This is a genomic window from Desulfoconvexum algidum, from assembly GCF_055382125.1.
In genome coordinates this window covers 288,357-346,027 of the sequence record NZ_AP042394.1, presented here as the reverse complement: position 1 = coordinate 346,027, position 57,671 = coordinate 288,357, and the positions used below count along the sequence as shown (strand labels likewise).

Here is a 57,671-nt window from a genome sequence, read left to right as displayed (position 1 = left end):
AACCGGAAAATGAAGAGGGTATGGTTTCCTGGAGTCCCTCGACAACCTTTTTTTTCACTTTTCGGGTTTTTAATAACCGATATGCCTCAGCCTGGCGGCAGAGATGTTCTGCTTGAAGGGCCGCGGCCTGAAGGTAAGCGCTCAAGCTATAAAAACCCGTGTGAATATAGTCAGGAAGCTCATCGCCACTTCGACTGAACATATATCTGTATTTATGATCAATTTCACCCCAGGCCTCCTCGAGGATTGTCCTTAATTGAAACTCAATCTGAAGCCCTTTCAACTCATCGCCGGCACCGGAATTCTCTCCAAGCACTGCCTGATAATGAATAGAGGAATATCCACTGTAGCGGAGCTCAAGCCCATCAGGGATCTTCTTTCCGGGATCAACCGGAAGAATGAATGATCTTTTATGATCCGGTTCCCGGATAAATTTCAATATTTTTTCATCTACCAATAGGTCTAGATAGATTTTGACTCTATCGATATCTGAAAGTCGAAGACAAATAAGCCTGATCCCCAGAAGGTCGTTAATTTTTTTCTGATAATTTTTGTGTGTAATAACCATTGCCTTATTCTCAGGTCTTTTGTTCTCTTCATCAATTTTTTCCAAAAGTCTGGCTTTCTCTTTTATGCGGTATTTAATTGTATGAAGGTTTTCTTTCGGTGCTGAAGGATCTTCCGAAATAAGAGAAATAATGTATTCGGCCAATTTCTCATATTTTTCCTTTTCTTTAAAAAAGGAAATTAAAATAGCATCTTTCTGACGTTTTCTCATGGTTCAGGTCTCCTTTCATATTCCCTTGCATAGTAGACTTAATACGCCTATCATACAATTAAAATCAAATACTTAAGGATGCATTGTTTTTCTGCCATCCATGTGCTACTTAAATTATTGGAAATCCAACCTCATTGTTGAAACCAATGCTGCGATAAGCCTCTCTCTCACACGCCGACAACACCATCTCCGGCTGCTTTCTTGTTCAGTTTCAAAAATAACGTCTGGGACAAACAGAGGGGTAAAACATGCCATTGATAAAAAAAATTCTTTGCGCAACTGACGTATCAAAGGATTCGAGCCATCTGCTATCCTTCGGAATTAACTTTTGTATGCGGTTTGACGCTTCTCTCCTGATCTTCCATGCGGTTCCTCCCCCCCACGGTTCTGTTGCCAGAAAAATTGAATTTGAAAGGGGCGGTGAAAAACAAGAACAGATCAAAAGCGCCCAAGCCAAAATCAAAACTCAGATGGCAGGCTGCACTATAAAATGGGAGTCGGTCATCACCTATGGCGATCCTGTCCTTGAAACGGCAAAAGAGGCAAACGAGGCAAAACCAGATATGGTAATGGCTCAAAGCCTTGGATTATCGGGATTCCAACAATTTTTTATCGGTTCTGTTGTAGGGGACATGGCGCAAACGGTCATGTGCCCTTTCTTAGTGATTCCCCCGGGTAAAACCTTTTCTGAAACAAATCACACGGGATTGAAATTCACCCATATCATCGTCGCCTGTGGTTTAACCCCATCAGATTCCCATCTTAAAAAATATGCCCTGGCTTTTTCTCAACACTTCGATTCAACGATCCACCTGGTCCATGTCATGGAATCACCGTTAAATGAACCAGTTGTGGCAAGCACATCTGCCCCCTATGAGCAGGTACAGAGCCGATTGGAAAAAACCCTGTCTGTGCAGTTAAAAAAGATGATGCCCGGTAAAACAAAAATTCTCCATGGCGTTCCAGGGGAAGAACTGGCCTTGTATGCCAGAAACCATGGAATAGATTTGATAATAGCAGGAATAGAGGGTCAACCGAGCAGGATCACCCCCAGCACAACCGCATCCCTGATTCGGCATTTACCCTGCGCCCTGTTGACCATTCCCTTAAGCCGTTGATTATTCTTTTGGGAATGGAGGAGGAAAAATGGTATTGAAAACCGGTATTCTAAGAGATGAAATCTTTTTAAAGCATCTTCCGGGCGATGGCTGCCCTGACACCCCCAAACGGCTAAAAGACCTATATGCAATGCTGGATGCGCCGGATATGCAAGGCATCTTTGTTGATATCCCTGCCCAAAAAGCAAAAAAAGAAGATATTCTTTTGTTTCATACCCAGGATTATTTTGAAAAAATTGCCCGGACCAAGGGAAAAGAACTCATTGCATTTACAGCAGACACCCATGCCTGTGAAGACAGTTTTGATGCGGCGCTTTATGCAAGCGGCGGACTTTTAAATGCCATCTCCATGGTCACAGCAAAAAAAATTGTCAATGCCTTTGCCTTGATAAGACCCCCCGGGCACCATGCAGAGAAAAGCCGGGCCATGGGCTATTGCCTGTTCAACCATGTTGCACTGGGGGCAGCCTTTGCCCGAAAGCATTTAAAATTGGGTAAAGTTCTCATATTAGACTGGGATATTCACCACGGGAACGGTACCCAGCATGCATTTGAAAGAGATCCCCATGTTTTGTTTTTTTCCGTTCATCAAGCCGGACTTTTCCCGGGCACGGGAAGTTTTACAGATACGGGTGCGGGTGAAGGAGAGGGATATACCATTAATCTGCCCATCCCCAAAGGGTATGGGGATGCAGAATATGTTGCCATTATAGACCGCTTGCTTAGGCCTGTGGCAGAACAATTTGCACCGGACCTGATTCTGGTTTCAGCAGGTTTTGATACCCACACGGACGACCCCATGGGGGGCATGGAGATGACAGCCCGGGGATTTGCCGGCATGACTGCATCCCTAAAAAAGATCGCCGACACGGTATGTGGCGGCCAACTGGTGATGTCCCTGGAAGGCGGGTATAATTGCGAGGCCCTCGCAGAATCGGTAAGGGCTGTTCTAAGGGAAATGGCGGGGATTACCTGCTGTAATGTCAGTGCAATGGCAGCAAAATCAGACAAAAAGAAGATGGCCTTTGTGACGCGACGATGCACAGATGTACACAAACATTGTTGGAATTTTATTTAATGGATTAAGGAAGGAGATCATGAATAAAATCAAAATCATGGAAGCTGCAGTGAAAAAATGGCAACGGATCATCGATAAAAAAGGATCAGATGGCGGGGTGCTGGATTGCCCTCCCTGTCGCATATATTATTTTGTGGTCTGCATCGGGTGTCCCATTGCCCAATATACAGGACAAAAATTTTGCAAAGGCACCCCTTATATCCCCTGGTTCAGGCACCAGTTGGAAAAACACGACAAAATGTTCAAAAAAATATATTGCCCGGAATGTGAAATTCTCGCCCGGGATATGCAAAATTACATGCGGGAAATAAGAGATCATCTGATAGAAAAAGAGGCCCAGAAAGCAAGGTCAAAAGAGTGGGAATAGAGACATTGGGCCTGGTGATCGGGACATTGTTTTTTACGGAAATTTTTTCCCTGTGTGCCGCTGCCTTTTTTTTGTTTCTCGATAAGGGCAACACCTTTGCAGAATCCGCCGCATACGCCATTATCACAATTTTTATGCTGCTGTCTTTTATCCACCAGATCAGCTTTATTACCGGGATACCCCTCATTGCCACAGGACTGGAGACTATTTTTCTTTTGGCCTCCCTTCTCCTGATATTTAGACATCGATCCTATATTCGCGGCATATTCAAGGCCTTAAAAAATGTTGCCTCTATAAATCCCATCGCCTTTACTTTTTTGGGAGTGTGCCTCATCTATATGGCAATCCATGCCATCTTACCGATCCCAAAAGAATTCCAGAATGAACTTTATGCCATCTCCCTCTATGAAAAAAACGGATTTTTTCCCCTTGGTGCCGCCTCTGAATTCCCCGCATTTTTACCGGTGAATCATCTTATTTTATTCAATACCTTTCTCCGGTTTGACACCCATGCAGGGGCGGGTATTTTTTGTTTTCTGGCCTATCTTTCCATCGGGTTTTCCACCTATGCCCTTGCCAGACGTTATTCATGGCAGGGCACAGCCTTTACAACATCCATTTTGGTCATGTCCATGCCAAGGCTTGTTGTCCAGGCAATCTATCCTAGCACCCAGATCATCTCGGTTGCAGTGGCATTGTTTTGTATACTGGCCCTCTATCGATCCTGCGAACTGCCAACCCTGATGGATCTTCTTTTATTGATCCTGGGCCTGTTTTTCTGCATATCTGAAAATATTTCCAGTATGATCTTTGCCCCCATTCTTTTTGTTTTGTCCTGGGTGGTACTTTTCAGGCGGCATGGCATTGCCGTATGGACAAGTCTCCTGGGCAAAAACCCTTATGCCCTCTTGGCAATTGCACCGGCTCTCATTTTTTCGCAATCCTGGCTTTTTTTATCGAATCATTTGAATAAAGGCACCTTACCGGGACCCTTTTCCGCCATTGCCTTCAACCCCGATGGGATCCAAGGGGCATTGGCAAATTTTATACGGTATATATTTGAAGCATTTAATGCGGCAGCGCCCATAGAAATCTTCTTTGAAAAAATTTTCAAATGGAGCATGGCAGAAAACCTGGAAGCGTTTTATGATTTTTTGGTCATCCCCTTTCTGGGTGACAGCGGTGCTGCCCAGGCGTTTCATTTGGCCTGGAACCCGGGGGGGATATTTTCCTTCGGGCCTGTTGGATTTTTCCTGGTGCTTCCGGCCCTGGTGTATGCTGTATTAAAAGCTCCCCGAAGGCTCAAATCCGTTGCCATAGCCTTTTTTGTTTATTTTTACCTGGCATCTTTGATCCTGGCATGGACACCGGGCAATGCCAAATTCTTTGAAATTTTTTATGTCTGTTCAGGATTCAGCATTGCTTTTTTTTTACCCCCCTGGCGGTTCACAAAAACAAAACGATGCGCCTTCCAGGCAGCTGGATGCATCCTGCTGTTTTTGACACTGTTGGCGGCTTCGTGACCCCATGGGCGAAGATCCAGCCCATGGGGTGTAACTCTTTCATACAAGACAGCGCCCCCTTATTTGCTGAGAAGCTTAATCATTTCATTGGCAACCGCCTCCGATGACCCGGGATTCTGACCTGTCAAAAGATTCTTGTCAACTGCAACATAACTGCCCCAGTCATCGCCTTTGGAATACAATCCCTGGTTGGCGGTGAGCATATCTTCCAGCAAAAAAGGAACGACATCTGTTAGCTCAACCGCTGCTTCTTCGGTATTACTAAAACCGGTGACGCGTTTCCCTTTCACCAAGGGAAAGCCATCGGGGTTCTTGGCATGGCGCAGCGCTCCTGGAGCGTGGCAAACAAGTCCCAAGGGCTTTCCTTCCCGAAAAAACCGTTCAATCAGTGAGATGGAATCCCGGTCCTCGGCAAGGTCCCAGAGAGGTCCATGGCCACCCGGGTAAAAAACAGCGTCAAAATCCCCGGGATTAACAGATGCCAGACAAAGGGTATTGGCAAGAATTTTTTGGGCCTCACCGTCACCGGCAAAGCGATCGGTTGAAGGTGTCTGAAAGTCAGGCACGTCACTTTTGGGATCCAGGGGGGGAAGCCCCCCCTTAGGGGATGCCAGGGTGACATCAAACCCTTGATCTTTAAACGCATAGTAGGGGGATGCAAATTCTTCGAGCCAGAAACCAGTTTTAAGCCCCGTGTCTCCCAATGTGTCATGGGAGGTAAGCACCATCAAAATTTTCATGGGTGTCTCCTTTTAAATAATATGGATCAGTTTCCTTCACTGACCCGGACAACTAATTTTCCAAAATTTTTGCCTTCCAACAGACCGGCAAAAGCAGTTGGTGCGCTCTCTAACCCCTCCACAATCTGCTCGCGATATTTTATCTGCCCTGCGGCAAGCCATTTTGCCATATCCTCTGCAAATTCGTTGTAGCGATGGCCATAATCATCAAAAATAATAAATCCCTGGACCTTGAGCCGTTTGACCAGAATACGGCTCATAAGAAGGGACATGCGATCGGGCCCCTGGGGAAGCTTTGTGGCATTGTATTGGGAAATAAGCCCACACACGGGGATCCTCGCCTTTGTATTGAGCAAGGGCAGAACAGCATCAAACACCTTGCCCCCCACGCTCTCAAAATAGATATCAATGCCCTTTTCACACGCCTGCCCCAGTTGCCGGACAAAATCAGGCGCCCTGTGATCCAGACATTCATCAAAACCTAAGACCTCTTTTGCGTAGTTGCATTTTTCACTGCCCCCTGCAACCCCGACAACCCGGCACCCTTTTAATTTGCCTATTTGACCGACCGTGGCTCCCACAGGGCCTGTGGCAGCGGCGACCACAAGGGTTTCACCCGGTTTTGGCTGTCCAATATCCAACAATCCCATGTAGGCGGTAAACCCCGGCATCCCCAATATTCCCACTGCATGGGAGGGGTTTTGGGGATCCTCCCCCAGGGGCATCAGGCCAGACCCATCAGAGAGTGCATAATCCTGCCAGCCGCTGCCGGCAAGTACCCAGTCACCCACCTTATAATCCGGGTGGCAAGACACTTCCACCCGGCAAACGGTTGCCCCCACCATAACTTCACCCTCCTTAACCGGTTCTGCATAGGAAGGTGCATTGCTCATTCTGCCCCGCATATAGGGATCCAGGGAAAGGTATATGGTGCGCAACAATATCTGACCCTCGGCAGGTTCAGGGATACTTGTTTTTTCCAGGCGAAAGTTATCTGCAACCGGGGCACCGTGGGGGCGGGAAGCCAGCACGATGGAACGGTTCTGTTCTCTTGTCTGCGTCATGAGTTACTCCTTTTGCTGTTGTTTTTTCTGTTCCTTCTTGTCTTGGGCACAATGCAATGCCTCTTCCATGCCAAGGGTTAAAAAACACCGGTTGCATGAAATGCAGGTTGCTTTTTTAAGGTCTCCTGCGGCCCAGCGTTTGACAAGGCCGGGTTCTCTTATGAGCGGTCTTGCCAGGGCGACATAATCTGCAGCCCCCGAGGTGACCACCTCTTGGGCAATTGGATAGGAAAGAAACCCGCCCACAAGGATAAGGGGAATCTTTATTTGTTGTTTAAACCCCTGGGCAGCCGCTCTATAGTAGACTTCCCTGTCTTCAGACTTTGATGTCCCCCCCCTTGAGGGAATAAGCTTACCGGATTCAAAGGTTCCGCCGCTCATCTCAATGGCGTCCATTCCAAGGTCTTCGAGCATTTTGGAAACTAATATCATCTCTTCCACAGTGAACCCGCCTTCAAGGAAATCCTCGGAGTTGATCTTGACCAGGATGGGAAAAGACTTGCCAACCCGCTGCCGGATCTCCTGGTAGACTTCCACAAGCAGTTTTGCCCGGTTTTCAAGGCTCCCTCCATAGTCGTCCTTTCGCTGGTTATAATAGGGAGATAAAAACTGACTCAGCAGATAGCCGTGGGCGGCATGGATCTCAACGGCATCAAACCCTGCACTAACCGCTCTTTGTGCGGCATCGCCAAAGGCTTGCACGGTTCTTTTAATATCGTCCGCCGTCATTGCAGAGGCTTTTTTAATCCCCGCTTCAACCACATCTGAAGGTCCCAGGGGGGCATGGGCATCTCGTCCAATAGCCCGCATTCCGGCATGGGCAAGCTGTACGGCCACAACGCCGCCATTTTTCTGAACAGCTAAAGCCACTTTTTTCAAGCCGTCGATCATTTCATCGCAATGAATACCCATCTGCCGGGGGCCTGCCTGACCTTCCAATGTCACATGGGAATGGCCGGTGATAATAAGCCCGACATCTCCCTTGGCAAGATCTGCCATGCAATTGAGCAGCGGGTCCTTCGCTGTGCCGTCAAGATCTGCCATTGCCTCGTAGGTGGCGGATCTGACAAAACGATTTTTTATCTCCATGCCGTTTATCCTGCTTGATTCAAATAATCTGGACATATCTCTCCTTTTTTAATGTTGAGGAATCGTTAAAACGATCCTTAATATCTGGGTTATGGTTTTAGAAAAAAATCAAACAACAGCCGGATACAGTCCTTTACCGGGACTGTGGACTGCGCTATTTTCATGTTCAGCAAGGCACCTTCCCAGGCATTCCAGATGAACTCGGCCAGGACTATTGCTCTGATGTCATTTCGAATGGTCCCAAGGGCTTGGCCCTGAAGGATGTAATCTGAAATACGGTTTTTCCAGATCATTGTTGAATGGTGCATTTTTTGTCGACACAGGTCACTTGCCTCGCTGATCTCTGCCGCCAGGTTGCCGATCAGGCACCCTGTTTTCACCTCGCATTGTTCATGATGGGAAATAATCCTCTCAAAAGCGTTGCGTAGAGCGGCAAGGGGTTCTGCCGGGCCCTTTGTCAACAAATCATCCCACTCAATTGCCAGGATGTCTGAATAGAACCCGATGATATCAACGGTGAAGTCTTCTTTGCTTTTAAAATAATTATAAAAGGATCCCTTGGGCACCCCGACCGCCTCCACAATCTCCTTAATCCCGGTACCATTGTAGCCGTTCTCTCCAAACAATCGAAGTCCTGCCTCAAGGAGTTTAAGCCTGATCTGGGCTTTTGGGATCTGGGCTTTTGACATTGTTTTTTTCATAACCGTAAATATATGACCGGTCGTCTCAATAGTCAAGGCAGCTATTTCAAATAGTTGATGGCAATTGTCCTGATTTTTTTAAGCATTTAAAAAAACCAGATGATGGACTCTTGATGGCAAAAATGATAAATACCCTGAAATAAAAGGGGAGGCTCTTGCTAAAAAAAGAGAATCCAATAGTATAAATAAAATTTATTAAACTGAGATGATAAAATGGAACGACTTTTGGTTATTATTGTTTCCGCTGGTATTGGAACTGCTTTTTTCTTTTGGTTTTCCCAGGCAGTTAAAAAGCAATACATGCAAGAATACATCCTGTCCCACCAGTGGCTGCTGCACCCGAACGCGATTTGCTATTGGCGGACCGCCATGGCGGGGATAGGGTTTGCCCTCTACTTTTTTACCCCCTATCAATCCTTTGCTATCTTTACATTCACCTTTGCGGCCATCCTGGATGGTGCCGATGGGGTTGTGGCACGGGGGTGCAATCTGGGATCCAAATGGGGAGAATGGCTGGATCCGGTTTGTGACAAATTAACCTATTTGCCGCCATTGATCGGGTTTGCCTATGGCGGAATCATATCCTTGAAATTGGTATGGATCCTTGTAATCATTGAAATTATGGGCCAGTTTTTTGCCCGACGAATTTTGACCTGGATCAACTTCTCCGGGGCTGCCAATAATTTTGGAAAAATTAAGGCTATCATCTGCTTTGGCCTTGTTATTTTATGTGCCTTGATGGATGAAAATCCCGATATCACAAACATAGCCGATGGGGTTCTCATGGCCTGTATTCTACTTTCATCCGCATCGGTGATTTTTAAATTTATCCCCAACCGGCTCTATGCGGATATCCTTTCCGGTCTTAATTTTTGTTGTGGAATTACCAGTCTCATTCTGACCCACCATCATTATTTTGCCTGGGCAATTTGTATCATCATCATCGGGCAATTGTTTGACCTGTTCGATGGCCGGATGGCCCTAAAGCATGGGGGGACCAAATATGGCCCCTATTTGGATGATATTGCTGATTTTGTCAGCTTTGGACTGGCACCCGCCTATGTAATTGTGCAAAGAGGCGGTTCATTGGCATGGCTTTTCAGTGGACTCTTTATTGTCGGCGTTGGATTTCGCCTCGTCCGGTTTATCGCATGGGATAAAAACCGGACCGACCTGCCAGAAGGAATATTCAACGGACTTCCCAGCCCTGCAGGTGCCCTGATTGTTCTAGGCGCATCTCTTATTTCAACTCCCCCCATATTGTGGGGACTGACCAGTCTTTCCATCGCCTTAATGGCCAGTCACATTCGGTTTGCCCATTTTGGACGGGTCATCCTCAAGCACACCCCCAAACCCCTGTTTTTTCTGATCTGTGCATCCATTATTCTTACCCTTTCTTTTCTTTTCAAAACAAAAAATGTACAGATGTTCGGGTACCTGATCCTGGGTTCTGTCCTTGTCTATATGGTTGCGGGCAGAAAATGGATACCCCAGGAGTAAAATGTAAATCAAGCCGAAAATATTCCCAAATAATTGCGACACCCCCTTTTAAAGGAACCCATAATGCAAATGCCCATTAGAACCCATATTCTCCCCATGCTTTCAATTGTTCTTTTATTCCTGCTGGCATTTACCACCTCCCAGGGGTTTGCGAGGCAATACACCATCACCGGCAAAACCATGGGAACATTTTACAGCGTTAAATTTATTTCAATGGACGACCAATCACCTGCCACCTGGCAGCAGCGAATGGATGTCCGGTTAAAAGAGGTCAATGCACGACTTTCCATGTACACGCCCACCAGTGAACTTTCCCGGTTTAACCAAGCCCCCGCAAACCAGCCGTTTAAGCTCTCCACTGATTTTTACCAGGTGCTGTTGGAATCCCAACACCTGTATCAGATCACAACTGGCGCCTGGGACGGAACCGTCAAACCCCTGGTAGACCTATGGGGGTTTGGCACCAAGAACAGGTCAGACACCCTGCCCACCCCCCTTCAAATCCAAGAAGCCCTTGCAAGAACGGGGTTTCACAAGTTGACACTGACAGATCATTTGCTGACAAAAAAAGAGGCCGGCATCACTCTGGATCTTGGGTCCATTGCCAAAGGATATGGGGTGGATGCCATTGCCCGGCTTTTTTCCACCAATGGGATTAAAAATTTTCTGGTGGAAATCGGCGGAGAATTGGTTGGTTCCGGTAAAAACAAGCGAGGAGACCCCTGGGTGGTGGGCATCAGCAGGCCTGAAAAAAAAGGATTGAGCACAGCCTTGTATAAAACGATTTCTTTGGAAAACAGGGCCATTGCCACCAGCGGCAATTATCGAAATTTTTTTGAACGAGACGGCCAACTCTTTTCCCACATCATTGATCCCAAAACCGGATTTCCCGTTGGAAACAAGGTGGTCAGCACCTCGGTGATTGCAGAAAACTGCACCATTGCCGACGGACTTGCCACGGCATTGATGGTCATGGAGGTTCAAAAAGGGATTGACCTTGTCAATTCCCTTGCCAATACCGAGTGCCTGATCATCCAAAAACAGGGCAATGGATTCATATCCACCCAATCAAACCAATTTGAGGCCTTTGAGAAAAAATAATCTGATACAAACTCACACAACTACCGGGTGACCATCATTTCCATAAAAATGGCTGAACAACTGAAGATTTCCAAACCAAAAATCCAGCGGTTCATTAAAGGGGCCTTTCTCCATGATGTCGGGAAGATCGGATTTGGAGATGACATTCTCCAGATACCCGATATCCCAGATACCCGATATCCCAGATATCGGGTACCGACAATTCATGAAAACCATCATGGTGACTGGTCCCGGTAGGTTCGTTTCGGGATGGGTCTTTCCAACAGAACAGAGGTGTGCATGAGCAGGCGTTCCACCGGTGTCAGCCGGGTCTGTTCTTCAAGAACATCCGCAGCCAGAGCCGGCTCATCCGTAATTAAACCATCCACGCCAAAGGATATCATGCGGAACATGGATACCGGATCATTTACGGTCCAGACAAAGACCTGTTTACCTGAAGATTGGATGCGGCGAATCAGGCCCGGGGTGGCCGTTGCCATATTGATGGCCAGAAAATCCACGTCCAGGTGGGCCAGATTCCCAACGGTCTTGGAAGAGAGCAACCCGATGGGCCAACCAGGACGAAGTGCCCTGAACTTTTTGACACCCTTGTAGGAAAGAGACATGACAGCAACCTTGTCCACCATACCTGCCTGTTCGACGATATCTGCCACCCGCTGTTCCAGCTGCTCATCATATCCATAATATTTGAGCTCAATCAGCACCTGGGATTTGCCCTTTGCCGCTTCCAGGACCTGGGCCAATGTAGGGACCTTTTCTCCGGCAAACACGGGGCTGAACCAGCTGCCCACATCAATTTGCTGTATCTGTTCCAGACTGCTGTCCCATACCTTTGAATTGACATTGGCAAGTTTCATAAAGTCCTGGTCATGGATCACCACCACTTTTCCGTCACGGCTTTCCTGGACATCAATTTCAATCCAGTCACACTTGTCTTTAATGGCCCTGCCAAATGAGGCCAAGGTATTCTCGGGTGCCCTTCCCGCTGCCCCGCGATGGGCAATGACACTGATATTCTCCTTTGTCTGAATATCGTCCAACAGCCGGTTTCCCACAAAGACGGCAACAACGGCACCTGCAATGAGCAGCAGACATAGCAAAGGCGTTGTCATCTGCTTTTCTCCCTGGGGTTTTGATTTTAAAAAGTCCCGGAAGGCCATCTCTCCGCCTGCCTGGAGATAGGCGTTGAGCAGCAGGGTGACAAAACTTGCAGAGGTAATCGTTGTGACCAACACATTGGCCGCGGCCCACAGGGTGATGAGACCGCCAAGCACCGGGACAAGCCATGTCATTGAATCAAAGAACAGGGGGGCCAGGGCCGACCCTAAAAAATGAATACAGCCAAACACAAGCCCCCCCACAAGGGTGCCGGCCAGGGTCCAGATGCAAAGAGCAATAAACAATACCGGCCTGTGGCCTTTGGTGAGTCTGTTACTGAGTTTAAAGGTCTGGGAAGGTTTAACAGAGGCGAACAATACAATGGGAAACGCAAACGACCAGGCAAGAAGGTTCCGGCTCAACACCCCGAGCATGAGGATCAGCACAAGCCCTATTGTTCCTGCTGCAACCAGAAAAACAGGGGGTTTTTCTGTCAGATAATAATTGATATCATACTCTGAAATCAGTCCCCAGCCAATGACCCCGGCAATGGCCATAAAGGGCAGCACAATCAAAAGAACCCGAACCACAAGGGTAAGGGCAAAAAGAAAAATGTTTTTGGCCCTGGCGGCGGTGAAAAACAAAGAGGAAATCAGGGTCATCCGCCTCTCTTCAAGGGTTGCCAGACAAACAGCCATCAAGGACGCCAGCTCAAAAGCCAGGAGGGTAATAACCAAGGCTGCAAACAAAATGACGGCAAGCATTCCCATTGGTGTTAAAAAAAAATAAAGGATATCCAGGTCTGACAAAATTGTTTTCCCGGACAGGCGCACAAGGAATTGACCGAAAATACCGGCCAGGGGTATAAACAGGAGGACACCCAATGCCAGGTAACTCAAATGGATGGCAAAAATCTGGCCGAAACTGTTTCCCAGAACCCTGCAAACAGCCTTCCAAATGTCGGCTATTTCATTTTTCATAGTTCTTTTTCATTATTTTGGCGACTGTCTTTTTTCAACAATCGACCGGCCCCCAAGCCCATGTGGTTCAACACCAGGTTTACCTCGCCCAGACTGGCTTCCAGGGGGAGAATTCGGTCCTGGGGGATGATCCTGACGGGACCTGCAAACCCTGTGGGGGCAATGGGGAAAAGTGCGACAAATTCACCATTCCCCAGATCCTCTATCAGATAGATAATTTCTTTTAGACCCGTTTGGGTATCAAACAAAGCCGGTTTAAAATTAACCGTTTCCCCGGCACCCAAAAGACCGGATACCAGGGTTTTGACAAATTGATAAATGGGAAGATTCTTAATGGTTTTTTTTTCCATCCATCCACCAAATTTCTTAACAGCACTAAACCTCATGACAATCCCGATGACAAATGAGGTGCCCACAAGCAGCACCACCGCCAGTGCCAGCGGAAGCTGGACATCCTCTGTGCCCCCTAAAAACAACCCGGCAATGGGGGTTGCCAATCCCACCACCAGGCTGACCATCTCCTTCATCAGAAGAATAAACAAAAGAATGGGAAGCAGAACCAGAAGCCCCCCCTGGGCAGTCAGCTTAAAAAATGTCACTAAATTTTTCATGGGAAATCCTTTTTTCTATGTCAGCCCAAGCGAGCAAAGCATCGTCCTCACCATGGGGTATCTTTTAAACTTCTGTAAGAGTTGTATTATACCTGAAAACGCGCCTCAGAATCGTGGACAAATAATGAACGGATCTTGTCCCAGAAATCTCCCCCGCATACAAACAGACCCACCACAAACAAAATATCACCCCCAAGGGCATAATAAACCGGATCCGGCAGAAAACCGGGGATCTGCCCTGCTATATAGGGCGACAACCAGCCAAACAGGATGGGGATACTCAGCATGATAAGCCCGATGGTATAGCGAAGACGGCTCACCTTCCCCGGGGGGCCAAATTTCTTTAAAAATCCAAAAACCTGCTTTTTAATGTAAGCATACCCGCTTTTCCCCATCACGGCCACGGCCATTAACCCGAGAAGCTCCCCCCCTAAGAGGAACGCCCCGGAAAGTGAGGTTGTTAAGCTTCTAGACAGATCAAGCACCGTTACCAATGGCACGCCCGCAAACGGCAACAAAATGCTGAACACAAACATTCCGGCACCCAGTTTCAACGGCCATCCCAGGACCGGGATTTCTGCATTCGTTATTTTTTCTCCCATATCATTTCCCCGGCAGATTTCTCTAGTTAAAGAAACCCGTCTTTTTTCATATCCCCCATAATGAGTCCTGACACATTCTTGATAAATTCTCCACTGGATTTCGGATTCACACTCTTCGTAGATCCGGCCCATACCATTTTTCTGGTTTTAGCAGAAAACACTGTAATTTCAAGTTTCACAGTGGTCTCAGTCACGGTATGTCCGTAGTCATATACTCTGCTATAGGACACAGCATAATAATCAGACATCCCGAATCCCATGCCCATGGTTGGAACATAAGCTGCTTGGGGTGCCCGATAGTCTTCCTTCTCATCAAACCCCACCAGGGTGGCAATCATCACTGCATCGGCATTGGATTTTTCCAAGGCAGCAATGATCTCTTCTTTTTCGTCATAATCCCCCACCTTAGGCATGAGGGTATACCCGGCAACGGCTGTCCCTCCGTTATCCTCAAGGGCATTTACAACACCCTTCTCATAAAGCTGACGGATATCGTCTTCGTTAAAGACCCCGAGAACGAGAATCTTCCCAAGGGGCTTGTCTGCAAAGGAAGGTTCCTGCCACGATTCAACCAAATGGGTTGATGAACCACCACATCCAGTCATCACCAGAAAAACACCTAAAATCATAACATGCCACAGCCAATTTTTAAATAAACACATCATATACTCCCTTTTACAGAACAATGGCACCAAAGATGTCCATAAATCTGATTATTATCCCCAAAAAAGCTCACTGATCACTTTTTTCCTTTTTTGAATTGTTCCGCTCTGATATATACCGATACGTCAGATAGTATTTAAATATATTACTCACATACTGAACCGTCTCCCTTCCGATTCGCTTTGCCGCGACAATTTCAACATTGCCGAACCATACATTGGGATCAAGGCCCATTTTCGCAGCTTCCTTCCTGAGTTGTGATACTTTGGCCGGGCCGGCATTATAGGAGGCAAATGAAAAGAGCCCCCGGTTGAGGGTGTCGATATCAGGATCATCAAAATACCGGTCCATCATAAACCGCAGGTACTTTGTACCAGCATGGATATTAGGGTCTATTTGATCAATATTCGGAATACCGACATTTTTGTCTTTAGCAGTAGACGGCATAACCTGCATAACACCGACAGCCCCCACATGGCTCTTTTTGCTCTGATCGATGGTAGACTCCTGATAGGCCAGAGCTGCCAGCATCAGCCAGTCAAATTTGTACTGGTCTCCATATTTTTTAAACAGATCAAGGGTATCTTCAAATCGTTTTTTATCTGCTTCATCCATGCTGGATTTTACATAGCCCGCTTTTTTCAGGTAGCGCTTGAAAATAATATTTCCCATGAGCGAGCCTTTTTTGTTTTTCTTTACAAAGGCATTTACAACCGCCATAAGACCCGGGGTATTTTTCCTGACAGCCCAGGCAATCTGGCCGTTCTCCCGGAAGGTGATTGTCGGGTGCAGGGTAATCTTATCAAAAATCTGAGCCCAGAATTCGGCTTTATGACTGTCCACCACGGCCATGGGCAAAAGACCTGCATTTACCATCTCAAGCAGGTCTTCATCCTCCAGGTATTCATTGGCTTCCTGAATATTTACCTTGGCGTTACCTGCCTTGATCAGTTCAGCATTCAGGGTCATCAGACTCTGGTAATAACTGCTCGATTTCCGGACATGTATTTCAAGCCCGGAAAGATCTTTCCGGGTTTTCAACTTCTCATTTAATTCTTTTTCAAAAAGCTTCACCATTTCATAGGTTGCACCCTTTGGCTGGGCGCCATCCAGAAAATAAAAGGTTTTGCTGTAGGGCACCAGTACCCGGATAAACTTTCGCTCGACCATCTCATCATAATCCCCGGTCCATACTTTGTTCATCCTGGCGGCAACTTCCCGGTTCAGTTCCTGGGTTCCGGAAGCCGACATCACCAGAAGAAGTCCCATCAGGTTGAAAAAGAAAATCATAACGATACATTTTTTTGATTGTAAATAATTTCTGAGCATTGGAAATATCCTATACTATCAACTTTTTCAGAACCTTACGGGTAGGTAAATCTGGGGACCAAAATACTGGTAATCCAGATCACCGCGCCAGTCATCATCCTCCACATCGACATTTATATTAAAATAGTTCAATGCTGCCCCGAGACCTACATTGTTGAAAAACCAGTATTCTGTCCTTAGCCCTAAACTCAGCACACTGCCTGAAAAATCTAATGCATCGTCGGATAGTTTCAGATAAAAAGCCTGGGCCATGACACCTGCGGTCCAGCGGTCAGTAAACCGATATTCATACCCAAATCCGATCTCCTGCAATACCCAAATGGGTATTAAAGACAGGAACAGATAAAAAAACAGCAAGCATTACTATTATTTTAATTCGAAAGATATCTTTCATTGTTATTGTACGCCTCCATGTTTGATAAGGGTCCAGCTAACGCTAAGTGCACTTGAAACTGTCAATAGAAAGACTTGTCAAGCTTTTTCTAAAACGTTCCAATACCACAACTGCTTGCACAAACAAGGCCGTAACAGGTACGGCCTTGTTTTAAATATGCTGTTTGAAACTACAAGTTACTGCCCGGCCTTATTCGCTTCTTCGATCTGTTTCTGCATCTTCGTCAAGTTGAACGAACCTGGTGTCCCACTAGGCGGAAAGTCCTTGAAGGTCATGAGGAACTCCCCGACTTCTTGAGTGATTGGCACAATAGCAAAAGCGTGATCGAGCCACCAGTCGTAATAGGTGTTGGAGTTATGCTGGGCTCTTTCAAACGGATCGCGTCTGAGGTTGAAAATCAATGGTGCGCGCAACTGCACAAATGGTTCTAGCCAGATAGCCATTGTTTGAGCACGCATCACCTGGTAGGTAATCTTCCAGTCATCGACGCGGGCAGCAACAATCTCGCCGGTATCATTTACATAGACGAACTCATTGCGCGGCGACTCTTTCACCTTGCCTGTCAGATAATCGAGCTGGTTATAGCCATCAAGGTGGTTTTTATACGTACGACCATTGAGCTCTACACCCTTCAAAAGCTTTTCCTTGATATCGGGCGCACCAGCAATAGCAGCAAAGGTAGGCAGCCAGTCTTCGTGTGCAACAATACCATTGAGGGTTACGCCTTCAGGGAAATGACCGGGCCATTTTATAAAGGCAGGCACACGATAAGCACCTTCCCAGTTGGTGTTCTTTTCACTGCGGAATGGCGTGGTGCCAGCATCGGGCCATGAATTATAGTGCACACCGTTATCGGTGGAATACTGAACAATCGTGTTATCGGCCACACCCAGCTCATCCAGCAACGTGAGGAACTCGCCAACATGCATATCGTGTTCAACCATGCCGTCACCGTATTCATCTTGCCCTGAAAGACCAATATGTTCTTCCTTTATATGGGTGCGAAAATGCATGCGCGTGCCGTTCCACCAAACAAAAAATGGTTTGTCAGCTTTGACCTGCTCTGTAATGAACTTCTTTGCGGCTGCAACAGTTTCATCATCAACTGTTTCCATGCGCTTTATGGTCAGCAGGCCAGTGTCTTCAATATTCTGCCCACCCTTGCCATCAGCCCAGGAATGGATCACCCCGCGCGGGCCATATTTTTTACGAAACGCGGGATCTTTCGGATAGTCTCTGTGCTCCGGTTCTTCTTCGGCGTTCAAATGATAGAGATTGCCCATGAACTCGTCAAAACCGTGCATTGTCGGCAGATGGTCATCGAGATCGCCTAGGTGATTTTTGCCAAACTGGCCGGTGGCGTAACCCTGGCTTTTTAGTACCGTGGCCATGGTCACATCGGTTTTCTGCCAGCCTTCCTTCGCGCCTGGCATACCGACCTTGGTCATACCACTGCGGACAGGGACACTACCGCCGACAAAAGCCGCTCGACCTGCCGTGCAGCTTTGTTGAGCATAATAGTCAGTGAAGCCCACGCCTTCTTTGGCGATGGTGTCAATGTTCGGCGTCATATACCCCATCAAGCCGCGATTGTTATGGCTGATATTTTCGATGCCGATATCATCACCCCAGAGAACGAGGATATTGGGTTTATCCGCGGCATAGACCGAAGGGTAAAAAAGGACCAAGCCCAGCAGGGCTATCATGGCCAGGGTAAAAGGTTTTAGGTTCAATGTTTTTTTCATTTTTTTCCTCCATGTTAATTGTTTATAATGCTAACTACAAAATAGATTTATTTTGAGCAAATTGGGTTTATCGCGGCTGTAGTACAACCCTTCTGTTTAAAGAACGTCCACTTTCAGAACTATTGGAGGAAAGCGGTTTTGTTGATCCAAACCCTTCTGTTTCCAGCCTGTCTTCGGCAATCCCTTTTTCCACAAGATACGTTTTAATGGCATTTGCTCTTCTAAGGGAAAGCCCCATGTTGTACTCGGCATTACCAATATTATCGGTATGGCCCTGGAGGGACACCTTCATGGAAGGGTTCTTTTCAAGGATTGTAACCGCTTCGCCAAGCATTGGGTAGGATGCAGGTTTGATCTTGGCTTTATCAAAGTCAAACAGAGCTGCGTTACTGAATGCCCAGCAGCCGGCAGCATTGACACTGGCACCATCCGGCGTGTTGGGGCATTTATCGTCTTCATTTAAGACCCCATCGTTATCTGTGTCTCGGTCAACGGCAGGAACAACCACTGCTGCAGGAGCAGCTTTAACAACTTTCTTGGGTTTTTCTGCAAGAAATTCGTTTTCAACAAATTTAGCCATGCCGGCACTGGTTAAAAGGCTTTCATGTCCTGAATAAAACCCGCACCCCCCTATGTTTGCAATTTGCTGCAGAACTTCTTTTCCCTCGGGTGCATCTCCAACCTGAACCGTATAAAAACAGATGGACGGACCATATTTATCTTTTAAGCTCTGGGCACTGGCAAGGGCAGCTGGGTTCAGGTCAAGCCCGTCACTGATGATGATAACGGCATGATGGGCACCGGAAAGTTTTTCAAAGTCCATCTGGGCGGCATCGAGGGCAGCCTCAAGCTTGCTCAACCCGCCAGCTTTGGAGATATTAAATTTTTTGTTCAGATCCTGGGTGGAATACGCTGCCATTCCGTACAAAAGGCTGGTATACACCTTTGATACTTCAGGGGCATGGCCAAAGGATCTGAGCCCTGCTGTTTGGCCCATCTCCGGTATGGTTTGATTCATTCGATCCACAAGGGCCTTTGCGATATCCAATTTAACTTCTTCTTTAATTTTATTTTTCATGGAAATAGACGCATCAAAGACGATGAGAAAATTATCAACCTTTGGCTGATACATGCCAGCCTCAATCGCTGCTGCCGAGAATGACGGTATGGGAACATGCTCCTTTGCTGTACATCCCATTAAAAAAAATAAGGCCATGACTGAAATTAAACGTTTAACTACAGATGTCTTAATCATTTTATTTTTCCTTGTCTTGAAACTATTTATTGTTGACCAAACGATTTACGCTTTGTTTTTATAACAACTTCATCATCGGTTAAATCCAATAGCTATTCCTTATTTTGGAAACAAAAACTGGAAGGTGAAGGTGGTACTCCATTCCGGTGCCCCGTCCGGCTGTACCACATTATAATAGGCTTCTAACCGTGAATTAATGACCTGTTTGCCGATGGTGAACAATTTACCGGCACCGCCGCCCAGAGGGACCGTCCACCGATTGGATGAATCGGCATACCAATTGGCGGTGATAATCGAGTCCGAGATCAGATACCAGCCGTCTTTCAAATTGTAATTAATAAAAGGTTCTATAAGGGTCTGGTTGACCCCCCCCCTGTCGCTGTCACCGGCAAAGTCCCAGAGCTGACGAACCAGGCCCCCATAGGTGCCCCACTTGGGCTGAAACAGCACGACACCGGCCCCTCCTGCACTCCATTTCCCGGACCCTAAAGAATCGTTGGATGCTGTGGGCATGGTGATGGAGGGCCCCAGGCCCCAAATCATCTTAGCGGGCTTGGCAGGAGATATATACAGCGAATAATTGATGTCCCCGATGCCGGTATTCCGGTCATTGGAAGGACTTCCGCTGGGGATTTCCGGGGTTCCCTCAATATAGCCGTCCACACTTACCACCAGAGGGATAAGGGCCCGGCTGATGAAATTCCAGTCCCCCACGGTGACCGGAATCACCGGGTTAACGTTCATGATAAAAGCGCTGCCGTTGGGGGCGTTAAAATCTGCCGTGAACTTCAGGGGCAGGCTGTACATAGAACTGACCGGATTCTGGGCCTTGGACCGAAGATCATCCCCGCCGTCGGCCTGGACCGGAAGGCAGAGACAAAGGGTGACTAAAAAAACAAAACACAATACTGCTGGCAATCTTTTTCCCATGGGTTTCCTCCAAAAATTAATATTTTTCTTCATCCCAATCTACGCTTTGATTACGGTAAACTTACGGATCCTTATCAGGGCACCAAGAACTTCCACGGCCCCAAGCAGGGACCTGAACTGTTCGGTTTGTTGACGGGTATTAAGGAATTCATCATTTTCCCACTCTTCCCGCCATAAAAACGCATTGGGCTCTCCTGTTTTCTCAAAAAGCGTCTGTTCAATACAGCCCAGGTTGACAGGCTTTGGCTGGGTCAAAAGCTCAACTGCCTGCAAAAACTCAAATCGCTTCTCTGGTTGAATCGTAACCAAGATTTCTAACCCAACCATTGGAGACCTCCACTTTTTGGATTTATATTTTTGTTACCGGTGGAATACTTTCACAAAGACTCTCTCAATTACCCTTTCAAGAAGTGAGCCTCGAAAGGCCAGAGTATCAACAATATGGTAAACGATTGAAATATATTGGTTATTGATATATTTTATTCAGGGAGGCGTTTTGAACAGGACAATCCCATTTCGCCATATAAGGCGAATTCTCCTTATATGGCAGCCACATACGGCGAACCTCGATCCGGAATAGTCACAACAGACAGTTCAGGGAAGAATCAACATTATCAGGATCTTTTCAAACCCAGTTTTTTCATGCGATTTCTCAATGTGGAGGGGTTGATCTTCAAAAGTTTTGCAGCCCCCCCTTCTCCGCTGACACACCAGGAAGTGGTTTTAAGGGCATTAAGGATGTGGCAGCGCTCCATCTCCTCCAGACTTAAAAAACTATCCGGCAAGTCAACCGATCCATGGGAGGCCGGCAAATCCAGACTGAGGGGTTCCGACAGCCGCAGCTCCGGGCCGGGGCAGGTGATGCTGGCCCGTTCGATCACGTTGCACAATTCCCGAACATTTCCCGGCCAATGATAATCAACCAGGCGCTCCATGAGGGGTTTGGGAATCTGATCAATTCTTTTTCCGCTTCTTTTCACAAACATGGCAACAAAATGTTCAACCAAAAGGGGAATGTCCTCCCGCCGATTTCGCAGCGGCGGCACGGTGATGGGGAAAACGTTCAACCGATAGTAAAGGTCGCTTCGAAACCGGCCGCCTGATATTTCCTCTGTTAAATTGCGGTTTGTAGCAGCGATGATGCGGACCTCCACTGAAATAGTTTTAGACCCCCCCACCCTTTCAAATTTCTTTTCCTGGAGCACCCCCAACAGCTTGGCCTGGACTTCCAAAGATATTTCACTGATTTCATCAAGAAAAATCGTCCCGCCCCGGGCCATTTCAAAGCGGCCCTTTCGAAGACCGTTTGCGCCGGTGAATGCCCCGGGTTCATGGCCGAAGAGCTCACTTTCTATGAGTTGGGGAGAAATCGACGGGCAGTTCACCTTTACAAAGGGCCCGGCAGACCAGGGGCTTGCCTGGTGAATGGCCCGGGCAACGAGGTCTTTTCCCACGCCTGTTTCCCCCTGGATCAGAACTGTGGTATCGGCCTGGGCCACCTGGTTCACCTTGGACAGTACATACAAAAGCGGATTGCTCTTGCCTACGATTTCCTCAAAACCCTGGACCGTATGGATCTCTTCCTTGAGAAAGATATTTTCTTCTTCCAGTTGCTCTTTTAAGGCTTTCAACTCTTTTATGGTCTGTTCCAAACCCTTCTCAGCCTGTTTGAGTTGGGTGATGTCGGTGACACTCTCAAGCACTTTGGCCACCTGGCCCTCACCATCCTTTATGGGAACGGATACGATTTGATGCCATTTCCCGTCCACAGGACTCTGGCGAAAGGTTTCGTGTATTTGTCCGTCGGCAAAAGCTTTGAGAGCCCCACACCCCTCACAGGGTTCTTTCAAGCCACCGGCAGCTTCATAGCAGACCTTGCCCACAAGCTCGTCCCAGGGAAGTATTTTGGCTGTCTCGGCATTGACCCAGTCAATGGTCATGTCTGGATTGATCACCGCAAGTCCCGTATTGAGTGAAGACAAAATTATCTCCAATCGCTCCCGGTCTTCATCGAGTACCTGCCGAACCTTTTGAAAGTTAAAAACTTCTTTTTTAAGGGCTTCAATCCTTGATTGCAATTCTGCATAGCTTGGCTGATCATCCATATCCGCTCACCCCAACACAAAAAAACTCGACTAATTTAAATTTGTATTTAACCGATTGTATGGGCTTTCCCACCCAAAACTGCTCTTTTTTTAAAAATCGATTTTTATTCAGGCGAGGCCTATTCTTTTTTGGATTCCACCTTTTCAAGAACCCCGGCTTTAAAATATAAAAAATAGTAATATCCAGACTTGGGGCCATAGGTCCACCGTTCTTTGATGGCTCCGGATTTACCAGCAGCCCCTAAGGCTTCTTTTAAGATGGGGTCCCCGCAATTGGCCAGGATTTCAGCACTGGTGACACCCGGTTCGACAAAAAGGTTGCCGCAACGAAGTGCCAATACGGTCTGTGTCGCCAGAACAATCGTCAATACAATCATCACTATAATAATTTTTGGTTTCATCATTACTTCCTTGAAATAAGGTTAATTGGCGATCTGGTGATTACCTTTTTAATTATCCTTTTTTTTTTGTATTATCAAGCTAAGAAAATTATTTTCTAAAAAACTCAAAATTGGATGTTGTCTTACCAATGCGGGATTTAATCTATTGTTTCGTCGGTTTTTCCCAGTCGATCCACTCGACCTCTGAAAAGGCTTTGGATTGGCTTGAGATCCAAAGAACCGCCCGATTGCCATCGGTAAAATAGGGATCTCCGGTCAGATTCCCCCGGGGGTCTGAATAGGGTGCCGCCCCAACCCCTTTCACATACCCGAATGTTTTCACCAGGGGCATGAACCACATCGGTTCATCTGTGCCGTTTTCTATTTCCAGCCAGACAGGTTGAATATTTCTCTGGTAGAGATTGGCACCAAATCTTGCCACACAGTCCCTTGAAGTAAGCACCGTTGCCGTAACACTTATGCCGGCATCCTGCTTTTTTTGGGCCCGGTCCTTGAACAGCTCTTTGTCATCTCCCACCACATCGACATTAAAATATTTGGTCCCCAGATCCAGATTTGTAAAAACAAAGCCCAACCGGGTGGTTCCCCTGGATCTGTGTTTGGACGCGTTTTTGAAAATCAAGTTCCGCCGCCGGGGGAAGGGACTTAAAAGAAGAGGTGCATCCCATAAGAACAAAAAAAATACCCCCATGTTGAGAGCCTAAGCACAAACAACCAATTACCCATTGAGATTTCTCCTATTCTCTTTTTCTACTTTAATATATTTTTATGGAGATAAAAAAAACAGACCCAAGGATTCAAAAATTTGGGTTGACAAGATAATAAAATGCTGTATTTTTACATCTCACATGAGACACAAAAGTATCATGTGAGTTTGTTTATATTGGGGGAAAGTATGAGCCAGGACACAAAGGAACGAATTATTAAACTGTCCATTGAGTGTTTGGCACAAAATGTCAATGCGGGGATAGATGAGATTGCCCGGGCTGCCGGGGTGGGGCGAGCCACCCTGTATCGTTATTTTACGTCCAGGGCAGATCTTATCAATGCCATAAAACTGGCGGCCGGAGAAGAACTCCAAGCAGTGATCAAGCCGATTCTGGAAAGCCAACTGCCGGCAAGGGACAAATTGGTCAATATTGTGACACGGTTGGTTCCCCTTGGGGCCAGCCTCAATGTGTCTGCCTATTTTGATCACCCGTCCAAAGAAGCTGAACCCCGGGTCAAGGCCAGCTATCTTCGGCATCTGGCCCAGGCGAGAAAGCTTGCCCAGGCGCTGAAAGATGAGGGGGTTGTCAGCCCTGAAATCCCTTTGGTCTGGCTGGTAGCCAGTCTTGACAGCCTTATTTTTTGTGCCTGGGAAAAGGTGGAAAGCGGGGATATCGCTTCCAAACAGGCTCCCTGGTTGCTTCTGAGAACATTTCTAACAGGTCACGGTACAAGAGATACCCTGACCTGGTTAAATAAAAAAGAGGAAATAAATCAATGAAGAAAAATAGAGGGTGGGGCATTGGGGCCTTAAGTATTCTGCTTTGCCTGGCTGCCGGCCTGGCATGGCAGACAGGGCTGGTAAAAACCCATCTGGTGTCAGCCGCCACAGGAACAACGGATGCAGCCCAATCCAAAGGATTGGAAAAACAGGCCAGAACCGTGGGAGTGGTCCATCCCGATTCGATTACAGGCGGAACCGCCATTACCCTTCCCGGACGAGCCCGGGCCAGCCAAAAGGCAACCTTGTTTTTCCGGGTGTCAGGTCCGCTGGTAGGAATCTATGCCAACCCGGGGGACCCAGTAAAAAAAGGGACCTTGCTTCTGGAGCTGGATGACCGGGATTACCGGCACCAGGTAAAAATCATGGAAAGCAAACTTGCCTCGGCCCAGGCCAATTTATTAAAGATGAAAGCCGGCGCCAGGCAGGAAGACCTCCGTATTATAGAGTCCTCCCTTACCGCGGCCAGGGCCGATCTTAGTCTGGCCAGAAAAGAACTGGAACGCTATGACATCCTGTACAAAAAACAGGCCGTGACCGAGCAATCCTATGACCGGGCCAAAACAAGTGTCCAGGGTCTTGGGGCCAAGGTCGCTTCTCTGGAACAGCAGCTGGCTAGGGACAAGAGCGGCGCCAGGCGAGAAGATATCACGGCGGCCAGGGCCAGTATTGAAGAGCTCAGGATCCGCCTTGACATTGCACGGGACCAGCTGGACGATACCCGGCTCTTGGCCCCCTTTAACGGAGTGGTGACCCAGCGGCTGCCCCAGAAGCATGAAATGGTCCGCCAGGGAGAGCCAGTCATGACCCTGGATGATATTTCGCTCCTGGAAATCCCGGTTGCAGTGCCGGAAAATCAGGTGGGACTTTTCATGGACCGAAGCCCCAGCATCCGGTATACGGCCCTGTTTCTTACCCATAAAAACCGTGAATTTAAGGCCAGGTTGTCACAATTTAGCAGCCGGGCAGACCAGGCGACCGGCACCTATGAATTTGTGTTTACCGTTGCGCCCGGCCCCGGGGATGTTATTTTTCCGGGGATGACCGCTGAAATAAGACTTTCGATGGGCGCAACTTCCTCCCAATCCCAGGGCCTTGCCATTCCCCTCCAAAGCCTTTTAGGCGTCGCCGGCAACTCAGCCCATGTCTTTATCGTGGATCCCGAGACAGGGAAAGCCCTTCGCCGGGCCATCACCTTTGAGGCCCTGGCAAAGGGTACCCAGGTCATGGTGACAGGGCTGTCCAAATCAGACCTGGTGGTAGCCCAGGGCAGCGCCTTTATCCGCCAGGGAGAAGCACTGACCTTTGAAACTCCGGAACAACAGGGAGCGCAATAACCCTTGAAATTTGCAAAGGCTATTTTAAATACAAGGTTGATCTGGGTCCTCCTCTCGATACTTATCGCAGGAGCAGGACTTATTACCTACCAGAAACTGGGCCGGCTGGCCTATCCGGATTTCACCATCAAGACCGCCATGGTCCTGACCCCCTATGCCGGGGCCTCGGCTCTGGAAGTGGAAAAAGAGGTAACCAACAAAATTGAACAGGCGGTTCAGAGCCTGGGGCAACTGGATTATGTGAAGTCCATTTCCCAGGAAGGACTCTCTATTGTCTATGTGGAAATCAAGCCTGAGTTTGACGGCACCCAGATCCCCCAGATCTGGGATGAACTGCGTCGAAAGGTCAATGACATCAATGCTTACCTGCCTCCAGGAGCTGGGCCTGCCAGGGTTAAAGATGATTTTGGGGATGTGTACGGAGTGTATTTTGCCATCTCTGGAGAGGGGTTTTCCACCCGGGAACTCAAGGACTATGCCAAATATCTGAAAAAAGAGCTGCTTCTAGTGGATGAGGTGGCCAAAATAGATATCTGGGGGGATCAGACCGAGGTGGTCTATGTGGAATTTTCCAGATCACGGCTTTCCCAGCTGGGGATTTCCCCGGACCAGATCTTTGGCACCCTGGCATCCCAAAACCTGATCACCCCGGCCGGCAAGGTGAAACACGGCCCGGAATACATCCGGTTCAGTCCCACGGGTGATCTGTCCGGAGAAAAGGCAATTGCCGATCTTTACATCGCAGGTCTTGGGGGCAAACTTTTCAGGCTGGGGGATATTGCCCGGGTCTTCAGGGGGTACCGGGAACCGGGCAGTAACAAGATGCTGTATAACGGGAACCAGGCCGTGGGCCTTGGCGTGTCAACGGAGAAAGGAGGGAATGTGGTCCGCATGGGGGCTGCTGTCATGGACAAGATCGCCTCTTTGGAATCCATGAAACCCCAGGGGTTGCAGGTGGATATCATCAATTTCCAGGCCGCAAGGGTTACCCAGTCTCTGGATGAATTCATGGTCAACCTGGCCGAGGCCGTGGCCATTGTCGTTCTTTTACTCCTTTTTTTCATGGGGCTTCGATCCGGACTGCTCATCGGCACAGTGCTGGTGCTCACCATCCTGGGCACCTTTGTGGGGATGTTCCTCATGGACATTACCCTGCAGCTGATTTCCCTGGGCGCCCTGGTGCTTGCCCTGGGAATTTTAGTGGACAATGCCATTGTGGTCACCGATGTCTACCTGGTTCGCATGGCCCGGGGGGATTCCAAATCCGAAGCGGCCCAGACAGCAATCTCTTCCACCATGTGGCCCTTGCTGGGAGCGACCCTGGTGGCCATTTTAGCCTTTGTACCCGTGGGCCTGAATCCCAGCGCTTCTGGAGAATTTTGCCGGAGCCTTTTTTATGTCATGGCCATTTCCCTGTCCCTAAGCTGGGTCTTTGCCCTGACCATTACCCCGGTGATGTGTATCCGATGGCTTAAACTGCCCGCTGACACAAAAACGGATCCCTATGACCGCCCCTTTTATAAACGGTTCAGACAATTTCTCCATGGCTGTATCCAGCGGCGGGTCATCACCCTGGTGGTCTTGTGCCTGGTTTTGGCAGGATCCGTGGTGGGGTTCAGGGCCGTGCCCAAGTATTTTTTTCCCGAATCCACACGAAACCAGTTTTTTGTGGACTATTGGAGGGTCCAGGGCACCCATATTAAAGAGGTGGAAGCGGACATCTTAAAAATCGGCCAATACATCCAATCCCTGGACACTGTTGAACAGGTCACTTCCTTTATAGGGGAAGGGTCCCTTCGCTTTGTGCTCAATTACCATTACCAGCCCCCCAATACCAGTTACGGACAGTTGCTGGTCCAGGTGGATGATTACCATTCAGTATCAGATCTCATCCCCAAAATTCAGGCCTATATTGCCAAGGAATTTCCCGATTCTGAATTCAAGGCCCAGCGGTTTAAAGAAGGTCCTCCGGTCCCATATGCCGTAGAGGCAAGGTTTCGGGGACCGGATATTGATCAGCTCAGGCAGGTGGCGGACCAGGCCAAAAAGAGGCTTCATTCCCTTGATCAGGCCGTCAATATACGCGATGACTGGCGCCAGCCGGTTAAAGTATTAAAACCTGTGTTTACCGAAACCCAGGGCCGCAGAACCGGCATTACCCGTGCAGATGTCGCCCAGGCCTTTAACTGGAATTTTTCCGGCCTTACCGTGGGCCTCTACCGGGAGAGTGATGAACTCATCCCCATTGTGTCCCGACCGTTGCCAGGGGAACGGGCTAATGTGGATCAGTTTCAGCAGATCCAGGTGTTCAGCAAGCCCTTGAATCGCTATGTGCCGGTGGAGCAGGTGGTGGAAAAACTGGAACTGGCCCAGGAGCTGCCCCTGGTGAAACGGCGCAGCCGCATGCCCACCATCACAGTTCAGTGTGACCAGGCCTGGGGTCAGGCATCTGATCTGGAGGCGAAAGTCCGTCCGCTGCTTGAAGCCATCAAACTGCCCCCTGGCGTTTCCCTTGAATGGGGCGGAGAATCAGAACAGAGCGCCAAGGGCCAGGCTTCGATCAAGGCCCTTTTCCCGGTCTGCCTCCTGGGAATGTTTGTCCTGGTAGTCTGTCTGTTCAATGGGCTCAGGGAAGCTGTCATCATATTTTTATGCATCCCCTTTTCCTTTGTGGGGGTCACCCTGGGATTGCTGACCTTTTCTCTGCCCTTTGGATTCATGTCCATCCTGGGGTTTCTAGGACTCACCGGCATGCTGGTGAAAAATGCCATTGTTCTTTTAGACCAGGTTTCCGAGGAAGTAAACGCTGGAAAAACCCGGTATCAGGCTGTCCTGGATGCCACGATCAGCCGTCTGAGGCCGGTGACCATGGCAGCCGGCACCACCATCCTGGGGATGGCCCCCTTGCTGTTCCATCCGTTTTTCGCTTCCATGGCCGCCACCATCATGGGCGGGCTTTTGGTCGCCACGGCACTGACCCTGGTTGTGGTGCCTGTCTTTTATTCTCTATTTTTCAAAATATCCAGAGATGAAATGAGGTTGTAAAATCAGTCAATCACCAGGGCAAGCCCCTGGGCCACCTGTTTTTTCTTTTCCCGGGAATAGAGAAGTTCAACCAGGGTAAGTGCGAAATCACAAGCAGTTCCGGCCCCCCGACTGGTGATGCAATTGTTGTCTATCACCACATTCTGTTCAACAATATTTCCCTTGTCGATCAGGTCCACAAATCCAGGATGGCAGGTCACTTTTCCCGGGGTAACCAGACCATGGTGGTGCAATACCACTGCTGGAGAAGCACAAATCGCCCCGTAAAATTTTTGCTGGGCTGCCTGTCGTTTAAGAAGGGTTTCAAGCTCTTTTGAGTCCCGAAGATTTTGAGCCCCGGGAATTCCGCCGGGAAGGACAATCAGATCAAAAGAATCATCCATACAATCTTTGATCAATCGGTCTGCCTTAAACTCAATTCCCCTCGAGGCTTTGATATAAAGTTTGTCCACAGACGCAACAACCACCTTCGCACCTGCCCGCCGGAGAACGTCAATGATGATTATGGCCTCCATCTCCTCCGTGCCCTGGGCCACAGGGACAAGAACTTTTTTTTCCATGATCTGCTCCTTTTTTTAAGGTTAAAAAAGAAAACCATTAAAATTAACAGGGACTTTGCCTGAAGTCAATCCGTTGGGAAAATTCATGCAGGGCCATCACAAGCGAATAAAGCCTTGGTCAACTTTTTATTAAACGCCTCCAACAAAAAACATTTTACTATCTTCCATGGCATGGTATAGGAAACACATTATTGATATAAGTTTTAATGTCACCGTCACCCAGAGTCAATCCAGCTAACTCAAGGTGCCGGAACCAGTTTTATACGGGGTTTACCGATCAGATGGATAAAATGTTGTTTGTTGGCGAAGATCTCGCCTTAATGAAGCTCACGCAACGACGCCTGAATAAAATATTTGATATTGATATCGCCCAAGGCGGCAGGGAGGGACTCAACGCAGTGGCAGGGAAGGGCCCCTACACCGTTATAATCACTGGCCTCAACATGGTTGGGATGAACGGATTCCAGTTTGTGGAAAAGGCAAAAAAGATAGACCCCGACAGCGTAATTGTCATGCTTACCAGCCATGGCAAACTGGATGCTTCTCTCAAGGCCCTGAACGGGGGTAAAATCTTCAGGTTCCTGATCAAGCCCTGCAAGCACCATGTGCTTAAAAAAGCGCTGCAGGAAGGGGTCGAACAATACCACCAAAATCGCCATTGGGCCAAGACATCTGATGCTGCATCTTCCCACGGACATAAAATACTAATTGTCGATGATGATCCGGAAGTATTAAGTGTGTTTGCAGCAGCAGTGAAAGCCACGGGCCAGTACGATGTGCTCACGGCCGAAAACGGCAAGATAGCCCTTGAACTCATAAAATTCATAAAAATACATGTGATCGCAGTAGACCTGAGCATACCGGACATGGACGTTATCCAGTTTTTAAAGGCCATTCACAGACGTGAGCCGAATATAGTCTTGTTTTTGATGACCTGGCATCCAGCATCTGAATTCCAGGCTTCGGTGCCCGATATCAATCTGGGTGCCATTTTTGAAAAACCACTGGAGATACCGATAGTTCTGACGGAAATCTGGAACCACCTGCGATCCGATCCAAAAGGGGAAATCGAAGGATTCAGCACAACGGCCTTTCTCCAGATGATCGAAATGGAAGAAAAAACATGCACCATCCAGGTACGATCCGCCGACAGATTCGGATTTTTGTTTTTCCGGAAAGGCCAGTTGATTGGAGCTGAAACAGGGGAAAGTAAAAACGAGGATGCCGCCTATGACATCATAAACTGGGAGGATGCAACCCTTGAGGTCACCCATGCAGACCCTGAGAGGCGCACTGAAATCAATCGCCCCCTCATGTATATTCTGGTTGAAGCGGCCCGCAGGCAGGACGAAGCGGAGGCGAATAAATGACAAAAGTTCGGAACTTATTTTTTGAAAACCTGTATATTTCAGCAGAGAGGTCCTAGGGGATGGAAGACAAAACGGCGCGCCTGAAAATCGAGGAACTCCTGGTGGCCGAAGGATTCGTATCCTCCCAAGAGATGGCTGAAGCCCAGGGCATCCGGAAGACCCATATCGAGCAATCTAAAAAACAATTGGGGTTTATTCTCCTGGGCCAAAAAAAAGTAACCCAAAACCAATTGATGAAACTCCTATCCCTTCCGTCAATGCAGATGCAGATCGGAAAACGGGCAGTTGAAAAGGCAATGATCTCCCAGGATCAACTGGAGGAATGCCAAAGGAAGGTCAAGCAGCTCGGTCGTCGCCTAAGCCAGCTTTTATTCACAAAAGGATATTTTTCAGATACGGATCGAAAAGAATTGGTTTACGAGCAGTTGGACACCCTTCTTCTTGCCAAACAGGCCATCAAACACCGGTTGATCCAGGAGGGCGATCTGGAATCGGCGATAAAGCTCAAGAATTACAAAAAATCAACTTGTGAGATCCTATATGAACAGAACCGCGTCACCCTGTCCGAATTGAATCACGCCTTCCGCAGGTTCAGCCGCGACCTGAAGCTGGGGCAGATCCTTTTACAGCAGGACATGATTCACGAGGCGGATCTTGAAAAAGCCCTTGCATTACAGTCCGACGCCCATAAGGCCCTTGGTAAAATACTACTGGAAAATAAATGGGTGGCTTTAGACCAGCTCTACTTTGCCCTTTCCATTCAGTACAACACCCCGTTCCAAAAACTTGATGGATATATTTACTATGAAAAACAAAAAGTCGATCTGCGTAATATCATCGGCCAACGCTATGCCTGTGAGCATCAAATTCTCCCCCTTTTCTGGAATGGTGACAACCTGACCCTTGGCGTGTCCAATCCGGCCAGGATCTGGAGCATGCAAGGGTTGAAATCTCGCTATCCGAAAATTCAGATGACCTGTGTGCTGATCACCGATGAAAAATTTGAACAGCTATACGCCCTGCTTTACGGAGAGGTGCTGCCCAGACCTGTCAACCGATTTCTTTCCGGGCAGCAAAATTCAGACGAAGTCGTGGTGGTGATCGATCATCTGAAAAATCAACACGCACAGATCAAATCGTTATACCAGGCCTACAAACCCCAGATAGAATTGGCAGGAGGGGATGAAAATATTCCCCAGGAAGAAACCTGGTTCATCGAATTTATTGAAGAAAATTTCAATACAATCTGCAACACTTACGGTTGCTCCGGCGTCCAATTTCGATGTATCGTTAAAGGGTGGAAGTCAGAACTCTTTGCGGCGCCGGTACTATAAAAAGGAAGGAAGGAATGAAACGGGTAATCACCGTTACCAGCGGAAAAGGCGGGGTTGGCAAAACCAATATCTGCGTAAATCTGGCGGTTCAGTTTGCAAGGGCAGGATTAAGGCCCTGCATTTTTGATGCGGATCTTGGGTTGGGCAACATCAATATTTTGATGGGAATTCATCCGGAGCATACGCTGGAGGAAGTGGTGAACGGGGAGAAACGCATCTCGGATATTCTGATCCACGATACCTGCGGCGTAGACATCATTCCCGGTGGTACCGGTGTGGAAAAATTGGCTGCCATGACGCCAGAGGGTGTGTCCCAACTGATCGAATCCTTCTCCTGTCTGGAAGACTACGATGTCCTGTTCTTTGATACTTCGGCCGGTATATCCAGGGATGTCCTTTCCTTTTGCATGGCTTCCCAAGAGGTGCTCCTGGTGGTGACTTCCGAACCCACGTCGCTGACCGACGGCTACTCGCTGTTGAAGGTGCTTTCCTTGAACGGCTACCGCGATCCAGTGAAGGTGGTCATGAACAAGGCGAAAAACGAACGCTTTGCCAGAGCCGTATTCGATAAATTCAACCAAACGGTAAAACAATATCTTCCCATCGAAATTTCCTATGCCGGCTGCCTTCCCGCTGATGAAACCGTGTCCGCAGCGGTCACCCGGCAGCGTCCTTTCACCTTGCTGTATCCTTCGTCACGTGCAGCTGCCAGCATTGAGCAACTGGCTGGTTTTCTGCTCGACAATCCAGGTGCCGGTACAAGTGACATTGCATTTGAAAAATTTTGGGAAAAGTACATGGAAGTTGCAGGGACCCGCTTAAAACTCCCTAAAAGGGAAAAAACAAAACCGGCCAAGGCCCCGGACGCAGTTCAAAACTCTCCCCAGCCACCTCCGTCGAAAGCGCCTGTTTCTACAGGGGACAATTCCCTGTCAATTCAGGTATTGGCATCATTAAATCAATTGACCACCGTCATCACCGATATGTCTGCTGAATTCAAAGAATTTCGGCGTTCTCAAACAGAACAAACCAATGGCAATGCCGCCCCCGTGGATCCCGAAAATGACCCAATAGCGCCACAACTGCCACCCATAATTCCCCTCGACTTTGAAGCTTATAAGAAAAAAAAACAAAATGAGGCTTGATCCCCCCTCTTTCCATTTTAAATGTACGAAAAATTTTTGCGTTATAGCATGTCTCCGTAGATTTTTTTTGCGTTATACCGATTTTTAATGTAACGTAAATTCCATGCATCCAAACATGGTCGATACCTGATACTTAGAGAGCAAGATCTGAAAAAATTCAACTTAAAATCAATTAGTAATAAAGTGGCTCTACTGATATTGTTTGCAGTTATTCCTTGCCTCGCCATACTTTTATATTCCGGCGTAGAGCTAAGGCAGCATCTCATCAAAGATGCCAAATCTGATGTATTGCTTCTGACCCGCACCATGGCTGAATCTCAAAAAAATATTACCCTGTCTACGATGCAAATTCTTTCTGTTCTATCTATATTGCCCTCAATTCAAGACATGGATTCAGTTAAAAGCACTGCTATTCTAAAGTCTATCCTGGAGCATAATCCAAACTATAATAATATTGCGTTAGTTGATCTCAAAGGGGAGGTCATCGCTTCGGGTAAAACTTTTACCCGAACAAATATAGCGGATCGCAAACATATTATGGAAGCAATAGATAGAAAAAAATTTGCAGTTGGAGAATATATTCAAACCAGGATAGGAACCTCAACTCCAGCATTTTCGTTTGCATTTCCAGTTTTTGACAAAGAAGCCAGGCTCAAGGCGGTTCTGACGGCTGTAATCCAATTAGATGTTTTTTCCCACTTCTATGACGTCTCAACACTACCCGAAAAATCTTTTGTAGCCGTAACTGACTATAAGGGAATCCGAATATTTTACCATCCCATTCAAAAAAATACCAATCCGATTGGCAAGCCAATTAAAGCCTCTTCCTGGGACATTGCCAATAAAGGTGGGGATTATGGAATATTTTTTGGTACTGGATCAGACGGTATAGGTCGAATATTTTCCTATGAGAAAATTCGCCTTGATCAAGAAGAGATTCCTTATCTATATGTGTGGGTCGGTATCCCTGAAGACTACGTCCTTGGGCCTGCCAGGGCTGCTTTGATCAGAAACTTGCTGTTGATGCTCCTGACCACGGTTCTGTCTCTTATCATCGCATGGGTGGTCGCCAAAAAAATGGTGATTGCCCCGGTACAAAGTCTTGTTGCTTTGACACACAAATTGTCACTGGGGGATCTTGACGCTCCTAGCGAACGGATAGTCAATCCCGGTGAACTGGGGACACTAACCAAGGCTTTTTATGACATGGCTGATGCTTTGAATATGAACCAGAGGACGCTTCGAGAAAGTGAAAAAAAATACAAACATCTATTCAATAATGTCCCGGCAGGAATTTATGAAATCGATTTTATAAAAAATAAATTCATTAATGTAAATGAGATTATGTGCAAAAATTCTGGTTACTCAGAAAATGAATTTTTAACCATGAATCCCCTTGATCTTTTAACCGAAGACAGTCAAAAAATATACATTAGAAGACTTGAAATATTTTCTGCTGAAAAAAATTTTTCTGACACGTTTGAATACAACATTATAAAAAAAAATGGCCAGAAATTGTGTGTTGTTTTGAACAATGATTATATTTATAAAAATGAAAAATTGATAGGTTCAAGGGTTGTTGTTCATGATATTACTGAACTTAAAAAAGCAGAAAAAGAAAAAATAGATGCTCAAAAAGTTGCAAGTGAACAAAAAAAATTAGCTTTGGTTGGACAGATAGCAGGTAAAATGGCTCATGATTTTAACAATATTTTGGGCATTATAATGGGCAACAGTGAACTTGCCCTGATTGACTGTCCGGATGACCAGACAAAAAAGACACTGGAATTGATTTATAATCAGACCATTCGTGGGAAAAATTTGACAAGGAACCTTGTAGCCTTTGCCAAGGACCAGGAACCCAAACAGGAATTCTTTTCAATTGATGAAAAAATGGACCTTGTTTTAAATCTCTTAAAAAAAGATTTGGAAAATATAAATGTGATGAGGCGATACAGCCACAACATACCTGAACTCCTTGCTGATTCGGGCATGATCGAACATGCAATGGTAAATCTTCTTCAAAATTCAATTCATGCCGTAAGCCTTACTGAGCGACCGGAAATTATTGTTCATACATATCCTCAGGGGGAATTCGTTTTTATAGAAATTGAAGATAACGGATGCGGCATCCCTCCAGATTTTCTCGGTGAAATTTATGAGCCTTCCTTTACCCTTAAAGGCAGTAAAGATATAACCGGTATGTATAAACCAGATATTAAGGGAACCGGCTATGGCATGTCAAATGTGAAAAAATATATTGAACAGCATAAGGGCAGCATTTCAATCCATTCCGAATTTCAAAAGGGTACAAAGGTCACTATAAACTTGCCGCTTACTAAAAAAGAATTAACAAATGAAGAAATTCAAGAGGTTAAAAAAGAGAATATCCCTTTTGAAAAGTATATCCTTATTGTTGAAGACGAGCAGGATATTTCAGGTGTCCAGTATAATATACTGACACATAAACCTTGCAATCATAAAGTAGATATCGCCAGTAACGGTCAGGTTGCCTTAGATTTAATGAATAGAAATAAATATGATTTAATAAGTTTGGACTATGTTCTTCCAGGAAAATTTAACGGTATGGACATATATCATCATGTCCGGAAAAAAAATAAAAGTATTCCAATACTTTTTATTTCCGGTAACATAGAATTTTTGGAGTCTATTAAAGACTTAAAGAAAAAAGATTTATATATTGATCATCTGTCAAAACCTTGTAGAAATATAGATTATTTAAACGGCATAAACCAACTGTTTGAAAATACGGCACTTTGATTTCGAGTTTTTCACCCTCGGGTTACATGGGATAAACCATGACCATTGTTCATTGGTTTTTTCTTGTGTCTCTTGACAAGAACCAGGATCCTGTCTTATAGCTCAGACTTATCCTAACCCAAGGGGACTTTTAATATGATGCCCAACTCCTTAATTTCGGCACTCTTGCTCCTGGCAGCAGTCGGTCTGATCCTGACCCTTGTTTTCCGGTATCTTTCAATGAAAAAGCAGTATAAACCCTTGGATTCTGCCCTCGGGGATCAGAAACATCCGACCGATTCCCTGGTTGACATCACCGGGTTTGCCCAGCGCCTTGCCCGGTTGATTCAAATTCCCACGGTCTCCTGGACCAATCGCAGCAAACGGGATCTCGCTCTTTTTTCCCGGTTCCAGGAAGAATTAATCACCCTTTATCCACGGGTACATGCGACACTTACGCAGGAAGTCCATGGAAATTTTGGACTTGTCTATCATTGGAAAGGCAAAAACTCTGACCGGCAGCCGGTGCTCTTTTTGGCCCATTACGATGTGGTGCCGGCAGAGGAAAAAGGAGATGAAGCCTGGACAGAGCCCCCCTTCAGCGGAAAGATAAAGGAAGGGATTCTCTGGGGAAGGGGAACGCTGGACATCAAGTCCCAGCTCGCCTTTCAGATGGAAACAGCAGAACTCCTTCTGACCCGGGGATGGCAACCGGACAGAGATATTTATTTTGCCTTTGGCGGGGATGAAGAAATTGCCGGGACAGAAGGGGCAAGGAACATGGCTAGTATTTTCAAAGAACGGGGCCTGTCCTTTGAATTTATTATGGATGAAGGCGCCGTGATTGCCCGGGATCAACTGGCCTTTCTCAAGGGGCAGCCGGCGGCATTGATCGGGCTGGCGGAAAAGGGAATGGTGACCTTTAAAATCACAACACCTGGAAAGAGCGGTCATTCTTCCATGCCCGAAAGGGAAGGCACGGCCATCGGCCGTCTGGCCCGGGGCATTGTCCGCCTGGAAAAGACAAGGTTCCCCAGCCGCCTTGATCCGGTGATGCGAAATATGCTGGAACGATTTGTTCCCCATGTTTCCCCTGCCCTTGGCGTTATCTTTGCCAATCTCTGGCTCTTTTCCCCTTTAATCCGTTATATTTTTTCCAAAAACAAGACCACGGACAGCCTGATCCGAACCACCCAGGCCGTCACGGTATTTAATTCAGGAGAGCAGGAAAATATCCTGCCGGGAGAAGCCTCCTGCCTGGTCAATCACCGGATCCTTCCCGGAGACACCATTGATCAACTGCAAAAACGGCACAAACAGGTTCTCAAGGACAAGGCTTTAACCTTTGCGGATGCAGGAAACTGGCCGGCCAACAATCCAATAACGGCAAGCGATCCCAAAGGAACGGGCTTCCAGCTGATCCAAAAAGTCCTGGCCAGCACCCATCCGGACACCATTGCTGTTCCCTTTCTGGTCAATGGATCCACCGATTCCAAATATTACCGGGAGCTCACCGACCAAATTTTACGGTTCACCCCCCTGGTGCTGAGACCTGAAGATATTGCCACCATCCACGGGGTGAATGAACGCGTCTCCCTTGAAAACCTGGAAAATGGATTAAAATTTTACCTTCAGCTCTTTTCCCAACTCTAAGCAACCCTAAACGATTCTAAACAAAGAGGATACACCATGGCGGACCATCCAACAGACCTGCAGACCTCACCGGAAGATTCCATGCTCAGAATCGGACTCAAACCCTTTCTCACGGCCCTGAGTATTTTAATGGTCCTGATCATTTTTTCAGGTTTTTTAACCCGGTGGATTCCGGCCGGGGCCTATGAACGGGTTGTCATTGACGGCAGGATGGCAGTTGTGGCAGGCTCCTTTCAATACCTGGAAGAGGCGGTCTTTCCCGCCTGGCGGTGGTTCACCGCCCCCATTGAGGTAATCTGGGGGGACAATTGGCTCATGATCCTGGTGCTCTCTTTGTTCATGATTTTTCTGGGCGGCTCCTTTACGGTTCTGGAAAAGGGAGGGATCATGCAGGAGCTGCTGGCCGGTACCGTAAAACGCTTTAAGGATAACAAGTACCGCCTCATGGGGGTCATCATCTTTGTCATGATGTTTCTTGCGGCCTTTGTGGGAGTCTATGAAGCCCTGGTGCCACTGATTGTCATCATTGTGCCCCTGTCCCTGGCATTGGGATGGGATTCTCTGACCGGATTGGGCATGAGTATGCTGGCCCTGACCTTTGGGTTTTCTGCTGCCGTGACCAACCCCTTTACCATTGCCGTGGCCCAGGAATTGTCCGGCCTCCCCCTTTTTTCAGGGGCCTGGTTTCGGATCATTTTTTTCATAGTCATCTATCTCCTGTGCTATACCTTTGTGAGCCGCTATGCCCGGAAAATTGAACAAGACCCCACCCTCTCACCGGTTTATGAAGCAGACAACAGGATCCGGGAACGGTTCAGCGCTGAAAAAATTTTAGGCAACCACCAGGCAAGCGATCCGTGCAAGGTAAAGGCTGCCATCTGGTTTGGCGTCTGTATGGGAATCGCCGTTGTTTTCATGGTGTTGGCAGGTCTTGTACCCGCCCTGCCGTCCGATGCCGCCTTCCCCACGGTTGCCCTTCTTTTTCTCATCGGCGGTGCCGGTGCCGGACGTATTGTAGGATACTCCTGGAAACGCTTATTTAAGGTGCTGGGCTCGGGGGCCAATAATATGCTGCCGGGCATTGTGCTGATCCTCCTTGCCATGAGTGTCCCCCATATCATGACCCGGGGCCATGTCATGGACACCATCCTCTTTTATGCTTCGGAAACGATTCAGGGAACCAACCCCTATCAGGCCGGCTTTTATATTTATCTGCTGACCCTGGCCCTGAACTTTTTTATCTCATCGGCCTCGGCCAAGGCTTTTCTGGTCATGCCCATCATTGCCCCCCTGGCCGATCTGGTGGGACTGACCCGGCAGACAGCCGTCTTTGCCTTTGACCTGGGAGACGGATTCTCCAACATGGTTTTCCCCACCAATGCCCTGCTGCTCATTGGTCTAAGCTTTACCGTGGTTTCCTATCCCAAATGGATGCGCTGGACCTGGAAGGTTCAGGTGGGCATTGTGCTTATTTCCATGATATTTCTCATGATAGCCGTGGCAATGGGGTTTGGCCCCTTTTAGAAGACAGAACTCATTTTCACAAGGACACAAGAGATGAACAGGGACAAAAACAAGCCGCAACTCAAATTAACGGCCCGGGAAATGAAAGAACTGAGCCAGGTCGCCCTGGGCAAAGAAAAGGCAGACCTGGTTGTGATCAACGGGCGTCTGATGAACGTCTATACCAGCGAAATCCTGGACAATTATTGCGTCGCCATAAAAGGAAGGCGTATTGCCCTGACAGGCCCGGATGCAACCCACACCATCGGCCCTGGGACAAGGGTGATGGATGCAAAGGGAAGCACCCTGATCCCAGGCCTTATAGATGGGCATACCCACCTGGCCCTGTGGCTGAGCATTCCCGAATTTTTAAACCACGCCATGAAGGGCGGTACCACCACTATCATTACCGAATCCATGGAAGTCTTTCCCGTGGCAGGGGTTGACGGGGTGATGGATTTTCTGGCCTCCTTAAAGGACCAGCCCATTAAACTGCTGGCCACAGCCCCGGGCATGGGGTCCATCAGCAACTCCTGCCTGGGGGTCCCCCCAAAAATCATGGAGCGACTCATGGCCCGGGAAGATATCCTGGGCATGGGAGAGTCCTATTGGCAGTCTGTATTTCAAAATCCAGACCGATTCCTGGCCAATTTTGAAACGGTTCTGGGACACGGAAAACATCTTGAAGGCCATTCTGCCGGTGCCCGGGGGAACAAATTGTCTGCCTATGCGGCCCTGGGAATTTCTTCCTGCCACGAGCCCACCACCGCAGAAGAGACCTTGGAAAGATTACGCATGGGAATTTATGTAATGGCAAGGGAAGGCAGCATCCGCCGGGACCTGGAAGCCATTTCAGCGATCAAGGACCAGGGCGTCAGCCTTCGACGGCTCATCCTGGCCACCGACGGGATTTCCCCTGCCGATCTCCTGGACCTGGGATACATGGAATACCTGGTGCAAAAGGCCATTGACTATGGATTTAATCCCATCGCAGCCGTGCAAATGGCCACCCTGAACGTGGCCGAACATTTTGGGCTGGACCATGCCATTGGCAGTATTGCCCCGGGAAAAATGGCGGACATGGTCATCATCCCTGATCCCTGGACCATCCGGGCAGAAACGGTCATCAGCAATGGGTGCGTCATTGCTGAAAACGGCCAATTGTCCGTTAGCCCCCGGCACCATTCCTACACCCATGAAAGCCTCAACACCGTGACCCTCCCCAGAAAATTAACCCCAGATGATTTCAGAATTAAGCTCGAGAATGATGCCCCAAAAAACAAAATGAGAATCATTGAGATGGTGACCGACCTTGTCACCCGGGAAATCATTGAAGAGGTAGAGGTGGTGAACGGCGAACTCAAGGAGAACCTTAAAACAAATCTGGTAAAGATAACCGCCGTGGACCGGGCCCATACCCCCGGAAAGAGTTTTACCGGCCTCATCAAAGGGTTCAACCTGATATCCGGTGCAATGGCCTGCAGCGCTGCCTGGGACACCGCCTGCATCATTGTTGTGGGCACCAATGGAGCGGACATGGCCCTGGCAGTCAATCGAATCCATGATCTCCAGGGGGGAATTGTGATCTGCGAAAACAACAAAATCCGCCACGAGATGGCATTGCCTGTTTTTGGCATCATATCCGAGCTGCCCGTTGAAGAGATAGCCGATCACATGGAACAAATCAAAACAATCATGGCAGAACTCGGGGTTGATTTTCCAGATCCAGTGCTGACTCTTACCACCCTGACCGGGGCGGCTATCCCCTATCTGCGCATCTGTGAACAAGGGCTGGTGAATCTTAAAGATGGCAGGACACAAGGCCTGTTTCCCGATCAAGCAACGGGCAAATCATAATGGCTGAGCATCAAAAAAGCCCTTTTTTCTATGGCTACATTATTATTTTATCCGGATTTTTCATCCAGGCCTTTGTCTGGGGTATCAGCAATAGTTTCGGCGTATTCTTTGATCCCTTGATCAAGGAGTTTGGATGGTCACGGGCCACCATTTCAGGAGCTGCCTCCCTGGGATTTTTAGTCCACGGATCTTCCAGCATGGTTCTGGGAAACCTGAACGACAAATTCGGCCCCCGGGTCATCATGAGTGGATGCGGTGTCTTCCTAGGCCTTGGGTTTTTTCTGATGGCAACACTTCACCAAGCCTGGCAACTGTATCTTTTCTATGGGTTGATTACCGGTATCGGCCTTGGCGGCATTGACGTTATCCCCCTATCCACCGTATCCAGGTGGTTTAAGAAAAACCGGGGGATGATGAGCGGCATCATCAAAGTCGGGACAGGGGTCGGCATGCTCACCATGCCCTTTTTCATCACCTGGCTGATACAGCAGTATGGGTGGCGAATAGCCTTTATGGTGCTGGCGTTTATGATCACCCTCTCTGTTTTATTCTTTGCCCAGTTTCTGGTTCGGGATCCAATCTTGAAATCACAATTCATTGACAATAAAATCCAGGGGACAGCCCAGGCAAAAAACAAATCAGAAGAGGGATTAACCTTTCAAGAGGCCATTGCCACCCGGCAATTATGGACAATTTGTTTCATCTATTTTATTATTCTTTTTTGTGTATATACCATTCTTATACACATTGTTCAGCATGCCATTGACCTTGGCATCCCGTCGGGCTTTTCCGCCGGCATTTTATCAACCATAGGCGGCGTCAGCATTGCGGGCCGGTTTTTGATGGGCGGGGCAGCTGATAAAATTGGTGAAAAATCAGCCCTGTTGATCTGCCTTCTGTGTTTACTCTCCTCCCTTGTCTTTTTGCAGGCGGTACAAACCCTGGGGATGTTCTATCTGTTTGCTGCTGTGTACGGGTTTGCCCACGGCGGATTTTTCTCCCTGGTCTCCCCCCTGATCGCTAAATTTTTCGGGACAAAAGCCCATGGCCTTCTCTTTGGAATTGTCATATTTTGCAGCACCATCGGAGGGGCCATCGGCCCATTTATGGCGGGATATATTTTTGACCTGAGCGCAAGTTATAAAATGGTCTTTATGATTCTGGCAGTTTTATGCACCCTTGCCTTAATGTTAGCGACATCCCTTAAACCCCTTATCCAGAGCGCTGAACATGACCTTTAAAAAACATATCTCCTCCGCCTGGCAATTTCTTTTTGATAAAAACGACAGGACACCCGATTGGAAATTACCGGTTAGGCCCGTTGACCTGTCCCATTTTAAAACCCCGGGCCACCACCAATTGAACAGCACCTGGCTGGGTCATTCCTCTTTGATGATCAATATAGACGGGTATAGGGTCTTAACAGACCCGGTATTTGAAAAAAAAGTATCCCTTGTGGGCCCGACCCGGTTTAACGGCAGGCTTCCCATCGACCCGGCAACCCTTCCTGATATTGATCTGGTGATTATCTCCCATGACCACTATGATCACTTGAATAAATATTCCATACGCCTGTTAAAAAATATCACCCAAAAATTTGTCACTCCCCTGGGGGTCGGCAAACACCTTGCCACCTGGGGAATCCCGGATAGTAAAATCATTGAACTTGCCTGGTGGGAATCCTATGCGTTTGATGAATACCTGTTAATAACCGCCACCCCTGCCCAGCATTTCTCCGGCCGGACCTTGGGGGATCGGAACAAAGCCCTCTGGGCATCCTGGGTTATTGCCTCCCCTGATCACACCCTCTTTTTCAGCGGAGATTCCGGATATTTTGACGGATTTAAAACCATCGGAGACGCCTGTGGCCCATTTGACATCACCTTTATTGAATGCGGTGCTTACAACAAGCGCTGGCACAAGGTTCACATGTTCCCGGAAGAGACGGTCCAGGCCCATAAGGATTTGAAAGGAAACCTATTGCACCCCATTCACTGGGGAACCTTCAACCTGGCCCTGCATCCCTGGTATGAACCCATGCAGCGGCTGACCCGTGCAGCCCAGTCAAATCAGATACCCATTGCCACCCCGATGGCGGGAGAAACCATTGCCCTATATGCCCAGACACAGGGCCAGACGCTGGGCTCCCCCTGGTGGGAAAAGTCCCTGGGGGAAAGCGTCACCACTATAAAATTTTAAACCCCTTTAAAATCAGCATCTCTTCTCTCAAGAAAAGACTGGATGCCCTCCTTAAAGTCTTCACTTTTCAGAAATTCATCAAGGATATCTTTTTTCTCTTCCCGATAACAAATAAAAAGGATAAACAACTTTGAACCTATATCAGGGAAGGAACCTTTCATTTCGGCAAAAGTTCTGGTACGCTTTTTTATCTCATATTTGTTTAACAAAGAAGGAGAAAGAGATGGCTGATACCAAAAGAAGACTGAAAATTTTTCTGTTTTTATTCCTAGTGCTCACCCTTGTGGGCACACTGGGATTTATGAAGCTTCTCAAGCTGACCTTTGCAGAGGCCATTTATTACAACATCGTGACCATGTCCACTGTGGGCTATGGAGATATTCATCCCACAACCCCTCAAGGCCAGCTATTTGCTGTTTTTCTCATCATGATGGGGGGGGCAACTTTTTTGGGTGTCATTGCCAATGCCACGGAACTTCTCATGGTTAAACGGGAAACAACCACCCGGATGAAAAAAGTAAACATGGTCCTGGGAACCTTCTTCAGCGAAATCGGATATGGTCTCATCAATCGTTTCTCACACCAGGACAAAAACATAGCCCTCCTGAGACCCATGCTTCTCATGGACACGAAATGGGGAAAAAAAGAGTTTAAAAATGCCAAAAACACCCTGGCAACACATGCCTATGATCTATCGGTGGATCCTTCCCAGCTAAAGGGCTTTTGCAATTTTTTCATGGAGAAAAGACAATTTTTAATTGATCTCATTGAAAACCCAGTACTCATTGAAAATGAAGGGTTCAGCGAAACCTTGCTGGCCTTATTTCACCTTATGGATGAACTGAACTCAAGGGAAAGTTTTGAAAGCCTGCCTGAATCGGATATCCGGCATCTTTCAGGGGATTTCAACCGTGCGTATAAACGACTGGCACTTCAATGGCTTGATTATCTTGAACACTTAAAGGAACAATACGCCTATCTGTTTTCCCTTGCAGCAAGGAAAAATCCCTTTAACCCCGATGCCAATCCCGTTGTCCTGGATTAAAATCGATTTAAGCTGGAGAGAACACCATCTCTCCTGCCAGCCATTTCGTTAAGTGCGCTGACAGGCAAAGACAATTTCCAATGGTCAATCATTATTCCCAGAGCAGGGGATCCTTGCATGGGAGTTTTTACTTAAACTTTTTGGCCCTGGAAAGAATCGCGTTTTTCCAGGGTCTGCTGGATCATATTAAAGGTTTCCCTGTACCGTCCCGCCCAGGCCGGCGCCCTGAGTTCTTCTCCATGGGGGTCGCCGGTGATGCGCTGGATAATGATCTCTTTGGGGAGCCGTTCCAAAAAATCGCAAACCATGTCCACATAGTCTCGTTGTTCCATGCACGTGTAGTCCCCCTTTTGCCACATTCGGTCAAGGGCGGTATCCTTGATCACATAGAGCAAATGAATTTTCACCCCGTTGATCCCCATATTGGCAAGGACCCTGGCAGTTTCCAGCATCATGGCCCTGTCTTCACCGGGCAGCCCCAAAATAACATGGACACAGATGTTGATTCCCCTGCCCCGGGTCATGTCAACAGCCCGGACAAAATCCTTAAAATCATGCCCCCTATTGATCCGGGACAAGGTGATATCATGGACAGATTGGAGACCGTATTCCAACCATACCAGGTACTGGTTTGTATAGGACTGGATCAAATCAATTTTTTGTTCATCCACACAATCGGGCCGGGTACCAATGGCTATTCCCACCATTCCCTCACAGGCAAGGGCCTCGTCATATAAGGCCTTCATGTGGGCACAGGAGGTATAGGTGTTGGTATAGGATTGAAAATAGGCAAGAAATTTTTTGGCCTTGTATTTTTTTATCATACCGATCCTGCCGGCTTCAATCTGCTGGGTAATGGAAAGCCCCCTGGCAAAGGCTCCGGACCCGGACCCCTTGGCATTGCAATAGATACAGCCTCGTCTGGACAGCGATCCGTCCCGGTTGGGGCAGGAAAGCCCTGCATCGACAGAGATCTTTTGTACCCGCATCCCAAATAATTTTCTCAAATATCCATTATAATCTGAATATCGTTTTTCTTTATCCATTCGTATCCATTTCCCATAAAAATCCAAAGTTCTTTTGCTTGAATATGTATCATCATATCCGATAACAGTACAGGTCCTCTTAAAAAAGGGGCGGGTTTTCAGACATGATTACCAGTGAAGACTGACAGGCAGGCTGCAATCTCATGGTCAACAAATGAAATACCATTAAAAAAACACAGATTAATCTGCAATTAATGTCGTCTGGATCTTGACCAAATTCATAAGCGCTCCTATATTAACTGGTTATGAATTTTTATAAACGAGACTATGATGTCATTGTAATCGGTGCCGGCCATGCCGGGTGTGAGGCAGCCCTTGCTGCCGCAAGAATGGGGTGCCAAACCCTGTTACTGACCATTGACATGGATAAAATTGCGGCCATGCCCTGCAGCCCTTCCATTGGCGGTATGGCCAAGGGCCAGCTGGTAAAGGAGATTGATGCCCTTGGAGGTCAGATGGCCAAGGTCTCGGATTGGTCTGCCATTCAGTACAGGACCCTGAATACAAAAAAAGGACCTGCGGTTCATTCCACCCGGACCCAGAACGACAAGGTCATGTATTCGAGAAAGATGAAGGAAGTGCTTGAAACAGCACCGGGCCTTGACTTAAAGCAGGCCATGGTGCAGTCCCTCCTCCTGGAAGGCAACCAGGTAAAGGGCATCGTTGACCAGACCGGGTTTGAATACACGGCGCTTTCGATTGTCATTGCAACGGGCACATTTTTACGGGGCACGGTCCATATCGGATCCACCCGAATAGATGCCGGCCGAGCCGGTGAATTTTCCTCCATCGGCCTGGCCCAAAGCCTTGCCAAGATCGGTCTTGACATGGGCCGGATGAAAACCGGCACCCCGCCTCGGCTCCATGCAGACAGCATCGATTTTTCCCAATTTAACCTCCATGGGGCAGACACTATTGCCAAGCCCTTTTCTTTTTCCACCCGGGAAATCACCAATCCCATGCTGCCCAGTTTCATGGGGGAGACCAATCCTGCCACCCATGAGATCATCCGGAAAAACCTTAAATTTTCAGCCCTCTACGGCGGTCAGATCAAGGGAAAGTCTGCCCGATATTGCCCCTCCTTTGAAGACAAGATCGTCAAATTCCCCGACAGGGACAGCCACCATGTGATTTTGGAATATGAAGGAATTGAATCCAAGGAGATCTATGCTTCCGGTCTCGGCAACAGCATGCCCCTTGAGATCCAATACCAGATCGTAAGATCGGTTCGGGGGCTGGAACAGGCTCAGATCATGCGGCCGGCCTATGCCATTGAATATGACTATGTCAACCCGTTGGAGCTTACCCCGGGCCTGGAAGTCAAAAAAATGAAGGGCCTTTTTCTGGCCGGTCAGATCAATGGGACTTCGGGTTATGAAGAAGCAGGTGCCCAAGGGTTGTGGGCCGGGGTCAATGCCGCCTGCAGGGTCCAGAAAAGGGAGTCCTTTGTCCTTGACAGGTCCCAGGCCTATATGGGGGTCATGGTGGACGATCTTGTAACCAGGGGAACCCAGGAACCCTACCGTATGTTCACCTCAAGGGCAGAATACCGCCTCCTGCTGCGGGAAGACAATGCCGATCTGAGGCTGGCCCGCATGGGATATGAGTATGGACTCATTGACAAAGAACATTTGGATTTTTGCAGGGAAATACAGTCCCAGACCCAACAAGAAATTGACAGAGTTAAAAACACCGTGATCAAGCCCAATGAGGCAGTCAATGCATTTCTTGTCGATCATAAAACCAATCCCATCACCACCGGGGTAAAGCTTGAACAATTGTTAAAGAGAGCAGAGCTCACCTATGGGGCCTTAAACAAAATTTCTCCGGCGCTTTCACCCCTCCACGCCCGGGCCCAAAACCAGGTGGAAATCGAAATAAAATATGAAGGATATATCCAACGCCAGCTCAATGAAATCGAAAAGTTCAAAGACTTAGAAAAAATAAGAATCCCGGAAAAATTTGACTATGCCAATGCCCATGGACTTTCAAATGAGCTCAGGGAAAAACTTGGCCTCATACAACCCACATCCCTTGGCCAGGCATCGAGGACCGACGGAATAACACCAGCGGCTATTTCGGTTTTAATGGTGGCAATTGCCGCCTTTCAAAAGAACAAAGAATCTTGACTTGGACGGGTTGGCGCTTATTATTTAGCTCACAAACATCATAAATTATAACATTTTGTAACTATTTTGTAAAAATAAGGAAAACGATATGGCCGATGACTATTACAGCATACTGGGTATCACCAAAACAGCAAGTCCCGCTGAAATAAAAAAAGCCTACAGGAAACTGGCTTTAAAATACCACCCGGATAAAACCGATGGAGATAAAGGCCTTGAAGACAAATTCAAAAAAATATCTGAAGCCTATGCTGTTCTCAGTGACTCTAAAAAGAAGAATCAATATGACACCTATGGGTCTGCTGATTTCCAGCAGCGGTTTTCCCAGGAAGATATTTTCAGGAACTTTGACATGGGGGATATCCTAAAGGAATTCGGCTTTGGCGGAGGCGGGGGACGAGGCCGTTCCAGGGGAGGATTTTCCAGCATGGGGGGAAACCCATTTTCCCAGGGCGCAGGCGGCGGCTGTGGCGGCGGCCGGCAAGCCCCGGTCCGGGGCAAGGATCTGGAGTATGAGCTCCCGCTGACCATTGATGAACTCATCAATGGCACCAAAAAAACCATCACCATCAGCCAGGGAGGAACCGCCAAGGCCATTGAGGTTAACATTCCCAAAGGGCTCACCCCGGGGAAAAAAATCCGGCTGACGGGCAAAGGAGAGACAAGCCCCAATGGTGGCGCAACGGGCAATCTGTATATCAAATCCAACCCCATCCCCCCGGAAGGCATCACCATTGAAGGCAATGATATTTCTCTTGCCCAGGAGGTGCGCCTGTCCCAGGCCCTTCTCGGGGGCAAAATTGAGGTCACCACCCCGTCGGGGAAGGCCCTCAACCTGACCCTTCCCCCGGGAACAAATCATCGGTCAAAGATGAGGATTCCCAACCATGGAATCCCCCACATGAAAGGAAATGGTTGCGGAGATCTCTTTGTTGTGATTAATATAATGATGCCAAAAAAACTGGACAAAAAACAGAAAGACCTTATTAAAGAACTTGAAAAGACAGGATTATAGATCTGATGCCAGAATTTATTCCCCTGATTTCCGAAAAAGAAATCAAAGCCCGGGTCCAGAAAACCGGGGAAAAGATCAGCAAGGACTATGAAAATCTGGACCTTGTATTGATCGGCGTATTAAAAAGATCCTTTATCTTCCTGGCAGATCTTACCCGGAAGATATCCATTGACCATGAGATTGATCTGATAGGGGCGTCTTCCTATGATGGAACCATGTCCACAGGTCAAATTGTCTTTACCAAACAGCCGGACTTAGAACTTGAAGGCCGTGATGTTTTGCTGGTGGAAGATATTGTGGACACGGGAAACACCCTGTTAAAAATAGTTGAATTTGTTCAGCTCCTAAATCCCAGATCCATCAAAATATGTTCTCTGATTAACAAACAAGAACGCAGGGAGGTTGAGATTGATATCAACTATTCCTGTTTTTCACTTGATAAAGGATTCATTGTAGGCTATGGGCTTGATTACAATGAAAAATACAGGAATCTGCCTGCAATCTATGACCTGAAATTGTAAGAATAGGGGGAAGCGCAATGATTATTACCTGCGAAAAGTGTTCAACACGCTTTAACCTTGACGAATCCATGATAACGGCTGGGGGCTCAAAAGTCCGCTGCAGCTTGTGCAAACATATTTTCACCGTCTTCCCCCAGGTTCCTGAACCTCCCATGGCACCTGAACCTGAAGAAGAGCTTTCATTTGATCTTCCCGAAGAGGCCCCGGATGATTTGGAAACCTTCGAATTGGAAATCGATGACAGTGAATTGGGAATCGATGACAGTGAATTGGATTTTCAAGAAACCAGCTTTGAAATAGATGACATAAATTTTGAAACAAACGACACCGGCCTTGAAATGGAAGCGCCCGAAAAAGATTCCACTGACATTGAAATCAACTTTGATCCGGAATCAGATGTCAATGAAACAGATGTCAACATTGAATTTGCAGAGGATGAGCTGACCTTTGAGGACACAGACATTGAATTTGACGATCCTGACGAGGCGATGCCCCCCCCAAAAGATCTGGAAGCGCCGGACGATTTTGACAGCTATGAATATACAAGCCTTGATCAGGATGCCCTTACCCTTGAAGAAGAAGAACTCGAAGCAGACCTTTCCTTTGATGATGATCCGGATGCAGACCTGGTTTTTGAAGAAACCGGTCCAGAACAAGACCTTGCCCAGGCACTGGAGTTAGAACCTTCAGATGACCAGCACATGAGCTTTCCCGATCTCACCATGGAAACTGACGACCCAGAGGCGTCACCCAAGGAGGCAGAACTGAATTTGGACCTTGAAGAAGATCCATTTAGGCCCCTTGACAATGGAGTGGTAGGCCTTGACCTCGAAGAAGGGCCGGAGCCGTCCAGTGAACCCCATGAAGCAAACATAGAACCCGAGGATGCATTTTCTTCCTACGACCAGGTGCTTGATCAGGACACCGAACCTGAAGAAAATTTTCAGGACCCTGATGACATCACCCCCTATGACGTCACCGATGGCGAGCCCATTGCAGAAGATGAAACTTTATCAGGAAGCCAATTGCTAGCAGTTCAACCGAATCAGGAAACGACATCGGATCACCCTGAACTACACCCCGGTCGCCCCCGAAAACGAAAAAAGAGATCTGGCATGGGGGGACCTGTCATGCTCCTGATATTACTCTTTATTCTTGTGGCAGGTGCCTATATTGCCAGTATGACCCTTGGATATAAAATTCCCTATCTGTCAGATGTCAGAATACCGATAATAGAAAAATATTTTAAAAAAGAGATGCCCCAAAAGGTTGCCCTTAAACCGATTCCCAACGAGGGAAGTGTCAACGGCAGATTTATTTCCAATGATACCGCCGGAGAATTATTCATTATTACCGGACAAATTGAGAACCCGTCAACCATCCCCTATAGTTATATTCAGGTCATGGGAACATTGATCACAAAGGGGAAAGTCAAGGCCAAAACCCTGACCACATTCTGCGGCAATATTATCTCGGAAGAGGTCCTGAAAACGGGTAATATCCTGGACATCACAAAGCAACTTGCCACCAAGGAAGGGGCGCACAACTCAAATGCCAATGTAAAGCCGGGAGGGTTTGTTCCCTTCATGATTGTATTTTCAGACCTGCCGGATAATCTGGAAAACTTTACGGTTGAGGTGGTTGAATTATAGCGGGTGCCAAGCATTTTATTATGGGATATAAATAAAATACTAATTGACAAGTCAATCAACCTTATGATACCTTTTCTGGGTTTTTCGGCGACGTAGCTCAGTTGGTTAGAGCATGCGGCTCATATCCGCAGGGTCCGGAGTTCAAATCTCTGCGTCGCTACCAAAATTATACAATGCCGGTATCCATGGTAACATCCGTGGGTACCGGTTTTTTTGTAAGACCCATGCTTTTTACACCCTCTTAATTAAAGATTTTATCTATGAATAGCAGGAGTTAACCCAGGTGGCTATCAAGGTTTTTGTAACCTCAAATCATATTGCCACATTTACTTGTCCCAAGTGTGGCAAGTCTTACCAGAAGGATGTCTCTAAATTCATTGGCCACGAGACACAAGTGAGATTGAAGTACAAATGCAAATGTCAGAACAGTTTCTCCATATTGTTGGAAAGAAGACGCGCCATAAGAAAAGAAGTAAATTTTAAAGGTTTTTTGATTGAAAAAAAACAGAAAATTCCCATAACAATCGTTGATATCTCCAAGCATGGGGTTAAAATAAAAATATTGAAAAGTTTTCCGTTGAAAAAGGGAGATAGATTACAGGTTGAGTTCAACTTGGACGATTCAAATAGCGCAATGATTTCAAAAACAGTTCGGATAAATAAAATCACATCCCCCATAACAATCGGGTGTGAATTTACAGACTATGACCATTTTGGAGAGCTGGGGAAATACTTCTTATTCCATTTTTAAAACCCAACCCAACCCTCAATTTTCGAGAAAAAACCCCATAAATTTATCCTTGCCTTTTTTGACTCAGAACAAAGTTTATGGTAAGATTTATACAAAGAATCCTTTATCATTATGGGAGACGACGCTATGTCCGGTGTGTATGAAATTTATGTAAAAGACCATTTTGCAGCAGCCCATGCCTTAAAAGGCTATGATGGAAACTGCTCCAGAATCCACGGCCACAACTGGATTGTTGAAGCCTATATCCAATGCACAAAACTCAATAAACTGGGGTTCGGTATTGACTTCAGGGATGTAAAAGGAGTGGTCAAGGATGTCTTGAGCAAACTGGACCATACCAATCTCAACGACATACTGGAATTTGGCAGTATCAATCCCACCTCGGAAAACCTGTCAAAACTCATTTACAAAGAATTGTCACTGCGCTTGAACACAGATCATATCAAGGTGACCCGGATCATGGTATTTGAAAGTCCGGGATGCGGTTCTTCCTACCAGGAGATATAAGTGTCCCTTAAGGTATGTGAGATTTTTTACAGTCTCCAGGGAGAATCTAGTTTTACAGGCCTTCCCTGCATATTTGTCCGGCTTTCCGGTTGTAACCTTGATTGTGCCGGGTGTGACACCCGCTATGCACGAGAGAAGAGTACCTGCCTCTCCATTTAAAAAATAATTGATCGGATACGGGCCTTTGGCTGCAGTCTGGTTGAGATCACCGGAGGGGAACCCCTCCTGCAGGAAAAAACACCCCTGCTGATATCACAGCTCCTTGACTTAAATTTTCAGGTGCTTCTTGAAACCAATGGGAGTCAATCCATCCGGGACGTTGACCCCAGGTGCATCAAAAATTTGGATATCAAGTGTCCTTCCAGCAATGAGCCCGACTCATTTTTGTATGAGAATCTGACATACCTTACCAAGAGGGATGAGATCAAATTTGTCATTGGATCCAGACAGGACTATGAATATGCCAGGGCCATTATTATTGAAAAATTGTCCATAGATCAAAGCCGAATCCATCTATCCCCTGTTTTCGGTCAAATCACCCCGGCAATCCTTGCTGCCTGGGTTTTGGAAGACATATTGCCGGCCAGGCTTTCCCTTCAACAGCATAAAATTATCTGGAATCCCGATCAAAGAGGAGTATAAGTATCCCATGAAAAAAAGAGCTGTCGTGCTTTCCAGCGGAGGCATCGACTCAACCACGGCCATGGCCATGGCAAAGGACGCCGGCAATGAGATATACAGCCTGAGCTTTAGATATGGCCAACGCCATGCCCTATAGCTTGACTGTGCCAAACAGGTGGCAAAGGCCCTCAAGGCAAATGCCCATAAGATCATTAAGATTGACCTGGGCCAATTTGGCGGTTCTGCCCTGACAGATGATATCAGCGTACCAAAACATGACCGGGTGGACCAACTGGATGGACAGGAGATCCCCATCACCTATGTTCCGGCCCGGAATACCATTTTCCTCTCCTATGCCCTGGCATGGGCGGAAGTTTTAAAAGCAGCGGCCATTTATATTGGGGTAACCGCTGTGGATTATTCAGGTTATCCCGACTGCCAACCCGAATTTATAGGGGCATTTCAAACCATGGCCAACCTGGCCACAAAAACCGGGGTAACAAAAGAAACCATTCTTACAATCGAGACCCCCCTGATCCATTTCTCCAAGGCCCAGATCATCACAACAGGCCATGCCCTGGGGGTTGACTATTCCATGACCATTTCCTGCTATGACCCGGACAAACAGGGGCGTTCCTGCGGGCAATGCGATTCATGTCTCCATAGGATAAAAGGATTTAAAGAGGCCGGGATAAAAGATCCCACCCCCTATATTCCCGGCAGGATATAAGCCCTAGGCCTGATGGTTTGACTGCTTGATCTCCCGATCGTGGATTCCGATCAAGTACAGGAGGCCGTCCAAACCCATGGTTGAGATGGCATTGGCAGCTTTTTCCCGGACAATGGGTTTGGCATTGAAGGCCACTCCAAGCCCTGCGATACTGATCATGGGCAGATCATTGGCCCCGTCCCCCACGGCAATGGTCTGTTCAATGGAAATATTTTCCCGCTGGGCAATCTCCCTGAGCAGACAGGCCTTTCTCTCACCATCCACGATTTCCCCCGTCACCCTGCCCGTCACAACCCCGTCTTTAATTTCCAGGTCATTAGCATACACATAGTCAAACCCGAGAAGATCCTGTAAATACTCTCCCACAAAGGTAAATCCGCCGGACAGAATCCCCAGCTTATATCCCAGGCTTTTCAGGGTTTTGGTAACCAGGTGTGCCCCTTCTGTCAGGGGCAGTTCATGGGTGATTTTTTCAATTTTTCTCTGTTCAAGACCCTTGAGCAAGGCCACCCGTTTTCGAAAGCTCTCCTTAAAATCGATTTCTCCTCTCATGGCAGACTCGGTGATTTTATCCACCTCTTCCCCCACACCGGCAAGCTTTGCCAATTCCACAATCACCTCGGCCTGGATCAGGGTGGAATCCATATCAAAAACCACAAGCTTCCGGTTTTTTCGATAAATATTGTCCACGTGAAAAGAGATATCAATACCAGCCTGCTGGGAAATTTTCATAAATTCTCCCCGCATTTGGGAAATATTGGTAGGGACGCCGGAAACGGAAAACTGGACGCTTGCCTTGGGACGGATATCGGGATGGACAAAAGAACGCCTACCGGTCAACCGGATGATGGAATCGATATTCAGATTATTTTGGGCGATCACCGAGGCAACAGAAGAAATTTGATGAGCGGTCATGGTCCTTCCCAGAATGGTGATAATCCGCCGTTCCTTGCCCTGGGCAAGGACCCATTTTTCATAATTTTCATGGTCAACTGGTTTGATATCAATGGTCAGACCCATGTTATGGCCTTCAAACAAAATATCCTTGAAAATCAAGGAAAAATCTGAGGAACAGGGGATTTCAGCCAAAATACCAAGGGAGATGTGCTCGTGGATAACAGCCTGGCCGATATCCAATATGGTTACATTGTACTGGGCAAGGATGGCGGTAAACTTTGCATCCAGTCCTTTTCTGTCCCTGCCGGTTATATTTATCAGAACGAGATCGCCCATTTTGCTGTCCTTAAATTCGTTAAATAAAATTCTTTTTATAGCGTTGCTGACCAATGGTTTGCAAGGAAATTATCCTTTTAGGAGGGATTCAAGATTGGCCCGGGTATTCAAACAAGGGTCGTCCAGCACGCGTTCAAACAACATTTCCTTGATCCGGCCAACTTCGGGCCCGGGTTCCAGATCAAGCAATTCCATGATATCACTGCCGGAAATGTCCAGATCATTCATATTAAAAACCGCCCGACCAGACACTTCATCCTGGATTTTTTTTAACCGGACACGAATCTGGGCCAGGGTATAGGGCTGTTTTGCCAGGTTCCCTCGTTTGTCTGCAATTCGCATGCGTAAAAAATCCCTGAAAGACAGGTTATATCTGTCCAACATGGCCAAAAGCCTTCGAACCGCTTTGGGGGTAGTCTCCTCGGTCAAAGACCTCATGTGAGCCTGGACCAGGGAAAGAATATAGGCTGTGTCCCGGGAAGAAAACCGCAGATTTTCAAGGTCTATCTGGATGGCGTCAATATACTTCTCATGGCCGGCAAAGGTCAGCTTGCCCTCTTTTATACCGGCGGCATCAAATTTGCCTGCATCGTGGAGGAATCCGGCAAGCCTGAGGATCGGCCGACTGGCTGGCAGGGCATCCCCCACCAAGAGGCTGTGCTCAAACACGGTTTCTCCGTGGTGGGGGCCGCCATCCAGATCAAAACACCGGTCAAGGCAGGGCAATATTCTTGCCAAAAGGCCTGTTTCATGAAGACTTACAAAAAAGAGGGAGGGTTTTTCCAAGGCCATGGCCTTGATGAGTTCCATCTGAATCCGCTCTCCTGCCACATGTCCCCTGGCCACATCAATCAAGGGGGCATGGGTTAAGATAGCGGTTAAAGAGGTGTCAGCAAGGATCCCGTCCAGGCGTGCCACAAACCGGCATGCCCGTATCATGCGCAGGGGGTCTTCCAAAATCCGGTCGCCTGGATCCCGGGTAAACCGAATTATTTTGTTTGCAAGATCCTTTTTCCCGCAGAAAGGATCCACCAAGGTTTCGCAGACAGGATCCCAGGCCATACTGTTGATGGTAAAATCGCGCATGCCCAGATCATCGGAAGGAAAATCAAGTGCTTCCCCTGCCCGGCACGAGGCCACTTCAACCCCGTCTACCAAAGTAATGGGAAAGGATTTACCCACCTGTCTGGTTTTGGCAAACAGAGCGGCAACTTCCCGTGCTGACGCATTTGTCAGGATGTCCACATCATCGGGCAGCTGATTCAACAGCATATCCCTGACAGCCCCCCCGACGATATAGGCCTTATAGCCGCGTTGATGAAGGGTGGTGATAATTTCCAGATGGGGATTGTTTTTGCTGCCGATCAAGATCCCCACCGCACTCCCAGATCATGGGCCACCCCGAGGTGATCCATGATTCTGGCCACAACCGTATCCACAAGCGCTTCAATGGTGGCAGGAAAGGTATAAAACGAAGGGATGGGCGGCAAGATGACGGCCCCGGACCTTGCCGCCCGGGTCATGTTCTCCAGATGAATCAGGCCAAAGGGGGTTTCTCTTGGAACCAGGACAAGGGACCTTCGTTCCTTTAAACTCACGTCACAGGATCGGGTGATCAAATTGTCTGCATACCCTGAAGCAACAGCAGCAAGGGTTTTCATGGAGCAGGGCGCCACGGCCATGCCGTGGTGGACAAAAGAACCCGAGGCCGGGGCGGATGCAATCTCATCCTGAAAAAAAACCTGGGGGACAATGGCCGTGTCAAAATTCACCCCGTATTCCTCAAGAAACGAAAGAAAAGAACTTTCCGGATCCAGGCCCATTTCATGGGACAATACTCGTTGACCTGCATTGGATAAAAGGATCAACACCCGACAGCCGCTTTCAATCAAGGCTTTTACAAGTCTTACCCCATAGATGGACCCCGAGGCCCCGCAGATGGCCACCACAATGATTTTGCCCTGATTTTTTGGGTCTTGATTTTTTGGGTCTTGATTTTTTATATTTGGGCCTGGGTTCATCTAAAAAACCCCTCAGCCAGAACACCGATGAAAAGAAGGATGGATACCAGTGAATTGATTTGGAAAAATGCCATATCAATATGGGTCAGGTCATCGGGTTTGACCAGGCGGTGTTCAATGATAAGCAAAAAAGCAATACCGGCCAGAAAAATCAAAAAAACCGGGTGCATCTGGAAACTCAGATACATGGCCCCAAACAATACCATGGTCAGCAAATGGAGCAAAGAGGAAACCATCATGGCCTTGTGGGGCCCTATTTTGGACGGCAGGGAGAAAAGACCCTGTTCCCGGTCAAAATCAATGTCCTGGCAGGCATAGAGGATATCAAACCCGGCAATATAGGTCCACAGGCCCAGACTCAAAAAAACAATGCCAGGGGACAAACTGTTGGTGATGGCGACCCAGGCCCCCACAGGGGCCAGGGAGATGGCAAACCCCAGGTAAAGGTGGCAATAGCGTGTAAACCGCTTGGTATAGGAATAAAAAAACAGAAAAAAAAGCACGGGGAAAGAAAGAAAAAAGCAAAGGGGCGACAACAGGGCAGCAGCACCTATGAAGAGGATCGAAGATGCCCCCACAAAAGTTGCCGCCTCCTTTTGGGACAATATGCCCGAAGGAATTTCCCGGATGGCGGTTCTGGGGTTTTTCTCGTCAATGGGGGCATCCACAATTCTGTTAAAGCCCATGGCAGCAGACCTTGCTCCCACCATTGCCACCAGAATCCAGACAAGATCCCAATAGGCAATTTCCTGGGTATGCCAGGCCAAAACCACAGCGGACAGGGCAAAGGGAAGGGCAAAAATCGTATGGGAAAACTTGATCATCCGCCCGTATTCCATTGTTCTTTCTTTCAGATTTTTCTTGCTTATATTTTTTTTTAAAATTGAATCCATGGATCTGTCCCCCGCCATCTAGTGCTAATAGATCCCCGAAACTTGGGACCCACATTTGGGGCAGGCTCCCTTTTCTTTTAAATAAT

53 protein-coding genes, 1 tRNA gene and 1 pseudogene (2 of these 55 cut by a window edge) are annotated in these 57,671 nt (G+C 47.6%); 30 read left to right on the top strand and 25 right to left on the bottom strand.

The window, feature by feature from the left end:
* Nucleotides 1–778 carry the 5' portion of a GTP pyrophosphokinase gene (locus ACZ45G_RS01540; protein WP_464174856.1) on the bottom strand. The gene continues 326 nt to the left of window position 1, outside the view, so only the first 778 of its 1,104 coding nucleotides appear in the window; its start codon is at nucleotides 776–778; its stop codon lies off the left edge, out of view.
* Nucleotides 779–1,026: 248 nt separating this feature from the next.
* Between ACZ45G_RS01540 and ACZ45G_RS01535 the strand changes: the two genes are divergently transcribed.
* The 4 genes from ACZ45G_RS01535 to ACZ45G_RS01520 are packed head-to-tail and all read left to right on the top strand — an operon-like array spanning nucleotide 1,027 to nucleotide 4,864.
* The gene (locus tag ACZ45G_RS01535) at nucleotides 1,027–1,896 is read left to right on the top strand and encodes a universal stress protein (protein ID WP_464174855.1); all 870 of its coding nucleotides are present in this window, start codon (nucleotides 1,027–1,029) and stop codon (nucleotides 1,894–1,896) included.
* Between the two features lie 28 nt (nucleotides 1,897–1,924).
* The gene (locus ACZ45G_RS01530) at nucleotides 1,925–2,974 is read left to right on the top strand and encodes a histone deacetylase family protein (RefSeq protein ID WP_464174853.1); all 1,050 of its coding nucleotides are present in this window, start codon (nucleotides 1,925–1,927) and stop codon (nucleotides 2,972–2,974) included.
* 19 nt (nucleotides 2,975–2,993) lie between these two features.
* Complete coding sequence (locus ACZ45G_RS01525; protein WP_464174852.1) at nucleotides 2,994–3,341, top strand: hypothetical protein; 348 nt, start codon at nucleotides 2,994–2,996, stop codon at nucleotides 3,339–3,341.
* Nucleotides 3,332–4,864: a hypothetical protein gene (locus ACZ45G_RS01520; protein ID WP_464174850.1), complete on the top strand. Its 1,533-nt coding sequence runs from the start codon at nucleotides 3,332–3,334 to the stop codon at nucleotides 4,862–4,864. Before ACZ45G_RS01525 ends, ACZ45G_RS01520 begins: the two co-directional genes overlap by 10 nt.
* A gap of 59 nt (nucleotides 4,865–4,923) precedes the next feature.
* On the opposite strand, the gene ACZ45G_RS01515 is transcribed toward ACZ45G_RS01520, so the two are convergent.
* Genes ACZ45G_RS01515 through ACZ45G_RS01500 form a run of 4 tightly spaced genes read right to left on the bottom strand, consistent with a single transcriptional unit; the run spans nucleotide 4,924 to nucleotide 8,446 of the window.
* Entirely contained in the window at nucleotides 4,924–5,604 is a 681-nt protein-coding gene (locus tag ACZ45G_RS01515) for a type 1 glutamine amidotransferase domain-containing protein (RefSeq protein ID WP_464174849.1), read from the bottom strand.
* A gap of 26 nt (nucleotides 5,605–5,630) precedes the next feature.
* Nucleotides 5,631–6,668, bottom strand: a complete 1,038-nt coding sequence (locus tag ACZ45G_RS01510; RefSeq protein WP_464174848.1) for an NADP-dependent oxidoreductase — start codon at nucleotides 6,666–6,668, stop codon at nucleotides 5,631–5,633.
* 3 nt (nucleotides 6,669–6,671) lie between these two features.
* A complete protein-coding gene (locus tag ACZ45G_RS01505; protein WP_464174847.1) occupies nucleotides 6,672–7,793 on the bottom strand; it encodes an oxidoreductase in 1,122 nt (373 codons plus the stop codon).
* A gap of 53 nt (nucleotides 7,794–7,846) precedes the next feature.
* Complete coding sequence (locus ACZ45G_RS01500; protein ID WP_464174846.1) at nucleotides 7,847–8,446, bottom strand: TetR/AcrR family transcriptional regulator; 600 nt, start codon at nucleotides 8,444–8,446, stop codon at nucleotides 7,847–7,849.
* Between the two features lie 225 nt (nucleotides 8,447–8,671).
* Here ACZ45G_RS01500 and ACZ45G_RS01495 point away from each other — a divergent pair, with 225 nt between their 5' ends.
* From ACZ45G_RS01495 to ACZ45G_RS01485, 3 genes are all read left to right on the top strand, one after another.
* Nucleotides 8,672–9,958 (top strand): CDP-alcohol phosphatidyltransferase family protein, encoded by a 1,287-nt coding sequence (locus ACZ45G_RS01495; protein WP_464174845.1) that lies wholly within the window; start codon nucleotides 8,672–8,674, stop codon nucleotides 9,956–9,958.
* 63 nt (nucleotides 9,959–10,021) lie between these two features.
* Nucleotides 10,022–11,059, top strand: coding sequence for an FAD:protein FMN transferase (locus ACZ45G_RS01490; protein WP_464174844.1), 1,038 nt, complete (start codon nucleotides 10,022–10,024; stop codon nucleotides 11,057–11,059).
* Between the two features lie 48 nt (nucleotides 11,060–11,107).
* Complete coding sequence (locus tag ACZ45G_RS01485; protein WP_464174842.1) at nucleotides 11,108–11,296, top strand: HD domain-containing protein; 189 nt, start codon at nucleotides 11,108–11,110, stop codon at nucleotides 11,294–11,296.
* Here ACZ45G_RS01485 and ACZ45G_RS01480 read toward each other — a convergent pair.
* The 13 genes from ACZ45G_RS01480 to ACZ45G_RS01420 all read right to left on the bottom strand — a co-directional run bounded on the left by ACZ45G_RS01480 (nucleotide 11,275) and on the right by ACZ45G_RS01420 (nucleotide 23,794).
* Nucleotides 11,275–13,137 carry a glycerophosphodiester phosphodiesterase gene (locus ACZ45G_RS01480; RefSeq protein WP_464174841.1) on the bottom strand — a complete coding sequence of 621 codons (1,863 nt, stop codon included), beginning with the start codon at nucleotides 13,135–13,137 and terminating at the stop codon, nucleotides 11,275–11,277. The genes ACZ45G_RS01485 and ACZ45G_RS01480 overlap by 22 nt on opposite strands.
* Nucleotides 13,134–13,748: a hypothetical protein gene (locus ACZ45G_RS01475; protein WP_464174840.1), complete on the bottom strand. Its 615-nt coding sequence runs from the start codon at nucleotides 13,746–13,748 to the stop codon at nucleotides 13,134–13,136. The genes ACZ45G_RS01480 and ACZ45G_RS01475 overlap by 4 nt, the downstream gene beginning before the upstream one ends.
* A gap of 86 nt (nucleotides 13,749–13,834) precedes the next feature.
* Nucleotides 13,835–14,350 carry a hypothetical protein gene (locus ACZ45G_RS01470; protein WP_464174839.1) on the bottom strand — a complete coding sequence of 172 codons (516 nt, stop codon included), beginning with the start codon at nucleotides 14,348–14,350 and terminating at the stop codon, nucleotides 13,835–13,837.
* A 26-nt stretch (nucleotides 14,351–14,376) separates the two neighbouring features.
* On the bottom strand, nucleotides 14,377–15,015 hold the full coding sequence (locus ACZ45G_RS01465; protein WP_464174838.1) for a DUF4136 domain-containing protein: 639 nt from the start codon (nucleotides 15,013–15,015) through the stop codon (nucleotides 14,377–14,379).
* A gap of 67 nt (nucleotides 15,016–15,082) precedes the next feature.
* Nucleotides 15,083–16,342, bottom strand: coding sequence for an MltF family protein (locus tag ACZ45G_RS01460; protein ID WP_464174837.1), 1,260 nt, complete (start codon nucleotides 16,340–16,342; stop codon nucleotides 15,083–15,085).
* 27 nt (nucleotides 16,343–16,369) lie between these two features.
* Nucleotides 16,370–16,654, bottom strand: coding sequence for a hypothetical protein (locus tag ACZ45G_RS01455; RefSeq protein ID WP_464174836.1), 285 nt, complete (start codon nucleotides 16,652–16,654; stop codon nucleotides 16,370–16,372).
* A 258-nt stretch (nucleotides 16,655–16,912) separates the two neighbouring features.
* Entirely contained in the window at nucleotides 16,913–18,481 is a 1,569-nt protein-coding gene (locus tag ACZ45G_RS01450) for an arylsulfatase (protein WP_464174835.1), read from the bottom strand.
* A gap of 67 nt (nucleotides 18,482–18,548) precedes the next feature.
* Nucleotides 18,549–19,736, bottom strand: coding sequence for an OmpA family protein (locus ACZ45G_RS01445; protein ID WP_464174834.1), 1,188 nt, complete (start codon nucleotides 19,734–19,736; stop codon nucleotides 18,549–18,551).
* A 99-nt stretch (nucleotides 19,737–19,835) separates the two neighbouring features.
* Nucleotides 19,836–20,666, bottom strand: coding sequence for a transporter family protein (locus tag ACZ45G_RS01440; protein WP_464174833.1), 831 nt, complete (start codon nucleotides 20,664–20,666; stop codon nucleotides 19,836–19,838).
* A gap of 39 nt (nucleotides 20,667–20,705) precedes the next feature.
* Nucleotides 20,706–20,993, bottom strand: coding sequence for a putative quinol monooxygenase (locus tag ACZ45G_RS01435; RefSeq protein WP_464174832.1), 288 nt, complete (start codon nucleotides 20,991–20,993; stop codon nucleotides 20,706–20,708).
* Nucleotides 20,994–21,280: 287 nt separating this feature from the next.
* Nucleotides 21,281–22,771 carry a sigma-54 interaction domain-containing protein gene (locus ACZ45G_RS01430; protein ID WP_464174831.1) on the bottom strand — a complete coding sequence of 497 codons (1,491 nt, stop codon included), beginning with the start codon at nucleotides 22,769–22,771 and terminating at the stop codon, nucleotides 21,281–21,283.
* 119 nt (nucleotides 22,772–22,890) lie between these two features.
* Nucleotides 22,891–23,175, bottom strand: coding sequence for a DUF2845 domain-containing protein (locus tag ACZ45G_RS01425; protein ID WP_464174830.1), 285 nt, complete (start codon nucleotides 23,173–23,175; stop codon nucleotides 22,891–22,893).
* 139 nt (nucleotides 23,176–23,314) lie between these two features.
* The gene (locus tag ACZ45G_RS01420) at nucleotides 23,315–23,794 is read right to left on the bottom strand and encodes a hypothetical protein (RefSeq protein WP_464174829.1); all 480 of its coding nucleotides are present in this window, start codon (nucleotides 23,792–23,794) and stop codon (nucleotides 23,315–23,317) included.
* 273 nt (nucleotides 23,795–24,067) lie between these two features.
* Here ACZ45G_RS01420 and ACZ45G_RS01415 point away from each other — a divergent pair, with 273 nt between their 5' ends.
* From ACZ45G_RS01415 to ACZ45G_RS01405, 3 genes are read left to right on the top strand one after another with little or no spacing between them, the layout of a single operon-like run.
* Complete coding sequence (locus tag ACZ45G_RS01415; protein WP_464174828.1) at nucleotides 24,068–24,661, top strand: TetR/AcrR family transcriptional regulator; 594 nt, start codon at nucleotides 24,068–24,070, stop codon at nucleotides 24,659–24,661.
* Entirely contained in the window at nucleotides 24,658–25,998 is a 1,341-nt protein-coding gene (locus ACZ45G_RS01410) for an efflux RND transporter periplasmic adaptor subunit (RefSeq protein WP_464174827.1), read from the top strand. Before ACZ45G_RS01415 ends, ACZ45G_RS01410 begins: the two co-directional genes overlap by 4 nt.
* Before the next feature lie 3 nt (nucleotides 25,999–26,001).
* On the top strand, nucleotides 26,002–29,043 hold the full coding sequence (locus ACZ45G_RS01405) for an efflux RND transporter permease subunit (protein WP_464174826.1): 3,042 nt from the start codon (nucleotides 26,002–26,004) through the stop codon (nucleotides 29,041–29,043).
* A gap of 2 nt (nucleotides 29,044–29,045) precedes the next feature.
* Here ACZ45G_RS01405 and ACZ45G_RS01400 read toward each other — a convergent pair whose 3' ends face one another.
* The gene (locus ACZ45G_RS01400; protein WP_464174825.1) at nucleotides 29,046–29,603 is read right to left on the bottom strand and encodes a DJ-1 family glyoxalase III; all 558 of its coding nucleotides are present in this window, start codon (nucleotides 29,601–29,603) and stop codon (nucleotides 29,046–29,048) included.
* A 281-nt stretch (nucleotides 29,604–29,884) separates the two neighbouring features.
* Here ACZ45G_RS01400 and ACZ45G_RS01395 point away from each other — a divergent pair, with 281 nt between their 5' ends.
* The 10 genes from ACZ45G_RS01395 (at nucleotide 29,885) to ACZ45G_RS01350 (ending at nucleotide 44,469) form a co-directional block, all read left to right on the top strand.
* Entirely contained in the window at nucleotides 29,885–30,973 is a 1,089-nt protein-coding gene (locus ACZ45G_RS01395) for a response regulator (protein ID WP_464174824.1), read from the top strand.
* A gap of 59 nt (nucleotides 30,974–31,032) precedes the next feature.
* Nucleotides 31,033–32,307, top strand: coding sequence for a GspE/PulE/PilB domain-containing protein (locus ACZ45G_RS01390; protein WP_464174823.1), 1,275 nt, complete (start codon nucleotides 31,033–31,035; stop codon nucleotides 32,305–32,307).
* Between the two features lie 14 nt (nucleotides 32,308–32,321).
* Nucleotides 32,322–33,452 (top strand): MinD/ParA family protein, encoded by a 1,131-nt coding sequence (locus tag ACZ45G_RS01385; RefSeq protein WP_464174822.1) that lies wholly within the window; start codon nucleotides 32,322–32,324, stop codon nucleotides 33,450–33,452.
* Nucleotides 33,453–33,650: 198 nt separating this feature from the next.
* Nucleotides 33,651–36,233, top strand: a complete 2,583-nt coding sequence (locus ACZ45G_RS01380) for an ATP-binding protein (RefSeq protein WP_464174821.1) — start codon at nucleotides 33,651–33,653, stop codon at nucleotides 36,231–36,233.
* A 135-nt stretch (nucleotides 36,234–36,368) separates the two neighbouring features.
* Nucleotides 36,369–37,865, top strand: coding sequence for a M20/M25/M40 family metallo-hydrolase (locus ACZ45G_RS01375; RefSeq protein WP_464174820.1), 1,497 nt, complete (start codon nucleotides 36,369–36,371; stop codon nucleotides 37,863–37,865).
* Nucleotides 37,866–37,901: 36 nt separating this feature from the next.
* Nucleotides 37,902–39,389 carry a YfcC family protein gene (locus ACZ45G_RS01370; RefSeq protein WP_464174819.1) on the top strand — a complete coding sequence of 496 codons (1,488 nt, stop codon included), beginning with the start codon at nucleotides 37,902–37,904 and terminating at the stop codon, nucleotides 39,387–39,389.
* Between the two features lie 33 nt (nucleotides 39,390–39,422).
* The gene (locus tag ACZ45G_RS01365) at nucleotides 39,423–41,225 is read left to right on the top strand and encodes an adenine deaminase C-terminal domain-containing protein (protein ID WP_464174818.1); all 1,803 of its coding nucleotides are present in this window, start codon (nucleotides 39,423–39,425) and stop codon (nucleotides 41,223–41,225) included.
* Nucleotides 41,225–42,466 (top strand): MFS transporter, encoded by a 1,242-nt coding sequence (locus tag ACZ45G_RS01360; RefSeq protein ID WP_464174817.1) that lies wholly within the window; start codon nucleotides 41,225–41,227, stop codon nucleotides 42,464–42,466. The genes ACZ45G_RS01365 and ACZ45G_RS01360 overlap by 1 nt, the downstream gene beginning before the upstream one ends.
* Nucleotides 42,456–43,424: an MBL fold metallo-hydrolase gene (locus tag ACZ45G_RS01355; RefSeq protein ID WP_464174816.1), complete on the top strand. Its 969-nt coding sequence runs from the start codon at nucleotides 42,456–42,458 to the stop codon at nucleotides 43,422–43,424. The genes ACZ45G_RS01360 and ACZ45G_RS01355 overlap by 11 nt, the downstream gene beginning before the upstream one ends.
* A gap of 223 nt (nucleotides 43,425–43,647) precedes the next feature.
* Nucleotides 43,648–44,469 carry a potassium channel family protein gene (locus tag ACZ45G_RS01350; RefSeq protein WP_464174815.1) on the top strand — a complete coding sequence of 274 codons (822 nt, stop codon included), beginning with the start codon at nucleotides 43,648–43,650 and terminating at the stop codon, nucleotides 44,467–44,469.
* A 131-nt stretch (nucleotides 44,470–44,600) separates the two neighbouring features.
* Here the strand turns inward: ACZ45G_RS01350 and mnmL are convergent, their stop codons facing one another.
* Nucleotides 44,601–45,515 carry a tRNA modification radical SAM protein MnmL/YtqA gene (gene mnmL, locus ACZ45G_RS01345; protein WP_464174814.1) on the bottom strand — a complete coding sequence of 305 codons (915 nt, stop codon included), beginning with the start codon at nucleotides 45,513–45,515 and terminating at the stop codon, nucleotides 44,601–44,603.
* A gap of 245 nt (nucleotides 45,516–45,760) precedes the next feature.
* Here mnmL and mnmG point away from each other — a divergent pair, with 245 nt between their 5' ends.
* The 10 genes and pseudogenes from mnmG to queC all read left to right on the top strand — a co-directional run bounded on the left by mnmG (nucleotide 45,761) and on the right by queC (nucleotide 53,438).
* Entirely contained in the window at nucleotides 45,761–47,644 is a 1,884-nt protein-coding gene (gene mnmG / locus ACZ45G_RS01340; RefSeq protein WP_464174813.1) for a tRNA uridine-5-carboxymethylaminomethyl(34) synthesis enzyme MnmG, read from the top strand.
* Between the two features lie 88 nt (nucleotides 47,645–47,732).
* Entirely contained in the window at nucleotides 47,733–48,656 is a 924-nt protein-coding gene (locus ACZ45G_RS01335) for a DnaJ C-terminal domain-containing protein (RefSeq protein ID WP_464174812.1), read from the top strand.
* Between the two features lie 5 nt (nucleotides 48,657–48,661).
* On the top strand, nucleotides 48,662–49,177 hold the full coding sequence (gene hpt / locus ACZ45G_RS01330) for a hypoxanthine phosphoribosyltransferase (RefSeq protein WP_464174811.1): 516 nt from the start codon (nucleotides 48,662–48,664) through the stop codon (nucleotides 49,175–49,177).
* A 17-nt stretch (nucleotides 49,178–49,194) separates the two neighbouring features.
* Nucleotides 49,195–50,829 carry a zinc-ribbon domain-containing protein gene (locus ACZ45G_RS01325; RefSeq protein WP_464174810.1) on the top strand — a complete coding sequence of 545 codons (1,635 nt, stop codon included), beginning with the start codon at nucleotides 49,195–49,197 and terminating at the stop codon, nucleotides 50,827–50,829.
* Nucleotides 50,830–50,915: 86 nt separating this feature from the next.
* A tRNA-Met gene (locus ACZ45G_RS01320) sits at nucleotides 50,916–50,992 on the top strand.
* 231 nt (nucleotides 50,993–51,223) lie between these two features.
* A complete protein-coding gene (locus ACZ45G_RS01315) occupies nucleotides 51,224–51,580 on the top strand; it encodes a PilZ domain-containing protein (protein ID WP_464174809.1) in 357 nt (118 codons plus the stop codon).
* Between the two features lie 126 nt (nucleotides 51,581–51,706).
* Nucleotides 51,707–52,087, top strand: coding sequence for a 6-carboxytetrahydropterin synthase QueD (gene queD / locus ACZ45G_RS01310; protein WP_464174808.1), 381 nt, complete (start codon nucleotides 51,707–51,709; stop codon nucleotides 52,085–52,087).
* Nucleotides 52,088–52,246, top strand: coding sequence for a hypothetical protein (locus ACZ45G_RS01305; RefSeq protein ID WP_464174807.1), 159 nt, complete (start codon nucleotides 52,088–52,090; stop codon nucleotides 52,244–52,246). It abuts the gene before it with no gap.
* Between the two features lie 183 nt (nucleotides 52,247–52,429).
* Nucleotides 52,430–52,729 carry a hypothetical protein gene (locus ACZ45G_RS01300; RefSeq protein ID WP_464174806.1) on the top strand — a complete coding sequence of 100 codons (300 nt, stop codon included), beginning with the start codon at nucleotides 52,430–52,432 and terminating at the stop codon, nucleotides 52,727–52,729.
* Nucleotides 52,730–52,736: 7 nt separating this feature from the next.
* A pseudogene (queC, locus tag ACZ45G_RS01295) lies at nucleotides 52,737–53,438 on the top strand (7-cyano-7-deazaguanine synthase QueC).
* A gap of 3 nt (nucleotides 53,439–53,441) precedes the next feature.
* On the opposite strand, the gene serB reads toward queC, so the two are convergent.
* The 5 genes from serB to amrS form a co-directional block, all read right to left on the bottom strand.
* Nucleotides 53,442–54,671, bottom strand: coding sequence for a phosphoserine phosphatase SerB (gene serB / locus ACZ45G_RS01290; protein ID WP_464174805.1), 1,230 nt, complete (start codon nucleotides 54,669–54,671; stop codon nucleotides 53,442–53,444).
* Nucleotides 54,672–54,740: 69 nt separating this feature from the next.
* A complete protein-coding gene (locus ACZ45G_RS01285) occupies nucleotides 54,741–56,039 on the bottom strand; it encodes a CCA tRNA nucleotidyltransferase (RefSeq protein WP_464174804.1) in 1,299 nt (432 codons plus the stop codon).
* Complete coding sequence (locus ACZ45G_RS01280) at nucleotides 56,036–56,692, bottom strand: UbiX family flavin prenyltransferase (RefSeq protein ID WP_464174803.1); 657 nt, start codon at nucleotides 56,690–56,692, stop codon at nucleotides 56,036–56,038. Before ACZ45G_RS01280 ends, ACZ45G_RS01285 begins: the two co-directional genes overlap by 4 nt.
* Nucleotides 56,689–57,585 carry a UbiA-like polyprenyltransferase gene (locus tag ACZ45G_RS01275; protein WP_464174802.1) on the bottom strand — a complete coding sequence of 299 codons (897 nt, stop codon included), beginning with the start codon at nucleotides 57,583–57,585 and terminating at the stop codon, nucleotides 56,689–56,691. The genes ACZ45G_RS01280 and ACZ45G_RS01275 overlap by 4 nt, the downstream gene beginning before the upstream one ends.
* A 24-nt stretch (nucleotides 57,586–57,609) precedes the next feature.
* Nucleotides 57,610–57,671: the end of an AmmeMemoRadiSam system radical SAM enzyme gene (gene amrS / locus ACZ45G_RS01270; RefSeq protein WP_464174801.1), read on the bottom strand. 946 nt of this gene lie beyond the right edge of the window; the window shows 62 of its 1,008 coding nt (coding positions 947–1,008); the start codon falls outside the window, past its right edge; it ends in the stop codon at nucleotides 57,610–57,612.

What these genes read in the sequence shown, in the direction of transcription:
- ACZ45G_RS01535 (WP_464174855.1), top strand. Translation starts at nt 1,027, where the DNA reads ATGCCATTGATAAAAAAAATTCTTTGCGCAACTGACGTATCAAAGGAT.
- ACZ45G_RS01530 (WP_464174853.1), top strand. Translation starts at nt 1,925, where the DNA reads ATGGTATTGAAAACCGGTATTCTAAGAGATGAAATCTTTTTAAAGCAT.
- ACZ45G_RS01525 (WP_464174852.1), top strand. Translation starts at nt 2,994, where the DNA reads ATGAATAAAATCAAAATCATGGAAGCTGCAGTGAAAAAATGGCAACGG.
- ACZ45G_RS01515 (WP_464174849.1), bottom strand. Translation starts at nt 5,604, where the DNA reads ATGAAAATTTTGATGGTGCTTACCTCCCATGACACATTGGGAGACACG.
- ACZ45G_RS01510 (WP_464174848.1), bottom strand. Translation starts at nt 6,668, where the DNA reads ATGACGCAGACAAGAGAACAGAACCGTTCCATCGTGCTGGCTTCCCGC.
- ACZ45G_RS01505 (WP_464174847.1), bottom strand. Translation starts at nt 7,793, where the DNA reads ATGTCCAGATTATTTGAATCAAGCAGGATAAACGGCATGGAGATAAAA.
- ACZ45G_RS01500 (WP_464174846.1), bottom strand. Translation starts at nt 8,446, where the DNA reads ATGTCAAAAGCCCAGATCCCAAAAGCCCAGATCAGGCTTAAACTCCTT.
- ACZ45G_RS01495 (WP_464174845.1), top strand. Translation starts at nt 8,672, where the DNA reads ATGGAACGACTTTTGGTTATTATTGTTTCCGCTGGTATTGGAACTGCT.
- ACZ45G_RS01490 (WP_464174844.1), top strand. Translation starts at nt 10,022, where the DNA reads ATGCAAATGCCCATTAGAACCCATATTCTCCCCATGCTTTCAATTGTT.
- ACZ45G_RS01485 (WP_464174842.1), top strand. Translation starts at nt 11,108, where the DNA reads ATGGCTGAACAACTGAAGATTTCCAAACCAAAAATCCAGCGGTTCATT.
- ACZ45G_RS01480 (WP_464174841.1), bottom strand. Translation starts at nt 13,137, where the DNA reads ATGAAAAATGAAATAGCCGACATTTGGAAGGCTGTTTGCAGGGTTCTG.
- ACZ45G_RS01475 (WP_464174840.1), bottom strand. Translation starts at nt 13,748, where the DNA reads ATGAAAAATTTAGTGACATTTTTTAAGCTGACTGCCCAGGGGGGGCTT.
- ACZ45G_RS01470 (WP_464174839.1), bottom strand. Translation starts at nt 14,350, where the DNA reads ATGGGAGAAAAAATAACGAATGCAGAAATCCCGGTCCTGGGATGGCCG.
- ACZ45G_RS01465 (WP_464174838.1), bottom strand. Translation starts at nt 15,015, where the DNA reads ATGATGTGTTTATTTAAAAATTGGCTGTGGCATGTTATGATTTTAGGT.
- ACZ45G_RS01460 (WP_464174837.1), bottom strand. Translation starts at nt 16,342, where the DNA reads ATGCTCAGAAATTATTTACAATCAAAAAAATGTATCGTTATGATTTTC.
- ACZ45G_RS01450 (WP_464174835.1), bottom strand. Translation starts at nt 18,481, where the DNA reads ATGAAAAAAACATTGAACCTAAAACCTTTTACCCTGGCCATGATAGCC.
- ACZ45G_RS01445 (WP_464174834.1), bottom strand. Translation starts at nt 19,736, where the DNA reads ATGATTAAGACATCTGTAGTTAAACGTTTAATTTCAGTCATGGCCTTA.
- ACZ45G_RS01440 (WP_464174833.1), bottom strand. Translation starts at nt 20,666, where the DNA reads ATGGGAAAAAGATTGCCAGCAGTATTGTGTTTTGTTTTTTTAGTCACC.
- ACZ45G_RS01435 (WP_464174832.1), bottom strand. Translation starts at nt 20,993, where the DNA reads ATGGTTGGGTTAGAAATCTTGGTTACGATTCAACCAGAGAAGCGATTT.
- ACZ45G_RS01430 (WP_464174831.1), bottom strand. Translation starts at nt 22,771, where the DNA reads ATGGATGATCAGCCAAGCTATGCAGAATTGCAATCAAGGATTGAAGCC.
- ACZ45G_RS01425 (WP_464174830.1), bottom strand. Translation starts at nt 23,175, where the DNA reads ATGATGAAACCAAAAATTATTATAGTGATGATTGTATTGACGATTGTT.
- ACZ45G_RS01415 (WP_464174828.1), top strand. Translation starts at nt 24,068, where the DNA reads ATGAGCCAGGACACAAAGGAACGAATTATTAAACTGTCCATTGAGTGT.
- ACZ45G_RS01410 (WP_464174827.1), top strand. Translation starts at nt 24,658, where the DNA reads ATGAAGAAAAATAGAGGGTGGGGCATTGGGGCCTTAAGTATTCTGCTT.
- ACZ45G_RS01400 (WP_464174825.1), bottom strand. Translation starts at nt 29,603, where the DNA reads ATGGAAAAAAAAGTTCTTGTCCCTGTGGCCCAGGGCACGGAGGAGATG.
- ACZ45G_RS01395 (WP_464174824.1), top strand. Translation starts at nt 29,885, where the DNA reads ATGGATAAAATGTTGTTTGTTGGCGAAGATCTCGCCTTAATGAAGCTC.
- ACZ45G_RS01390 (WP_464174823.1), top strand. Translation starts at nt 31,033, where the DNA reads ATGGAAGACAAAACGGCGCGCCTGAAAATCGAGGAACTCCTGGTGGCC.
- ACZ45G_RS01385 (WP_464174822.1), top strand. Translation starts at nt 32,322, where the DNA reads ATGAAACGGGTAATCACCGTTACCAGCGGAAAAGGCGGGGTTGGCAAA.
- ACZ45G_RS01375 (WP_464174820.1), top strand. Translation starts at nt 36,369, where the DNA reads ATGATGCCCAACTCCTTAATTTCGGCACTCTTGCTCCTGGCAGCAGTC.
- ACZ45G_RS01370 (WP_464174819.1), top strand. Translation starts at nt 37,902, where the DNA reads ATGGCGGACCATCCAACAGACCTGCAGACCTCACCGGAAGATTCCATG.
- ACZ45G_RS01365 (WP_464174818.1), top strand. Translation starts at nt 39,423, where the DNA reads ATGAACAGGGACAAAAACAAGCCGCAACTCAAATTAACGGCCCGGGAA.
- ACZ45G_RS01360 (WP_464174817.1), top strand. Translation starts at nt 41,225, where the DNA reads ATGGCTGAGCATCAAAAAAGCCCTTTTTTCTATGGCTACATTATTATT.
- ACZ45G_RS01355 (WP_464174816.1), top strand. Translation starts at nt 42,456, where the DNA reads ATGACCTTTAAAAAACATATCTCCTCCGCCTGGCAATTTCTTTTTGAT.
- ACZ45G_RS01350 (WP_464174815.1), top strand. Translation starts at nt 43,648, where the DNA reads ATGGCTGATACCAAAAGAAGACTGAAAATTTTTCTGTTTTTATTCCTA.
- mnmL (WP_464174814.1), bottom strand. Translation starts at nt 45,515, where the DNA reads ATGGATAAAGAAAAACGATATTCAGATTATAATGGATATTTGAGAAAA.
- mnmG (WP_464174813.1), top strand. Translation starts at nt 45,761, where the DNA reads ATGAATTTTTATAAACGAGACTATGATGTCATTGTAATCGGTGCCGGC.
- ACZ45G_RS01335 (WP_464174812.1), top strand. Translation starts at nt 47,733, where the DNA reads ATGGCCGATGACTATTACAGCATACTGGGTATCACCAAAACAGCAAGT.
- hpt (WP_464174811.1), top strand. Translation starts at nt 48,662, where the DNA reads ATGCCAGAATTTATTCCCCTGATTTCCGAAAAAGAAATCAAAGCCCGG.
- ACZ45G_RS01325 (WP_464174810.1), top strand. Translation starts at nt 49,195, where the DNA reads ATGATTATTACCTGCGAAAAGTGTTCAACACGCTTTAACCTTGACGAA.
- queD (WP_464174808.1), top strand. Translation starts at nt 51,707, where the DNA reads ATGTCCGGTGTGTATGAAATTTATGTAAAAGACCATTTTGCAGCAGCC.
- serB (WP_464174805.1), bottom strand. Translation starts at nt 54,671, where the DNA reads ATGGGCGATCTCGTTCTGATAAATATAACCGGCAGGGACAGAAAAGGA.
- ACZ45G_RS01280 (WP_464174803.1), bottom strand. Translation starts at nt 56,692, where the DNA reads ATGAACCCAGGCCCAAATATAAAAAATCAAGACCCAAAAAATCAAGAC.
- ACZ45G_RS01275 (WP_464174802.1), bottom strand. Translation starts at nt 57,585, where the DNA reads ATGGATTCAATTTTAAAAAAAAATATAAGCAAGAAAAATCTGAAAGAA.